Below are 56,679 nucleotides of genomic sequence, written 5' to 3'. Positions count from 1 at the left end.
TTAACGGTGGCAAAATTACGTGTAGGGGTAGTAGGGCTTGGCGGTATAGCCCAGAAGGCCTGGCTGCCGGTACTGAGCGTGGCGGCGGACTGGACGCTGCAGGGAGCGTGGTCGCCCACGCGTGAGAAAGCCGAGCGTATCTGCGAAACCTGGCGAATGCCCTGTGCGAGCTCTCTGCAGGATCTGGCTCGCGAGTGCGATGCGGTGTTTGTGCATACCTCGACAGCAAGCCACTATCAGGTGGTCAGCGAGCTGCTCAACGCCGGCGTTCACGTCTGTGTCGATAAACCGCTGGCCGAAAACCTTCAGGATGCCGAACGCCTGATTGAACTGGCGGCACGCAAAAACCTGACGCTGATGGTCGGTTTCAATCGCCGGTTCGCACCGCTCTATCAGCAACTGAAAGCGCAGCCCGGCACGCTCGCATCATTACGTATGGACAAGCACCGAACCGACAGCGTTGGGCCTCAGGATCTGCGTTTTACCCTGCTGGACGATTATCTTCATGTGGTGGACACCGCGCTGTGGCTGACGAACGGTAACGTGCAGCTGAAAAGCGGGACCCTGCTGACGAACGACCAGGGGCACATGCTTTATGCCGAGCATCATTTCGCCGCGGAGCATCTGCAGGTGACGACCAGCATGCATCGCCGCGCCGGCAGTCAGCGCGAATCCATTCAGGCCGTGGCCGATGGGGCGCTGTATGACATTACCGACATGCGCGAATGGCGTGAAGAGAAGGGCAGCGGCGTGGTGACGCTGCCTGTTCCCGGCTGGCAAAGTACGCTGGAGCAGCGCGGGTTTGCCGGTTGCGCGCGCCACTTCATTACCTGCGTGCAAAATCAGACGGTTCCGGAAACGTCGGGCGAGCAGGCCATCATGGCGCAGCGTATCGTGGAAAAGCTCTGGCGTGACGCCATGAGTGAATAATTGTCTGTAACATCTGCCGATAGTAATTCCCTTAAATCCGGGTAGACTACTCGCTTCATCAACGCCTGCACTGCAGGCGTTTTGCCGTATGGTTGTGGAAATTCACGTTAATGAACTTATTAAAATCGCTGGCGGCAGTCAGCTCGATGACCATGTTTTCTCGCGTGCTGGGCTTTGCACGCGATGCCATTGTGGCACGGGTTTTTGGCGCAGGGATGGCAACTGACGCCTTTTTCGTCGCATTCAAGTTACCGAACCTGCTGCGCCGTATTTTTGCAGAAGGGGCTTTCTCGCAGGCGTTCGTGCCAATCCTTGCGGAATACAAAAGCAAGCAGGGCGAAGATGCCACGCGCGTCTTCGTGGCCTACGTCTCGGGCCTGTTAACGCTGGCGCTCGCCGTGGTTACGGTTGTTGGGATGCTGGCGGCACCGTGGGTGATCATGGTAACTGCCCCCGGTTTTGCCGATACGGCCGATAAATTCGCCCTGACCAGCCAACTGCTGCGCATTACCTTTCCTTATATCCTGCTGATCTCGCTCGCCTCGCTGGTGGGGGCCATCCTTAACACCTGGAACCGGTTTTCCGTTCCGGCGTTTGCGCCGACGTTCCTCAACGTCAGCATGATCGGGTTTGCTCTGTTCGCGGCGCCGCACTTCAACCCGCCAGTGCTGGCGCTGGCATGGGCCGTGACCGTAGGCGGCGTGCTTCAGCTTGCCTACCAGCTTCCGCATCTTAAAAAGATTGGCATGCTGGTCCTGCCGCGCGTCAGTTTCAAGGATGCCGGAGCGATGCGGGTGATCAAGCAGATGGGGCCGGCGATTCTCGGCGTTTCCGTCAGCCAGATCTCCCTTATCATCAACACCATTTTCGCCTCTTTCCTGGTCTCCGGCTCGGTTTCGTGGATGTACTACGCAGACCGTCTGATGGAGTTCCCGTCTGGAGTCCTGGGCGTGGCGTTGGGGACCATCCTGTTGCCGTCGCTGTCGAAAAGTTTTGCCAGCGGCAACCATGATGAATATTGCCGTTTAATGGACTGGGGCCTGCGTCTTTGCTTCCTGCTGGCGCTGCCAAGCGCGGTGGCGCTCGGCATTCTGGCGAAACCGCTCACCGTGTCGCTGTTCCAGTACGGCAAGTTTACCGCGTTTGACGCCGCCATGACCCAGCGGGCGCTGGTGGCCTACTCGGTCGGCCTGATGGGGCTGATTGTGGTGAAAGTTCTGGCGCCGGGGTTCTATTCACGTCAGGACATCAAAACGCCGGTGAAAATTGCCATCGTGACGCTGATTATGACCCAGCTGATGAACCTGGCCTTCATTGGCCCGCTGAAGCATGCCGGGCTGTCGCTGTCGATTGGTCTGGCGGCCTGTCTGAACGCCGGCCTGCTCTACTGGCAGCTGCGTAAGCAGGATATCTTCACCCCGCAGCCCGGCTGGATGCGCTTCCTGATTCGTCTGGTCATTGCGGTGCTGGTGATGGCGGCGGCGTTGATCGGCATGCTGTATGTGATGCCTGAGTGGTCGCAGGGGACCATGCCATTGCGTCTCATGCGCTTGATGGCCGTCGTGGCAGTCGGCGTAGTGGCTTACTTCGCAACGCTTGCGGTGCTGGGATTCAAAGTCAAAGAGTTCGCCCGCCGCACGGTATAAACGCAAAAAGGGGAGTTCACCGAAAGGTGCTCCCCATTAGATGATGTGGCGCTAATGCGTCAAATCGAAATCTTTTTCCCGCCCGTTACGCGCGCGCTGGATGCCTGACCATCTGCACCATACAGACCCGTCTCTTTATGCGGTTTTAAAACCTCAAGCGCCTGCTGATTACGAATAATCTGCCCTTCCAGCAGCCAGCCGTTGTGCTGGTTGAGATCGCGAAGGTGCTGGGTCTTTTCAGTAATGGTCTGCCAGCGCTCAAGGATCTCATCGTTGGCGCTGCGCTGAGGATCTTGCTCTGCACGACGTTGCTGCTCGAGATAGTCCAGCGTCGCCAGCAGCGAACTTTTATCTTCGGTAATGCGTTGTAACGCACTGCCGTTGACCTGTCCGGAAGACAGGTGCTGCTGTTCTGCGTCCATAACCGTTTTCAGGTCATTCAGGACAACCGTCATTTGATCCAGTATTTCTGACAGTCGACTCATACGGTTAGTTACTCTGCAGGAAACTCTGTGCATCCTGAATCAGCGCATCAGCAATTTTGCTGGTGTCCATTTTCAGTTCGCCGTTACGGATCGCCGTTTTCAACGCTTCAACACGTTCCATGTTGATATCGTTGCTGCCGGGCTGCATCAGTTTGGCCTGAGCGTCGCTGAGGGTCACGCTGGTGCTGTGGGCCGTGGACGGTTTTTCCAGACGCGCTTTCTGTGGCGTAGCGTCATTCGTTTCGCGAGGCTGTACAGTGCTAACCGGCTTCAGGGCTGATGTACGATCAATGCTCATAGTGGTGTCCTCATCGAGGGTTCGCGGCGTTTGCGCCTGACATCATCATTTGTTGATTATTTATCGGCAGTCGCCGCGAAATCTTTAAAAGATTATAGGTTAATCAGAATATTCCCATCAGAACCGACGGTTCCACTGACCACCTGGCCCGAGGACATTCTTACCCGGGCATTTTGCGCCACGGCCGCATTGTTTAATGCCTTGCCTTCACTGTTGATGCTAAAGCCGTCGCCGTTAGCCACAACCATCACCTGCTGACCCGCCTTCACCCGCCACGCCTGACGGATCATCGAGAGCTGGATTGGCTGGCCTGGGGCAACGTCCCGCAGACTTACGGCATCCTGCGCCTGGTTAATATCCAGCATCGTTCGCGGAGGCAACTGGTCAAGACGGCCGCGTTTTAACGTCACGCTGCTGGCCTGCAGCTGGCTTCCCCGAACAATCGGCTGAGCGGCGACAACATAATTCCCCGTCGCCTGTACCGCAACCTGCAAATAGCGTTTTTCATTCGGACAGCGGGCCTGCACGTTCACATTGCCCCACAGCTTTGCGCTGCCGGTCACGCTGAAAGAGGGTGCTTCGCAGGACGGCAGAAGGTTGGGCGGCGTGCGTACGCTGACGGTCACTTCATCGCTAAAGCCGGCCAGCTGCTGGGCAAAATAAGCGTTGAGCTGTGCCTGCAAATCTTCTGCCTGCGCCAGTGGGCTTAAAAACAGTAAGGTTGCCGCCAGGCCTTTCGTTAACGTCCGCATCGCAAGTTCCACCGTGTCCAGAGTTTGAAGGATTTTACCCGCAGTGGATTTCCATCAACGCAATAAATAGCGACGCATTTTGCGCTTATTCCTTCGATAGGGGTGACGGGTTGAGATTTAAGCTGTGAACTGAAATTTTCCCATCAGCGGAGGAGACATGCTCGATAAACTCGATGCCGCGCTACGTTTTCAGCAGGAAGCGCTCAATTTACGCGCCCAGCGGCAGGAAATCTTAGCCGCCAATATTGCCAACGCCGATACCCCAGGGTACCAGGCGCGCGATATTGATTTTTCCAGTGAGCTTAAAAAAGTGATGGAGCGTGGACGTGCCGAAGGAACGGGTGTGGCACTTGCCATGACATCCTCACGCCACATTCCCGCTCAGGCAATGACCGCACCGACAGCCGATTTACTTTACCGCATTCCCGATCAGCCCTCGCTTGACGGTAACACCGTCGACATGGACCGGGAGCGCACACAGTTTGCCGACAACAGCCTGAAGTACCAGATGGGCCTCACCGTCCTCGGCGGGCAGATCAAAGGCATGATGAACGTCCTGCAGGGGGGCAACTGATAAATGGCCTTGCTGAACATTTTTGATATCGCCGGATCGGCGCTAACGGCGCAGTCCAAACGCCTTAACGTCGCGGCCAGTAACCTGGCGAACGCCGACAGCGTGGCCGGTCCTGACGGACAGCCTTATCGTGCGAAACAGGTGGTCTTTCAGGTGGATGCTGCACCGGGCGCGGCGACGGGCGGCGTGAAAGTTTCTGATGTGGTGGAGAGCCAGGCACCGGACAAGCTGGTGTATGAGCCGGGTAATCCGCTCGCGGACGCCAACGGGTACGTGAAAATGCCGAACGTGGACGTCGTGGGTGAAATGGTGAACTCCATGTCCGCCTCGCGCAGCTATCAGGCAAACGTCGAAGTGCTTAATACCGTGAAGAGCATGATGCTCAAAACACTCACTCTCGGCCAGTAAAGGAGACACGAATGTCCATTGCCGTAAATGTGAATGACCCGACAAACTCGGGTGTCGGCGGCACCAGCAGTGCCACGGGCTCCAGCTCCCTGACGGGAAGCAACGCCAGCGATCTGCAAAGCAGCTTTCTGACGCTGCTGGTGGCCCAGCTGAAAAACCAGGACCCGACCAACCCAATGCAGAACAACGAACTGACCACGCAGCTTGCGCAGATCAGCACCGTTAGCGGCATTGAAAAGCTCAATACCACGCTTGGCTCGGTCTCCGGGCAAATCGACAGCAGCCAGTCGCTGCAGGCGGCAAACCTGATTGGCCACGGGGTGATGATCCCGGGCACGACGATCCTCGCGGGCAGCTCCACAACCGATGGCAACACCACCACGTCCACCACGCCGTTTGGGGTTGAACTCCAGCAGCCGGCGGACAAAGTGACGGCGACCATCACCGATGCCAACGGCGCGGTGGTTCGCACCATTGATATTGGTGAACTGAAAGCGGGCGTCCATACCTTCACCTGGGATGGCAGCATGACGGACGGCACCACGGCACCAAACGGTTCGTATAAGGTCGCGATCAGCGCCAGCAACGGAACCACCCAGTTGGTCGCCCAGCCGCTGCAGTTCGCGCTGGTTCAGGGCGTGATCAGAGGTAGCGACGGCAACAAACTGGATTTGGGTACCTCGGGTACCACCACGCTCGACGAAGTTCGGCAGATTATCTAAGCCTTAACACTTATCAGGAGTAAGTCATGGCCTTTTCTCAAGCGGTCAGCGGCCTGAATGCTGCGGCCACCAACCTGGACGTCATTGGCAACAACATCGCCAACTCCGCGACCTATGGTTTTAAATCCGGCTCCGCCTCATTCGCCGACATGTTTGCCGGTTCCAAAGTCGGCCTGGGTGTGAAAGTTGCTGGCATCACTCAGGACTTCACCGACGGCACCACCACCAATACCGGTCGCGGTCTGGACGTGGCGATCAGCCAGAACGGTTTCTTCCGCATGGTGGATGCAAACGGTTCTGTCTTCTATAGCCGTAACGGCCAGTTCAAACTGGATGAAAACCGTAATCTGGTGAACATGCAGGGCCTGCAGCTGACCGGCTACCCGGTGGCGGGTACACCACCAACCGTGCAGACCGGTGCGAACCCGCAGGCGATCAGCATTCCGACCACGCTGATGGCGGCGAAGTCCACCACCACGGCGTCCCAGCAGATCAACCTCAACTCCACCGATACGGCGCCAACCAAAGCCTTCGATGCGACTAACCCGGATACCTATAACAAAAAAGGGACCGTCACTGTTTTTGACAGCCAGGGTAATGCGCACAACATGAACCTGTATTACGTCAAAGACGCGACGCCGGCTAACTCCTGGAAAGTGTATGCCCAGGACGGAAGCGTGGCGGGTAGCCCGGTCTCTCTGGCGACCACGCTGACCTTTAACGCCAGCGGCGTACTGACCGGCGGCGACAACGTGAATATCACCACGGCGACAGTGCCCGGCGCAACCCCGGCCACGTTCGCGATGAGCTTCGCTAACTCCATGCAGCAAAACACCGGTGCAAACAACATCGTGGCGACCAACCAGAACGGCTATAAGCCGGGCGATCTGGTGAGCTACCAGATTAACGATGACGGCTCCGTGGTGGGTAACTACTCCAACGAACAGACTCAGGTTCTGGGTCAGATCGTGCTGGCAAACTTCGCCAACAACGAAGGGCTGAAGTCAGAAGGGGACAACGTCTGGTCTGCAACGCAGTCTTCCGGCGTGGCGCTGCTGGGTACGGCAGGTTCCGGTAACTTCGGTACGCTGACGAACGGCGCGCTGGAAGCCTCGAACGTGGATCTGAGTAAAGAGCTGGTGAACATGATCGTCGCGCAACGTAACTACCAGTCGAACGCGCAGACCATCAAAACCCAGGATCAGATCCTCAACACGCTGGTTAACCTGCGTTAAGCGGCTAACAGGAACGCGCAATGGATCACGCAATATATACGGCGATGGGCGCGGCAAGCCAGACGCTCAATCAGCAGGCCGTTACCGCCAGCAACCTGGCCAACGCCTCCACGCCCGGCTTTCGTGCGCAGCTGAATGCGCTGCGCGCGGTGCCGGTAGAAGGGCTTTCTCTGCCGACGCGTACGCTGGTTACAGCCTCCACGCCCGGTGCGGATATGACGCCAGGCCAGATGGACTACACCTCGCGTCCGCTCGACGTGGCGCTGCAGCAGGATGGCTGGCTGGCCGTGCAGACGGCAGACGGCAGCGAAGGGTATACCCGCAACGGTAATATCCAGGTGAGCGCGACCGGGCAGTTGACCATTCAGGGGCATCCGGTCATGGGCGAAGCCGGTCCGCTGACCGTGCCTGAAGGCTCAGAGCTGACCATCGCGGCAGACGGGACGGTCTCGGCGTTAAACCCGGGCGACCCGGCGAACACCGTTGCGCCCGTCGGACGTCTGAAGCTGGTTAAAGCCGACGCACGGGAAGTACAGCGTGGCGATGACGGGATGTTCCGTCTGACCCAGGCGACCCAGGCGACGCGCGGTGCGACGCTACAGGCCGACCCGAGCATCCGCGTCATGTCGGGCGTGCTGGAAGGCAGTAACGTCAAGCCGGTCGAAGCCATGACCGATATGATCGCCAGCGCGCGTCGCTTTGAAATGCAGATGAAGATCATCAGCAGCGTCGATGAAAACGCGAACAAAGCTAACCAACTTCTGGCAATGAGTTAACAGGACTTCCTATGATCAGTTCTTTATGGATCGCGAAAACCGGCCTCGACGCACAGCAAACCAATATGGACGTGATTGCCAACAACCTGGCAAACGTCAGCACCAATGGGTTTAAGCGTCAGCGCGCGGTATTCGAAGATTTGCTTTACCAAACCATTCGCCAGCCGGGTGCGCAGTCTTCTGAGCAAACGACGCTGCCGTCCGGTTTGCAGATTGGTACCGGCGTACGCCCGGTTGCCACCGAGCGTCTGCACAGCCAGGGCAACCTGTCCCAGACCAACAACAGCAAAGATGTGGCGATCAAAGGCCAGGGTTTCTTCCAGATCCAACTGCCTGACGGAACCTCAGCGTATACCCGCGACGGCTCCTTCCAGGTGGATCAGAACGGCCAGCTGGTCACGGCGGGCGGTTTCCAGGTGCAGCCTGCGATTACCATCCCGGCCAACGCCCTGAGCATCACCATTGGCCGTGACGGCGTGGTGAGCGTGACCCAGCAGGGCCAGGCGGCACCGGTTCAGGTTGGGCAGCTCAACCTGACCACCTTCATGAACGATACCGGTCTGGAAAGCATTGGTGAGAACCTCTACACCGAGACGCAATCCTCCGGTACGCCAAATGAAAGTACGCCAGGCCTCAACGGCGCGGGTCTGCTGTACCAGGGCTATGTCGAAACCTCTAACGTCAACGTTGCGGAAGAGCTGGTGAATATGATCCAGGTCCAGCGCGCGTATGAAATTAACAGTAAAGCAGTGTCGACAACCGACCAGATGCTGCAAAAACTGACGCAACTCTAAGGGGTCGCCCGGTGCGGTGAACGCCGCGCCGGTGCCCTTTTTTCGAAGATGAAGGCAATGCAAAAAAACGCGGCGTTTCGTTATCCAATACTGACCGTTCTGGCCGTCACCCTCAGCGGGTGTGCCTGGATCCCGTCTAAACCGTTGGTGCAGGGTGCGACTACCGCCCAACCCGTTCCTGGCCCCGCGCCCGTTGTGAACGGCTCCATTTTCCAGACCGCGCAGCCGATTAACTACGGTTATCAGCCGCTGTTTGAAGACCGTCGCCCGCGTAATATCGGCGATACCTTGACCATTGTGCTGCAGGAAAACGTCAGCGCGAGCAAAAGCTCGTCTGCCAATGCCAGCCGCGATGGCAAAACCAATTTTGGCTTCGATACCGTTCCTCGCTATCTGCAGGGCCTGTTTGGCAATGCGCGTGCCGATGTCGAGGCGTCTGGCGGCAATACCTTTAATGGTAAAGGTGGCGCGAACGCCAGCAATACCTTCAGCGGTACGCTGACGGTCACGGTTGACCAGGTTCTGGTTAACGGCAATTTACACGTAGTGGGTGAAAAGCAGATCGCGATCAATCAGGGCACTGAGTTCATCCGCTTCTCCGGTGTGGTTAACCCTCGCACCATCAGTGGCACCAATACCGTGCCGTCCACTCAGGTGGCGGATGCGCGCATTGAGTACGTCGGCAACGGCTACATCAACGAAGCGCAAAACATGGGCTGGCTGCAGCGCTTCTTCCTTAACTTATCGCCGATGTAAGCGAGGTGACCTATGTATAAATTCCTCTTCGCCATGGTGTTGGCTCTGGGCGCGACCTGCGCCCACGCCGACCGCATTCGCGATCTCACAAGCGTACAGGGCGTGCGAGAAAACTCACTGATCGGCTATGGCCTGGTCGTGGGGCTGGACGGGACGGGCGACCAGACCACCCAGACGCCTTTTACCACCCAGAGCCTGAACAACATGCTCTCCCAGCTCGGTATTACCGTGCCGACTGGCACCAACATGCAGCTGAAAAACGTGGCGGCGGTAATGGTGACCGCCTCCTTCCCGGCGTTTGCGCGCCAGGGGCAGACCATCGATGTCGTGGTTTCGTCGATGGGTAACGCCAAAAGCCTGCGCGGCGGTACGCTGCTGATGACCCCGCTTAAAGGTGTCGACAGCCAGGTGTATGCGCTGGCACAGGGGAACATCCTGGTCGGCGGGGCGGGTGCATCGGCGGGGGGCAGCAGCGTGCAGGTTAACCAGCTTAACGGCGGGCGTATCACCAACGGGGCAATCATCGAACGTGAACTGCCGACCCAGTTTGGCTCCGGCAACACCATTAACCTGCAGCTGAACAACGAAGATTTCACGATGGCGCAGCAGATTGCGGACACCATCAACCGCAGCCGCGGCTACGGCAGCGCCACCGCGCTGGATGCCCGTACCGTGCAGATCCGCACCTCGACGGGCAACAGCAACCAGGTACGCATGCTGGCAGACATCCAGAATATGGAAGTCAACGTGCCGGTGCAAGATGCAAAAGTGATTATCAACTCGCGCACCGGGTCGGTGGTCATGAACCGCGAAGTGTCACTGGACAGCTGTGCCGTGGCGCAGGGCAACCTTTCGGTCACGGTTAACCGCAGCGCCAACGTCAGCCAGCCGGACACACCGTTTGGCGGTGGTCAGACGGTGGTGACGCCGCAAACGCAGATCGATCTCCGCCAGAGCGGCGGTTCGCTGCAAAGCGTGCGCTCCAGTGCCAACCTCAACAGCGTGGTACGCGCCCTCAATGCGCTCGGCGCGACGCCGATGGATCTGATGTCCATTCTGCAATCGATGCAAAGTGCAGGCTGTCTGCGTGCCAAACTGGAAATCATCTGATGCTGACCGATAGCAAACTGCTGAGCAGTGCCGCCTGGGATGCCCAGTCGCTTAACGAGCTGAAAACCAGCGCCGGGAAAGATCCGGCGGGCAATATCCGTCCGGTGGCTCGCCAGGTCGAAGGGATGTTTGTGCAGATGATGTTGAAAAGCATGCGTGAGACCCTGCCGAAAGACGGGCTTTTCAGCAGCGATTCAACGCGACTGTACACCAGCATGTATGACCAGCAGATTGCACAGCAGATGACGGCCGGAAAAGGACTCGGTCTGGCCGACATGATTGTCAAACAGACCGAAGCCGCGCAGGGCATTCAGCCGGAGAACCCGCCGCAGGTGCCGATGAAGTTCGACCTGGAAACGGTGACCAGTTATCAGAATCAGGCCATGACGCAGATGGTGCGCAAGGCAATTCCGAAGCCAACGCCGACCAGCGATGAGCCGCTCACCGGCGACAGCAAAGACTTCCTGGCGCAGCTTTCACTGCCCGCACGCCTTGCAAGCCAGCAGAGCGGCGTGCCTCATCACCTGATTCTGGCGCAGGCCGCGCTGGAGTCCGGCTGGGGGCAGCGGCAGATCCGTAAGGAAAATGGCGAGCCGAGCTTTAACATCTTTGGCGTGAAGGCAACCTCCAGCTGGAAGGGGCCAACAACTGAGATCACCACCACCGAGTACGAGAACGGTGCGGCGGTGAAGGTGAAAGCCAAATTCCGCGTCTACAGCTCCTACCTTGAAGCCCTGTCGGACTATGTGGGCCTGCTGAGCCGAAATCCGCGCTATACCGCCGTGACTCAGGCCGCCACGCCAGAGCAGGGGGCACAGGCGTTGCAGAATGCCGGCTACGCGACCGATCCGAACTACGCGCGCAAGCTCACCAGCATGATCCAGCAGCTGAAATCGATGGGTGAGAAGGTCAGCAAGGCCTATAGCACAGATATCGAAAATCTGTTCTGAAAGTTCTCAAGTCCCGGTGGAGGCTGCCGATAACCTTCATCAGGACGCGTGTCTGAAAGTCTAAAAGGAACCCCCATGTCCAGTTTGATTAACAGCGCCATGAGTGGCCTCAGTGCTGCACAGGCGGCACTTAATACCGTCAGTAACAATATTTCAAGCTACAACGTGGCAGGGTATACCCGCCAGACCACCATTCTGGGCGCCTCGAACAGCACCCTGACCGGCGGTGGCTGGGTGGGTAACGGGGTGTATGTCTCCGGCGTACAGCGTGAGTACGATTCGTTTATCACTAACCAGCTGCGTGCGGCGCAAAACCAGAGCAGCGGCCTGACGACGCGCTATCAGCAGATGTCGAAAATTGACGATGTGCTCTCGGATACCACCAACTCCATTTCCACCACGCTGCAGGATTTCTTTAAAAGCCTGCAGACGCTGGTCAGCAACGCGGAAGATCCGGCTGCTCGCCAGACGGTCCTCGGCAAGGCTGACGGGCTGGTAAACCAGTTCAAGGTTAACGATCAGTACCTGCGTGACCAGGATTCTCAGGTCAACACCGCGATTTCGACCAGCGTCGATCAGATCAATAACTACGCGAAGCAGATCGCGAACCTCAACGATCAGATTTCTCGTCTGACCGGCGTGGGCGCAGGGGCATCGCCAAACAATCTGCTCGATCAGCGTGACCAGCTGGTCAGCGAGCTGAACAAAATTGTTGGGGTGGAAGTCTCCGTTCAGGACGGCGGCACCTACAACATTTCGTTCGGCAATGGTTACAGCCTGGTTCAGGGCAGTAAAACGAACCAGCTGGCAGCAGTCGCATCCAGTGCTGATCCTACGCGTACCACGGTGGCATATGTCGATGACGTGGCGGGCAACGTTGAAATTCCTGAAAAATTGCTTAACACCGGTTCGCTGGGCGGGCTGTTAACGTTCCGTTCGGAAGACCTGGACAACGCGCGTAACACCCTCAACCAGCTGGCGCTGGCCTTTGCGGACGCGATGAACACCCAGCACGAAGCGGGTTTTGATGCTAACGGTGCTGCCGGCGGCGCGCTGTTCAACATGGGGTCTCCTGCGGTGGTTGGCAACAGCCATAATTCCGTACCAGGCGCAACGATGACCGCCAGCGTAACGGACAGTTCAAAGGTGCAGGCGACGGACTACAAGTTCGAATTCAACGGCACGGACTGGACGGTAACGCGGCTTTCTGACAAGACCTCTTTCACCGCGACACCGGATGCCAGCGGCAAGATGACCTTTGATGGCCTGACCGTGAACGTCAGCGGCACTGCTGCAACCAAAGACAGCTTTACCGTGAAGCCGGTCGTGAACACCATCGTCAACATGAGTCTGGCGATCAGCGATGAATCTAAGCTTGCCATGGCTTCTGTGGCCGACGGCGGCGAAAGCGATAACCGTAACGGTAAGGCGCTGGTTGACCTGCAAAACAGCAAAGTGGTGGGCGGCAATAAGACCTTCAACGATGCCTATGCGGCGCTGGTCAGTACCGTGGGCAGCACGACGGCCTCGCTGAAAACCAGCAGCCAGACCAAAGCCAATGTTGCAACACAGTTGAGCAACCAGCAGCAGTCTATCTCTGGCGTCAACCTTGACGAAGAGTACGGCAACCTGCAGCGCTACCAGCAGTACTACCTGGCAAATGCCCAGGTGCTGCAAACGGCCAATACGCTTTTTGATGCGTTAATCAATATTCGCTAACGACGAGGTAATCCATGCGTATTAGCACCCAGATGATGTACGAGCAGAACATGCGCGGCATCACCGATTCTCAAAGCCGCTGGCTGGGCTATGGCGAACAGATGTCTTCGGGCAAGCGCGTGAACCGCCCGTCCGACGATCCGATCGCGGCCTCTCAGGCGGTTGTGCTGTCTCAGGCACAGTCACAGAACAGCCAGTTCGCGCTGGCACGTACGTTTGCCACGCAAAAAGTCTCTCTGGAAGAGAACGTGCTGGGCCAGGTCACCACGGCGATCCAGTCCGCGCAGGAGAAAATTGTCTATGCGGGCAACGGTTCGTTGAGTGACAATGACCGGGCGTCGCTGGCAACCGATTTAAAAGGTATTCGCGATCAGCTGATGAACCTGGCGAACAGCACCGACGGTAACGGGCGGTATATTTTTGCCGGTTATAAGACCGACAACGTGCCGTTTGATCAGACCAATGGCGACTATAGCGGCGGATCTGAGGCCATCTCTCAGCAGGTCGACTCTGCGCGCAATATGCAGATCAGCCATACCGGTTCCGAGGTCTTTGACAAATTTACCAGTAATGCGAAACCGGAGCCTGATGGCAGTACGCCTGAAACGAACCTGTTTAAGATTCTGGATAAGGCTATCGACGCGCTGAACACCCCGACCGAAAGCGACCAGACCAAAATGGATGCGCTCACGGACAGCATTAACCAGGCGAACCGTGGTCTGAGCAACGCGCTGGATAACGTGCTGACCGTGCGTGCCGATCTGGGGACCAAGCTGACGGAACTGGATAAACTGGATGCGCTTGGCGATGACCGCGCGCTGGGGCAAACGCAGCAGATGAGCGACCTGGTGGATGTGGACTGGAATGCCGCGATCTCCTCGTACACCATGCAGCAGGCGGCCCTGCAGGCCTCTTATAAAGCGTTCAGCGATATGCAGGGCATGTCCCTGTTCCAGCTGAACAGATAATAGTCTGACCGATTAGAGCACGTTCTGAAACTGGGCGTGTTTTGACTGCCCAATCCTGATTCGGATTGGGCATTTTTTTATGCCGCTTCCGCCGGCGAAGCGGCTGTACGCGCGCTTTCAACCAGACGGATAGCCAGCGCAATGGCTCCGCTCACCGTTGCCAGGGCGACCACGCCAGACCAGCCCGCCAGAGTATAGACCTGACTCCCCAGCGCTGAGCCAAGCGCCATGCCGATGAAGATCACCGTAAACAGCAGGGCGTTAAGACGTCCGCGCGCCTGCGGTTCAAGGCTGTAAACCAGGTTCTGATGGGCTACCAGGCTCGACTGCAAGCCCAGGTCGAAGCCGATGGCAGAAACGGCAATCAGGATGAGCTGGCCGTAAACCCCAAGGGCAGGCATCAAAAACATCAGCGCAAATGACACGGTCACCAGGGCAGCGCCCAGCTGTGTGACTTTTCCGGCCCCGAGTTTATCCGCCAGTCCGCCTGCCAGCGGTGCGGCTAATGCGCCTGCGGCACCGGCAATCCCAAATCCTCCGGCGACGGCGCTGCCAAGGTGGAAGCGTTCGAGCAGCATGACCGCAAGCGTTGACCAGAAGGCGCTGAAGGCAATCGACAGGAATCCCTGGGCCATCGCTGCCCGGCGCAGCGCCGGATAGCGGCCCCACAGGTGCGCCATCGAGCGCATCAGTGCGGGGTAGCCGAGCGTGGAGTGAACCGCAAAGCGGGGCAGTACCGCCCACATCATAATGCCTACAAAGGCAATGCTTGCGGCAGCCAACTGGTACATGACCCGCCAGCCGAAGGCTTCACCGACGGCACCGCTCACTGTCCGGGAGAGTAGGATCCCCAGCAGCAGGCCGGTCATCACCGTGCCGACCGTTTTACCCTGTTTCCCCTCCGGGGCGAGGATCGCCGCGGCAGGGACAATATCCTGTGCCATAGTGGCGGCCATGCCAATCAGCAGGCTGGCGAGCAGCAGGGAATGCAGTTGCCCGGTCAGGCTACAGCCCAGCAGGAAAAGGGCCAGGGCTGCGCTTTTGATTAAAATTAACGTCCGGCGATCGTGACGGTCGCCCAGGGGCAACAGGAATAAAATCCCCAGCGCATAGCCCGCCTGGGTCAGGGTGGGGACCAGGCCCATTCCCTCAATGCTCAGATGAAGGTCCGCGCCGATCAGCGGCAGTAAGGGTTGTGCGTAGTAAATGGCGGCGACACTAAAGCCCGCGCCCAGAGCCAGCATGAAAATTACCCAGCGATTCACCGCATGGGGGGCAGTCGTTGTGTTCATAAGCTATTCCTCATTCATCGTGTGCGGCTATTTTTTATCAGCACGGCTTGCGACGGTAGACGGCCCGGTGGTAAAACGCTTATACGTTGAACGTATGGCAGATAAAAATATGAAGCGGGTAGAACGTATAGACCGGGTTGAATTAATGCGCACCTTTGTGCGAATCGTCGAAGCGGGGTCTCTCTCGGCGGCCGCGCGCCAGCTCTCGACAACCCAGGCTACCGTCAGCCGACGGCTACAGTCTCTTGAGACGCTGCTGGGCGTGCGCCTGCTGGTGAGAACCACACATACGACCCGGCTCACCGACGACGGCGAACGCTGCTATCAGCATGCACGACGGGTGATTGATAGCTGGCTGGCGCTGGAGGATGAGGTCGGGCAAAACGAGGACGAACCGGTCGGGGTTTTGCGCGTGCGGGCCCCGCATGCCTTTGGTCAGGATCAGCTTCTGAAGCCCCTGACGACGTTTTTGCAGCGCTACCCGCAGCTCTCCGTCGAATGGTTGCTGAATGATAAATCGGTCGACTTTTTAGGGGACAACCTCGACTGTGCTATCCGTGTCGGGGCCGAGGTGGATCCTGCCACGGTCTCGGTTTTGCTGGCGGAAGTGCCGCGCTGCGTGGTGGCCGCGCCCTCGCTGCTGGCTCAGTTTCCGCCGGTCTCATCTCCGGACGACCTGCAGCATCTTCCGTGGGTGGCTATCAGTACCTTCTATCAGCGCCACGTAGAGCTGTATGACGGTAAATCCGATCGCCCGGTGCGCATTGCCATTACGCCGCGCCTGAGCACGGACAGCCTGTACGTGGCGCGTAATTCCGCATTAACAGGGCTGGGCGTTGCGGTTGTCTCAAGCTGGACGGTTCAGGAAGATATCAGGGAGGGGCGGTTGGTGCATCTGCTGCCGGAGTGGCAACCGGCGGCGCTGCCGGTTCATCTGGTTTACCCCTGGTCTCGTTATTACCCGGCGCGCTTGCGGCGTTTTCTGGAGATGATCCGACAGGTTATGCCAGACATTGCCGGCATGACAAAGCCTGCAGAATAGCAATAAAAAAGCCGACCCGAGGGTCGGCTTTTCGCTTCAACGCGCGTTAGTCAACTGACTGTGGGCGGGTTGCTGGGGCAGTCGCCTGGTGCGTAGCACTGTGACCACCGGCAGAACCTTTCCCATCAAAGTGGAACTCAGGACGAACCCAGTCGCTGCGGCGCGGCGCTTCCGGCACATATTCCGGTGCAGGAGCACGCGTCATCGGCGCGGTGGCAACGTGGGCTGGCGTCACGGCAGCGGTAACCGGCTCGGGTTTCACCTCTGGCGCTTTCTCTTCCACGGTTTCGGCTTCACGCACAGGCTCGACGTCAAGTTCGACGTCCTGAACCACATCTTCAGTAACGGTTTCGACAACCACGTCAGCGGTTTCTTCGACAGTGGCTGCTGGCTCAGCGTCTTGCGCGACGTCTTGTGCGACAACCGCGTCTTCTTCAGCAATGAACTGCGGTGCGGCTTCAACCGGCGCAGCAATCACTTCAGGGTGCGTGGTTTCAACGTCAACGGCCTGAGGCGCTGTTTCAACGGCCTGTGGTTCAACGACCTGAGGCTCAACTTCCTGTGGCTCAACGACCTGAGGTTCGACAACGGCAGCCGCTTGCACCGCAACGTCTTCTACGGTGGCGACGGGTGCGATAACCTCTTCGGTGACAGCCTGTTCTTCAACAGCCTGCTCCGGACGAGCAACCGGATAGCGGATCCACACTTTACCTGAAGCCATTTCCGGCGATGCGCAGGCTACGGTCAGCGGCATCGGTGATTGCGTTGGGTAACGCTCATCACGATAGCGACGACGACGCTGGCCGCTCACACGCAGATGGCGTGGAGAACGACGGGAGCGACGCGGCATACCAGCGTTATCGCGGCCTTCAGTGTTATCGTCCTGTTCAACGTTGGTGTCGACCACGGCAGGCAAGTCAACTTTCGCCAGCTGCGTACCGGTTTCGATTTCAGTGGTTTCCACTGCGCTAACCACAGCCTCTTCCGCCTGTACGTCACCAACACGTACTTTTTGTGAGAGCTGGCGTGGCTTGCGACGCGGCATAACCTGAGTGCGTTCTTCCTGCTCGGATTCCTGCTGCTCAACCGGTGCTTCGCGGTTCAGGCTTTTAACTTCCTGCTGCGCCTGGCGTTTCTCGTCGTTACGACGACGGCTGCGCTCACGGCGAGGTTGCTGCTCGTCACGCTGTTTAGTCTTGTCAGACTCGTCACCTGTCGGCTGGCGAATTTCACGATCTTCCACGTTCTGCTGTGGCTTCTCGCGACGGTTGCGACGGTTGTCCTCGCGTTGTTCACGACCTTCGTTGTTATCGGCACGATTGTCACGACGCTCGTTGCGGTCATTGCGTTCGTTACGATCGTTACGCTCGTTACGGTCACTGCGGTCATTACGATCGCGGCGGTTGTTCTGACGCTTACGACGATCCTGCTGACGTTCTGGCTTAGCTTGCTTCGGCGCTTCTTTTGGTTGCTCCGGCTGAGCTTCTTCGCCTGCAAACATTTTCTTCAACGCACCGATGATACGGCTCAGAAGACCCGGCTGTTCCGGCTGGGCTTTCGCCACTTCTGGCGCGCTTTTTTGCGCAGCAGGTTTAGCGGCCGGTTTTTCCATTGCGGCTTCCGGCGGCGCTTCCGGCATGATGAAGGTGGCTAACGCAGGCTGCTCAGGCAGTTTACGCTCGGCGGGTTCTTCATCGGATGGCAGGGCCATCTCTTCTTCATGCAGCTTAGGCAGCAGGTAGCTGAGCGTTGACGTCTCTTCACCTTTGCGAACGCGCAGGACGTGGTAGTGCGGGGTTTGCATCTGATCGTTTGGCACGATGATGCAACGTACGCCGCCCTGACGCGCTTCAATGGCGCTAACCGCGGCACGTTTTTCGTTCAGAAGGTAGGAGGCAATTGGCACGGGAACAATCGCGTGAACCTCCTGGGTGTTCTCTTTCAGCGCTTCTTCTTCAATCAGACGCAGAATGGAGAGAGACAGGGATTCGTTATCACGTACGGTGCCGGTACCGGAACAGCGCGGGCAGACGTGGTGGCTTGATTCACCCAGCGACGGGCTGAGGCGCTGGCGTGACATCTCCAGCAGGCCAAAGCGAGAAATATGGCTAATCTGGATACGCGCACGGTCCTGACGCACCGCTTCACGCAGACGGTTTTCAACCGCGCGCTGGTGACGAACCGGGGTCATGTCGATGAAGTCGATAACGATCAGGCCACCCAGGTCGCGCAGGCGGAGCTGGCGGGCGATTTCATCAGCGGCTTCAAGGTTAGTGTTGAACGCGGTCTCTTCGATATCACCGCCGCGCGTAGCACGTGCGGAGTTGATGTCGATAGCGGTCAGCGCTTCGGTGGTATCGATAACGATAGAGCCGCCGGATGGCAGTCGCACTTCACGCTGGAAGGCAGACTCAATCTGCGACTCAATCTGATAATGGCTGAACAGCGGGATTTCACCGGTGTACAGTTTGATTTTGCTGGTGAAATCCGGACGACCCAGCGCGGCAATGTGCTGGCGAGCCAGCTCAAGCACTTTCGGGTTATCAATCAGAATTTCGCCGATGTCCTGACGCAGGTAGTCACGGAAGGCACGCACGATAACGTTGCTTTCCTGGTGGATCAGGAACGGAGCAGGGCGGCTTTCAGCTGCTTTCTGGATGGCTTCCCAGTGCTTAAGACGGAAGCTCAGGTCCCATTGCAGCGCTTCGGCAGATTTGCCCACGCCTGCGGTACGAACGATAAGTCCCATGCCGTCTGGCAGCTCAAGGCTTGCCAGCGCTTCCTTCAGCTCGGTACGGTCATCACCTTCGATGCGGCGAGAGATACCACCCGCACGCGGGTTGTTTGGCATCAGAACCAGATAGCTCCCCGCCAGGCTGATAAAGGTGGTCAGCGCGGCGCCTTTATTGCCACGTTCTTCTTTATCAATCTGAACGATAACTTCCTGGCCTTCGCGCAGAACATCTTTGATGTTCGGACGACCATGGGAGTTGTAGTTGGCAGGGAAGTATTCGCGGGCAATTTCTTTGAGAGGGAGGAAACCGTGACGCTCAGCACCGTAATCGACAAATGCAGCTTCAAGGCTGGGTTCAATGCGGGTGATCTTGCCTTTGTAAATGTTCGCTTTTTTCTGTTCGTGTCCAGGACTTTCGATATCCAGATCGTACAGGCGCTGCCCATCCACGAGGGCGACACGCAACTCTTCTTGCTGAGTTGCGTTGATTAACATTCTTTTCATCGAAACTTACTCATTATTCTTACATTGACGACTAAGCTGCGGGCAAGGTGACGCTTTCCTGGGTATGAACCGATGGCCTCGTGTCTATTCACGTCGCCAACCTCACGGTTGTCGCTCGCTTAAGAGGCGCAGAGTGTCGGTTGCCTGTATTTCATACGGAAACACAGCGCAATTATCAGGGGAATTGCCTGGGTAAAACTCTCCAGAGAACAATCCTTATACCGGGAAGTACTGCAACCCGCAGCCCGCTAACTGCCTGAAAGATCAATACGTCTTACGCCATTGCTGCGTGGATGATCGGTCAGACAAAATGGGTTATTCCGTTGAGATCCTTTTATAACCTGGATTTAACACGGAAAACGGCTTCATTATTCCATTGCTCGCCGGGTTATAGCAAGATGACTTTTACCAATTATCACCCGGTTACTCACAGTTTCTCCACTTCAATGTTGTGATTGGTTTAATAACCACCAAATCGATTGCGCGAAACGAAGGGCAGGCCGGGTAAAAGTAAATATAAGCATAGAAAAATGAGTGGCGCTAATGCCAGACGATATTTAGAATCGCCAACCATGAAAACAGAGACTCCAGCCGTAAAAATGGTTGCTATCGCCGAAGATGACGCGGGGCAACGTATCGATAACTTTTTGCGAACCCAGCTTAAGGGTGTACCAAAGAGCATGATTTATCGCATCCTGCGTAAGGGCGAGGTGCGGGTTAACAAAAAGCGCGTGAAGCCAGAGTATAAGCTCGAAGCAGGGGATGAAATTCGTATCCCGCCGGTCCGCGTGGCGGAACGTGAAGAAGAGGTTGTTTCCCCTAAGCTGCAGAAAGTGGCCGCGCTAAGCGATGTGATCCTCTATGAAGATGACCATATTCTGGTGCTGAATAAACCGTCGGGTACGGCGGTGCATGGCGGCAGCGGCCTGAGCTTTGGCGTGATTGAAGGACTGCGTGCGCTGCGCCCTGAGGCCCGTTTCCTTGAACTGGTGCACCGCCTTGACCGCGACACGTCCGGCGTACTGTTAGTGGCGAAAAAACGTTCTGCGCTGCGTTCTCTGCACGAACAACTGCGTGAGAAAGGGATGCAGAAAGACTATCTGGCGCTGGTGCGCGGCCAGTGGCAGTCGCATGTAAAAGTGGTGCAGGCACCGCTGCTGAAAAATATTCTGCAAAGCGGCGAGCGCATCGTGCGCGTGAACCAGGAAGGCAAGCCGTCTGAGACGCGCTTTAAAGTTGAAGAGCGCTATGAGTTTGCGACTCTGGTTCGCTGCAGCCCGGTCACAGGCCGTACCCATCAGATCCGCGTGCATACCCAGTATGCCGGGCATCCTATCGCGTTTGACGACCGCTATGGCGATCGTGAATTCGATAAGCAGCTGGCCGGTACAGGGCTGTCTCGTCTGTTCCTGCATGCGGCGGCGCTTAAGTTTACCCATCCGAACACGGGTGAGGTTATTCGCATTGAAGCGCCGCTGGACGAGCAGTTAAAACGTTGCCTGAAAGTGCTGCGCGGTTGATTACGTGCCGGGTGGCGCTGCGCTTACCCGGCCTACATGTTTTTCTCCCTCTCCCTGTGGGAGAGGGCCGGGGTGAGGGCATCAGGCCGCAACGGTTACACCGTCAGCGGATTATACTCTTCGCGCCTTAACATCTGGCACAGCGCAATCAGCGGTAATCCCACCAGCGTGTTGGGGTCACGGCCGTCCAGCTTGTCGAACAGTGCAATGCCCAGTCCTTCACTTTTAAAGCTTCCCGCGCAGTTCAGCGGCCTTTCACGACGCACGTAATCCACAATCTCCTGCTCGCTGAGGTGGCGGAAATGCACGTCGAAAGGCTCGCATTCGGTTTGCAGGTGGCCCGAGGCCGAGTTGTAGAGAGCAAGCCCCGTATAAAAGGTCACAATGGTGCCGCGGGCGCGCATCAGCTGCTGGCAGGCTTTTTCTTCGGTATGGGGCTTTCCGGTGATTTCACCGTCCAGTACACAAACCTGATCGGAGCCTATAATCAAATGAGCAGGATAATTTGCGGCTAGCGACTGGGCCTTCTCCTGAGCCAGACGGGTAACCAGATGACGTGGCGTTTCGCCGGGTTGAGGTGTTTCATCAACGTCCGGTGCGGCACATTCAAAAGGGATCCCCAGTTTTTCCAGCAACATTCGGCGGTAGGGTGAAGTGGATGCGAGAACGAGATTTGGCATATTTTTTTCACCAGATATAGCGTATCGATGCCAGCCATTTTAAACTACAGGCCGCAATGTGTGCGAATAATTGGCAAAAGGCAGCTCTGGTTGCCTTTTTCTTTGACTCTATGACGTTACAAAGTTAATATGCGCGCCCTATGCAAAAGGTAAAATTACCCCTGACTCTTGATCCGGTTCGTACGGCTCAAAAACGCCTCGATTATGAAGGAATCTATTCTTCCGATCAGGCAGAGCGTATTGCCGAATCCGTAGTCAGTGTGGACAGTGATGTAGAATGCTCCATGTCGTTCGCTATCGACAACCAGCGCCTTGCCGTTTTAACCGGTGATGCAAAGATGACGGTAACGCTCGAATGCCAGCGTTGCGGGAAACCGTTTGTACAGCATGTTCACACAACGTATTGTTTTAGCCCGGTGCGTTCCGACGAACAGGCTGAAGCACTCCCGGAAGCGTACGAGCCGATTGAGGTTAACGAATTCGGTGAAATCGATCTTCTGGCGCTGGTTGAAGATGAAATCATCCTCACCTTGCCAGTCGTTCCGGTGCATGATTCTGAACACTGTGAAGTGTCCGAGGCGGACATGGTCTTTGGGGAACTGCCTGATGAAGCGCAAAAACCAAACCCATTTGCCGTATTAGCCAGCTTAAAGCGTAAGTAATTGAGGAGTAAGGTCCATGGCCGTACAACAGAATAAACCAACCCGTTCCAAACGTGGCATGCGTCGTTCCCATGACGCGCTGACTGCAGTTACCAGCCTGTCTGTAGACAAGACTTCTGGTGAGAAACACCTGCGTCACCACATCACCGCTGACGGTTTCTACCGCGGCCGCAAGGTTATCACTAAGTAATCACGCGTTTGCGTGATTAGGCTTAGTGAGGATTTCCCCGTGCAAACGGGGAATGTACCTAACCAGGCTGCGACGATACCTTGACACGTCTAACCCTGGCGTTAGATGTCATGGGGGGAGATTTTGGCCCTTCCGTGACAGTGCCTGCAGCTTTGCAGGCACTGAACTCTAATTCGCAACTCACACTTCTTTTAGTCGGCAATCCCGACACAATCACGCCATTACTTGCAAAAGCTGACTTTGAACAACGTTCACGTCTGCAGATTATTCCTGCGCAGTCAGTTATTGCCAGTGATGCACGGCCATCGCAGGCCATCCGCAATAGCCGCGGTAGCTCTATGCGCATCGCGCTGGAGCTGGTGAAAGAAGGTCGAGCGCAGGCCTGCGTCAGTGCGGGGAATACCGGCGCGCTGATGGGGCTGGCGAAATTATTGCTCAAACCTATCGAGGGTATTGAGCGCCCGGCGCTGGTCACGGTGTTACCGCATCAGCAGAAGGGCAAGACGGTGGTACTGGATTTGGGTGCCAACGTTGATTGTGATAGTAGAATGCTGGCGCAGTTTGCCGTGATGGGCTCGGTGCTGGCAGAAGACGTGGTCGGGATCCGTAATCCCCGCGTGGCGTTACTCAATATTGGTGAAGAAGAGACCAAAGGCCTGGACAGCATTCGCGATGCCGCAGAATTGCTTAAACAGGTACCGTCCATCAACTATATTGGTTATCTCGAAGCCAATGAGTTATTGACGGGAAAAACGGATGTATTGGTGTGTGATGGCTTCACCGGGAACGTAACGCTGAAGACCATGGAAGGGGTTGTAAGAATGTTTCTTTCCCTGCTGAAATCGCAGGGAGAGGGTAAAAAAAGGTCCTGGTGGCTCATTTTATTAAAGCGTTGGTTACAAAAAAGCCTGACGCGGCGATTCAGTCACCTCAACCCCGACCAGTATAATGGCGCCTGTCTGTTAGGATTGCGCGGCATCGTGATCAAGAGTCACGGTGCGGCTAATCAGCGAGCATTTTCCGTCGCGATTGAACAGGCAGTGCAGGCGGTGCAGCGACAAGTCCCTCAGCGGATTGCCGCTCGCCTGGGATCTGTATTAGCTAAAAGTGACTGAGCGTACATGTATACGAAGATTTTAGGTACCGGCAGCTATCTGCCACAAAACGTGCGAACCAACGCCGATCTCGAAAAAATGGTAGATACGTCTGACGAGTGGATTGTCACGCGCACAGGTATCCGTGAACGTCGTATCGCCGCGCCAGACGAAACCGTTTCGACCATGGGCTTTGAAGCAGCACAGCGTGCCATTGAGATGGCGGGTATTGATAAAGAGCAGATTGGTTTGATCGTGGTTGCCACGACCTCCGCCACGCACGCGTTCCCAAGCGCAGCGTGTCAGGTGCAGAACATGCTCGGTATTAAAGGTTGCCCGGCATTTGACGTGGCGGCCGCCTGCGCAGGTTTCACCTATGCGCTGAGTATTGCCGATCAGTATGTAAAATCCGGCTCCGTCAAATATGCGCTGGTGATCGGTGCAGACGTGCTCGCGCGGACCTGCGATCCTGCCGATCGCGGCACGATCATTATTTTTGGCGACGGCGCAGGCGCAGTCCTGCTTGGGCAGTCTGAAGAACCGGGTATCATCTCCACGCATCTGCATGCAGATGGTCGCTACGGTGAATTGCTGACCCTGCCTAACGCCGATCGCGTCAATCCGGATAGCTCCATTTACCTGACGATGGCGGGTAATGAAGTATTCAAGGTGGCAGTGACCGAGCTGGCGCACATTGTTGATGAGACGCTGGAAGCGAACAATCTTGAACGCTCCGCGCTCGACTGGCTGGTTCCGCATCAGGCGAATCTGCGCATCATCAGTGCGACCGCGAAAAAGCTGGGTATGTCGATGGATAACGTTGTGGTGACGCTCGATCGTCACGGCAATACCTCTGCGGCATCGGTACCGTGCGCATTTGATGAAGCGGTACGCGATGGACGAATCAAACGGGGCCAGCTGGTCCTGCTTGAAGCCTTCGGTGGTGGGTTCACCTGGGGTTCCGCGCTGGTTCGTTTCTAGGATAAGGATAAAAAATGACGCAATTTGCTTTTGTGTTCCCGGGTCAGGGCTCACAAGCCGTTGGGATGTTGTCTGAAATGGCAGCGACCTATCCGGTCATTGAAGAGACTTTTCGTGAAGCTTCCGATGCGCTGGGTTATGATCTTTGGGCATTGACCCAACAGGGCCCGGCCGAAGAGCTGAACAAAACCTGGCAAACTCAGCCAGCGCTGCTGACGGCTTCCGTTGCGCTGTGGCGCGTATGGCAGCAGCAGGGCGGCAAAGCGCCAGCTCTGCTTGCGGGTCATAGCCTGGGTGAATACTCTGCGCTGGTCTGCGCCGGTGTGATCGCGTTCGCTGACGCGGTGCGTCTGGTAGAGCTGCGTGGCAAGTTCATGCAGGAAGCGGTGCCGGAAGGCACGGGCGGCATGTCTGCCATTATCGGTCTGGACGATGCGGCTATTGCGAAAGCCTGTGAAGAATCTGCAGACGGTCAGGTCGTTTCACCGGTGAACTTCAATTCGCCAGGCCAGGTGGTTATCGCCGGTCATAAAGAAGCGGTTGAACGTGCGGGTGCCGCCTGCAAAGCGGCGGGCGCAAAACGTGCGCTGCCTCTGCCTGTTAGCGTGCCGTCCCACTGTGCGCTGATGAAGCCTGCTGCCGATAAACTGGCGGTTGAGCTGGAAAAAATCACCTTTAACGCACCGACGATTTCCGTTGTGAACAACGTCGATGTGAAATGCGAAACGGCGCCGGACGCTATCCGTAACGCGCTGGTTCGTCAGCTTTATAGCCCCGTACAGTGGACCAAAACCGTTGAGTTTATGGCTTCCCAGGGCGTTGAGCATCTGTATGAAGTCGGTCCTGGTAAGGTCCTCACCGGTCTGACAAAACGTATTGTTGACACCCTGACTGCCTCGGCGATTAACGAGCCGGACGCACTGTCAGCGGCACTCTCGCAATAAAAGAGGAATACCATGAGTTTTGAAGGAAAAATCGCTCTCGTGACCGGCGCAAGCCGCGGTATCGGGCGCGCTATTGCTGAAACACTGGTTGCGCGCGGCGCGAAGGTGATTGGTACAGCAACCAGCGAGAATGGCGCTCAGGCCATCAGTGACTATCTGGGTGCGAACGGTAAAGGTCTGGTGCTGAATGTGACCGAACCTGCATCTATCGAATCTGTTCTGGAAAATATTCGCGCAGAATTTGGTGAAGTGGATATTCTGGTAAATAATGCCGGGATCACTCGCGACAACCTGCTGATGCGAATGAAAGATGATGAGTGGAACGATATTATCGAAACCAATCTTTCATCTGTATTCCGTCTGTCAAAAGCGGTAATGCGCGCTATGATGAAGAAGCGTCATGGTCGTATTATCACTGTTGGTTCCGTGGTTGGTACCATGGGAAATGCTGGTCAGGCTAACTACGCTGCGGCGAAAGCGGGTCTGATTGGTTTCAGTAAATCGCTGGCGCGTGAAGTCGCGTCCCGCGGTATTACTGTAAACGTTGTTGCTCCGGGTTTTATTGAAACGGACATGACGCGTGCGCTGACTGATGAGCAGCGTGCGGGTACGCTGGCAGCAGTTCCGGCGGGTCGTCTTGGCGACCCTAAAGAAATCGCCAGCGCGGTTGCATTTTTAGCCTCTGACGAAGCGAGTTACATCACTGGTGAGACTCTCCACGTCAATGGCGGGATGTACATGGTTTAACCACGATAAAAAAATTTGCGTTATTAGGTCGAATGGCCTCAAAATAACGTAAAATCGTGGTAAGACCTGCCGGGATTTAGTTGCAAATTTTTCAACATTTTATACACTACGAAAACCATCGCGAAAGCGAGTTTTGATAGGAAATTTAAGAGTATGAGCACTATCGAAGAACGCGTTAAGAAAATTATCGGCGAACAGCTGGGCGTTAAGCAGGAAGAAGTTGTGAACTCCGCTTCCTTCGTTGAAGACCTGGGCGCAGATTCTCTTGACACCGTTGAGCTGGTAATGGCTCTGGAAGAAGAGTTTGATACTGAGATTCCGGACGAAGAAGCTGAGAAGATCACCACCGTTCAGGCTGCCATTGATTACATCAACGGTCACCAGGCGTAAGTGAACATCTCCAGGCGGTCATTCGACCGCCTGAGTTTTATCTTTTTTAGTCCCACGAATCTCTTTTTTTATCCCTCCCTGGAGGACAAACGTGTCTAAGCGTCGTGTAGTTGTGACCGGACTTGGCATGTTGTCTCCTGTCGGCAATACCGTAGAGTCCACCTGGAAAGCTCTCCTTGCCGGTCAGAGCGGCATCAGCCTAATCGACCATTTCGATACTAGCGCCTACGCAACGAAATTTGCTGGCTTAGTAAAGGATTTTAACTGTGAAGAGATCATCTCGCGCAAAGAACAGCGTAAGATGGATGCCTTCATTCAATATGGAATTGTCGCTGGCGTTCAGGCCATGCAGGATTCTGGCCTTGAAATTACGGAAGAGAACGCAACCCGTATTGGCGCCGCTATCGGCTCCGGTATTGGCGGTCTTGGCCTGATTGAGGAAAACCATACATCGCTGATGAATGGTGGCCCACGTAAGATCAGCCCATTCTTCGTTCCGTCAACGATTGTTAACATGGTGGCAGGTCACCTGACCATCATGTTCGGCCTTCGTGGTCCAAGCATTTCTATCGCCACCGCCTGTACCTCCGGCGTGCATAACATCGGCCAGGCCGCACGTATCATCGCTTACGGTGATGCAGATGCGATGGTTGCTGGCGGTGCAGAAAAAGCCAGTACCCCACTGGGTGTAGGCGGCTTTGGTGCGGCGCGTGCGCTTTCAACCCGCAACGATAATCCTCAGGCGGCGAGCCGTCCGTGGGATAAAGACCGTGATGGTTTTGTGCTGGGCGACGGTGCTGGCATGATCGTGCTGGAAGAGTACGAACATGCTAAAAAACGTGGCGCGAAAATCTATGCTGAAATCGTTGGTTTCGGTATGAGTAGCGATGCTTACCACATGACGTCTCCTCCAGAGAACGGCGCAGGTGCTGCGCTGGCGATGGAAAACGCGCTTCGCGATGCAGGCATTACCCCTGCACAGATCGGTTACGTGAACGCCCACGGGACGTCTACGCCCGCTGGCGATAAAGCAGAAGCCCAGGCGGTTAAGTCCATCTTCGGCGACGCGGCCAGCCGCGTGATGGTGAGCTCCACCAAATCCATGACCGGCCACCTCTTGGGTGCGGCAGGCGCGGTAGAGTCTATCTACTCTATCCTTGCGCTGCGCGACCAGGCCGTACCGCCAACCATCAACCTGGATAACCCGGATGAAGGTTGCGATCTGGACTTCGTTCCACACGAAGCGCGCCAGGTCAGCGGTATGGAGTATACCCTGTGTAATTCCTTCGGCTTCGGGGGCACCAACGGTTCTCTGATCTTCAAAAAGATCTGAGTCTGTTTGCCGCAAGGCACTAAAAAAGGTCCGCTTGTCGGGCCTTTTTTATTAAGGGAAATCCCCTTGTCTGGCGACAGGCATCCTGCCAGACTGAGCCTCCATGCATAAGGAGCCACCATGTTTTTAATCAATGGCCTTGAGCAGAATCAGCTGCCCGCAAGCGACAGGGCGACGCAGTTTGGTGACGGTTGTTTCACCACGGCGCGAATTGTTAACGGCGCTGTGAGCCTGCTTGATGCGCATATTCGTCGCCTGCAAAGTGCCTGTGAAACACTGCTGATCCCCTTTTCGCAGTGGGATATTCTCGAAAGCGAGATGCGCCAGTTGGCCTTTGGAAAACCGAGTGGTGTACTGAAAGTGATCCTCAGCCGCGGCAGCGGTGGCCGGGGTTACAGCGGTTCTGCCTGCCATCATCCCACGCGCATCCTCTCCCTGTCAGATTACCCCGCGCATTATGAGCGCTGGCGGCATGAGGGCGTTACGCTGACGCTCAGCCCCGTTCGCCTGGGCCGTAACCCGATGCTGGCAGGGATAAAACATCTCAACCGTCTTGAACAGGTGCTCATCCGTACTCATCTTGAGCAGACGGACGCCGATGACGCGCTGGTCCTTGACAGCGAAGGGTTCATTACGGAATGCTGTGCGGCTAATTTATTCTGGCGGCAGGGCAGTGATGTCTTCACGCCTTCACTGGAACAGGCGGGCGTCAAGGGTATTATGCGGCAGTTTTGTTTACAGCTTTTGGCACGCTCCGGCTATAACGTTGTCGAAGCCAGCGTAAAGGAAGCGGCGTTGCTGTCCGCCGATGAGGTCGTTATATGTAACGCCCTGATGCCGGTTGTGCCCGTTCGGGCCTACGATCGGCAGCGCTGGTCGTCCCGTGAGCTGTTTCAGTTTTTAGCCCCGTTATGTGAGCAAACCAGAAAGTCATGAAGAAAATGTTGCGCTTTGTCCTCCTCCTCATCGTTGTGCTGGGTATCGCTGGCGGCGCGGGAGTGTGGAAAGTTCGCCAGCTGGCGGACAGTAAAATCCTGATTAAAGACGAGACGATTTTTACCCTGAAAGCCGGTACCGGTCGTCTGGCCCTGGGTGAACAGCTTTACGCTGACAAAATTATCAACCGTCCGCGCGTTTTCCAGTGGCTGCTGCGCGTTGAGCCGGAGCTTGCCCACTTTAAGGCCGGAACCTATCGTTTCACCCCCGGGATGACCGTGCGGGAGATGCTTCAGCTGCTGGAGAGCGGTAAAGAGGCCCAGTTCCCGCTGCGTTTTGTTGAAGGAATGCGCCTGAGTGATTATCTCAAACAGCTGCGTGACGCGCCGTACATCAAGCACACGCTGAAAGATGACCGTTATGAGACGGTGGCCGAGGTGTTGAAATTCGTCCATCCTGAATGGGTGGAAGGCTGGTTCTGGCCGGATACCTGGATGTACACGGCAGGGACGACCGACGAGGCGATCCTGAAACGTGCGCACAAAAAAATGGTTGCGGCGGTTGAGTCGGCCTGGAGCGGCCGAGCTGATGGCCTGCCTTATAAAGATCAAAACCAGTTCGTGACGATGGCCTCGATCATTGAGAAAGAGACTGCCGTAGCGGCTGAGCGCGACAAAGTGGCCTCGGTGTTTATCAACCGCCTGCGCATCGGGATGCGTCTGCAAACTGACCCGACAGTCATCTATGGAATGGGCGAGCGCTACACCGGCAAGATTTCCAGAAAAGATCTTGAGACCCCGACGGCGTATAATACCTACCAGATTAGCGGTTTGCCGCCAGGCCCGATTGCCACGCCGGGCGAAGCATCGCTTCGCGCCGCGGCACATCCGGCCAAAACGCCGTATCTCTATTTTGTGGCTGATGGAAAAGGCGGTCATACCTTTAACACGAACCTTGCCAGCCATAATCGTTCCGTTCAGGACTATCTGAAGGCACTTAAGGAAAAAAATGCGCAGTAAATACATTGTCATTGAGGGACTCGAAGGGGCGGGGAAAACCACGGCCCGTAACGTGGTGGTTGATACCCTGAATACGCTTGGTGTGGCGGATATCGTCTTCACCCGTGAGCCTGGGGGAACGCAGCTGGCAGAAAAACTGCGCAGCCTGGTGCTGGACATCAAATCCGTGGGCGACGAGGTAATCAATGATAAAGCTGAAGTGCTGATGTTCTACGCGGCACGCGTACAGCTGGTGGAGACGGTGATTAAGCCTGCCCTGGCGGACGGAAAATGGGTCATTGGCGATCGTCACGATCTCTCGACGCAGGCCTATCAGGGCGGCGGTCGCGGCATTGACCAGACGATGTTAACCACCCTGCGCGACGCGGTACTGGGCGATTTCCGTCCCGACCTGACGCTGTATCTCGACGTTACGCCGGAGGTGGGCCTCAAACGCGCCCGCGCCCGCGGCGAGCTGGACCGCATTGAGCAAGAGTCCTTCGACTTCTTTAACCGTACGCGCGCGCGCTATCTTGAACTGGCCGGGCAGGATAAGACGATCCGTACCATTGATGCAACGCAATCTCTGGACGACGTAACGCGTGCTATCCAACAAACGGTGACCACCTGGCTACAGGAGCAGCAGGCATGAAATGGTACCCATGGCTGCGCCCGCATTTTGAACAGCTGATTAGCAGCTATCAGGCAGGGCGGGGGCATCATGCGTTACTGATTCAGGCATTACCTGGTATGGGTGATGATGCGCTAATTTACGCCATTACCCGCTTTCTGATGTGTCAAAAGCCGCAAGGGCATAAAAGCTGCGGCCAGTGTCGTGGCTGCCAGCTGATGCAGGCTGGCACGCATCCTGATTACTACACCCTTGAACCTGAGAAGGGCAAAAACACGCTCGGTATTGATGCGGTGCGCGACGTCAGCGAAAAACTGTATGAGCACGCGCGGCTGGGCGGGGCAAAAGTGGTCTGGCTGAAGGATGCGGCGATCCTCACCGAGGCGGCGGCCAACGCTCTGCTCAAAACCCTGGAAGAGCCGCCGGAAAAAACCTGGTTCTTACTGTCTTGCCGCGAGCCGGGCAGGCTGCTGGCAACGTTACGTAGCCGGTGCCGTCTTCATCACCTCGCGGCCCCTCAGGAAGCCTGGTCGCTGGCCTGGCTGGAGCGCGAGGTGACAACGTCACAGGACGCCATGCTCTCCGCGTTGCGTTTGTGCAGTGGCGCGCCCGCAGCGGCACTGGCCCTGTTGCAACCGGATGTCTGGTCGCAGCGCGAGGCGCTATGCCGTGCCGTTGCGTCTGCCATAGACAGCGGTGACTGGCTGAGTTTACTGCCTGCGCTGAATGGCGATCAGGCCGCCGAACGCCTGCAGTGGTTGGCGACGCTTTTGCTGGACGCGCTGAAAATTCAGCAGGGGGCCACGCTTCTGACCAACCCCGATGTCTGGCCACTGGTGAACACGCTGGCCAATGGTCTTTCAGGCACTACGCTGCAGGCTATCCTTCATGATATCTGCCAGAGCCGCGAACATCTTTTAACCGTCACTGGCGTCAATCGCGAACTGCTGTTGACCGACCAGTTACTGCGTATTGAACACTACCTGCAACCCGGCATTACGCCGCCGGTTTCCCATCTCTGAGAGAGACATTATGTTTTTAGTCGACTCACACTGCCATCTTGATGGCCTGGATTATCAATCTCTGAATAAAGACGTGGATGACGTGCTGGCTAAAGCCGCCGCCCGCGATGTGAAATTTTGTCTGGCCGTCGCGACCACCTTACCGGGCTATCGTGCCATGCGCGACCTGGTCGGTGTTCGCGATAACGTGGTCTTCTCCTGCGGCGTTCATCCGCTTAATCAGGATGAAGAGTACGACGTAGAAGATTTACGTCGACTGGCGGCAGAAGAGGGCGTGGTCGCGATGGGGGAGACCGGGCTTGATTATTTTTACACGCCTGAAACTAAACCCCGTCAGCAGGCCTCGTTTCGCAACCATATCCGCGTGGGCCGCGAGCTGAACAAGCCGGTTATCGTTCACACCCGTGATGCGCGCGCAGACACCCTGGCGATCCTCAGGGAAGAAAAGGTGACGGATTGCGGTGGCGTACTACACTGTTTCACTGAAGACAGAGAAACGGCGGGTAAGCTGCTTGATTTAGGATTTTATATTTCGTTTTCCGGGATTGTGACGTTCCGTAATGCTGAGCAACTGCGTGACGCTGCACGTTATGTCCCGCTCGATCGCATCCTGGTGGAAACAGATTCTCCTTATCTGGCCCCGGTACCGCATCGAGGGAAAGAGAACCAGCCGGCGATGACGCGAGATGTGGCTGAGTACATGGCCGTTCTGAAGGGAGTCAGTATCGATGAACTGGCTCGCACCACGACGGAAAACTTTGCCAGCCTGTTCCACATCGACCCCGCCCGCCTGCAATCTCTCTGATACACCTGTTTTTTTTAGGCTCGTAATTAATAAGCAAAGCGAGTAAAGTTCACCGCCTCATTTGGGGCGGTGATGGTGTTTTTAGACACATCCAGAAACGCTTTTTGTAAATTACTGAAAGTTTTTTGACCGTCTTAAGCCGAAACGTGATAGCCGTCAAACAAACTCAGAGGGAATTATTTTACTCTGTGTAATAAATAAAGGGCGCTTAGATGTCCTGTCCACGGCGCGGTACTCCCCCCGGGCCAATGCGTGAAAGCGTAAAAAAAGCACAAATACTCAGGAGCACTCTCAATTATGTTTAAGAATGCATTTGCTAACCTGCAAAAGGTCGGTAAATCGCTGATGCTGCCAGTATCCGTACTGCCTATCGCAGGTATCCTGCTGGGCGTCGGTTCTGCAAACTTCAGCTGGCTGCCAGCCGTAGTGTCCCACGTGATGGCAGAAGCAGGCGGTTCTGTTTTTGCTAACATGCCGCTGATCTTCGCTATCGGTGTTGCGCTGGGCTTCACCAATAACGATGGTGTATCCGCTCTGGCCGCCGTTGTTGCTTACGGCATCATGGTGAAAACCATGGCGGTGGTTGCACCGCTGGTACTGCATTTACCTGCAGAAGAGATCGCTGCCAAACACCTGGCCGATACCGGCGTGCTCGGCGGTATTATTTCCGGTGCGATTGCAGCGTATATGTTTAACCGCTTCTATCGCATCAAGCTCCCTGAGTATCTGGGCTTCTTCGCGGGCAAGCGTTTCGTTCCGATTATCTCTGGTCTGGCCGCGATCTTCACTGGCGTGATCCTCTCCTTCATCTGGCCACCAATCGGTTCTGCTATTCAGACTTTCTCTCAGTGGGCGGCTTACCAGAACCCGGTTGTGGCGTTCGGTATCTACGGCTTCATTGAGCGTTGCCTGGTGCCATTTGGTCTGCACCACATCTGGAACGTTCCATTCCAGATGCAGATTGGTGAATACACCAACGCTGCGGGCCAGGTGTTCCACGGTGATATCCCACGTTACATGGCGGGCGACCCAACTGCAGGTAAACTGTCTGGTGGCTTCCTGTTCAAAATGTACGGCCTGCCGGCGGCTGCGATTGCTATCTGGCACTCTGCGAAACCAGAGAACCGTGCAAAAGTGGGCGGTATCATGATCTCCGCGGCGCTGACCTCGTTCCTGACCGGTATCACCGAGCCGATCGAGTTCTCCTTCATGTTCGTTGCGCCGATTCTGTACATCATTCACGCGATTCTGGCGGGTCTGGCGTTCCCAATCTGTATCCTGCTGGGTATGCGTGACGGTACGTCCTTCTCTCACGGCCTGATCGACTTTATCGTTCTGTCCGGTAACAGCAGCAAGCTGTGGCTGTTCCCAATCGTGGGTATCTGCTACGCGCTCGTTTACTACACCATCTTCCGCGTGCTGATCAAAGCGCTGGATCTGAAAACCCCAGGTCGCGAAGATGCAACGGAAGACAGCAAAGCAGGCGCGACCAGCGAGATGGCTCCGGCTCTGATTGCAGCGTTCGGCGGTAAAGACAACATCACTAACCTGGACGCGTGTATCACTCGTCTGCGTGTGAGCGTTGCTGACGTAGCGAAAGTTGACCAGCCGGGTCTGAAAAAACTGGGCGCAGCAGGCGTGGTTGTTGCAGGTTCGGGTGTTCAGGCGATCTTCGGAACGAAATCCGATAACCTGAAAACCGAAATGGATGAGTACATCCGCAACCACTAAGTTGTGACCGGGGAGACTAAGGCAGCCGAATGGCTGCCTTTTTTATTGGCTTAGCCTGGGCGGGGAAGAGTAGATATAAAAAAGGGAGCCAGCAGGCCTAATGCCAGTCTGCGAAGCTCGGTGGAAGGAGCCGTTCACCTCAATACACGCAGAATATACTGCGTTCGGGACCTGTGAACGGGATAAGGGGGCCACCGCGGCCCCCTTATCAATCCCCGCGGCCCCGCGAGAAATCGGTGCTTCGCACTGCGCTCACCTCCCGACCGGTTGCCTGCGGTCGGCTCGACTCGACGTCCTGTCTCGTTTCGCCTCTGGCCGCCATCCATGGCGTCCAGCCCTTGTCCTCCGGCCTCCGGCTCGCCGATTTCAGCGGGGACTCAACACCAGTGCCATATTCAGGCGGCTGAGAAGGTTGAAGGGTTAAGGAAGTGGCGAAAAGTTGCGTTGAGCAGGTGGCAGGAATGCTTTGGTGAAAGGAAAAAGCCACTGCTATAACACAGTGGCTTTTAAGACTATCTACTTAGAAACTGTAACTTCCGCTCACGGAGAAGTTACGAGGCGCGCCATACACGCCATATGTTCCCAGGTAGTCGTAGTACTCTTTGTCGAAGACGTTGTTCAGGTTGCCCTGGATGGCAAAGTTCTTTGTGACCTGATAGCGGGTGAACAGATCCACCACCGTGTAACCATCCTGCGTGATCTGGCTGATGCCGTTTGGCCCTGGGGTTTCAAAGTCATACCAGGTTTTGTTCTGCCACCGCGCGCCGCCGCCGACCGTCAATTCTGGCAGCATAGGCAGCTGGTAGCGGGTAAACAGCTTCAGCGTGGTGCGTGCCTGCTGTGGATTCACCGCGTTGCCGTCTTCATCTTCCGCGATATAGCGGCTGCCGCCGAAGGTCAGCTGCCAGTTATCGGTTAATGCACCGTTCAGTTCGAACTCCACGCCTTTACTCACGGTTCCGTCTACCGATTTATAGGCTGACTGGCCGCCGGAGCCAGGAATGGTCACGCCGGTATTGACTGCCACATTATCCTGCTCAATGCGGAACACTGACAGACTGGCAGTCAGACGGGTGTTAAACCAGTCTCCCTTCACGCCGGCTTCGTAACTTTTGCCCGTGGTAGGATCGATGAAGTTGCTGTTGATGTCACGCTGGCCTGAAGGCTGGAAGATAGACGTATAGCTGGTATAAATCGACCAGGTATCATCGATATCGTAGATCAGCCCGGCGTACGGCGTGACGTCATGGAACTTCGCATCGCGGATTTCGTCCGGCTTGCGCTCCAGGTTGTATTTGGCGCTCCATTCGGTGTAACGCGCGCCGAGGATCAGGTGAAGCGGGTCGGCCAGCGACAAACGCGTTGCGGCATAGACCGACTTCTGGCGGATCACATCGCGCTGGTAAAGCGCGAAGCCAGACCAGGTCGGATCGGCCAGATTACCGTTGTAATCGTAGATGCTGCCGACATCCATCAGGCCGTAGTTATCGTTCACCGGATAAGAGTTGTCGTAATTGTTGCGCTGGCGGCTGTAGCTGCCTCCCAGCATCAGCTCATGCTGACGTCCCAGCAGGTCGTACCCACCGCGCACGAAAGCATCCACGGAATCCTGCTTACGCTCGCCCCGGTTCCAGCCGCCCCAGGCGCCCTGGAAGCTGGACGCATCGTACAGGCCGGTGGTTTTATCCGGATAACCATCGATATACATCAGCTTGCTGTCGAAGTTGGTCTCCGCATGCATGGCGTTAACCTTTGCTTCCCAGCCGTTATCGAAGCGTTGGGTCAGGTTAGCAAAGATTTTGGTGGAATCCTGATTCGAGTAGGTCCAGTCTGCAGCGGTGTTGAAGCCACGACGGAAATCCGTTTTGCTGCCGTCGCTGAACAGCGAAGGGAAACCGCCCCATGTTGGGCTGTCTTCTTCACTTTCCTGATAGTCATAACCCAGAGAGAGGGTGGTGGAGTCGGTCAAATCGGCATCAACCACGCCGTAGATGAATTTTTTGCGATAGTGGTTGCGCTCTACCCAGGAGTCGTTGTCCTGGTAGCCGGTGATGACGCGGCCACGCACGTTGCCGGATTCAGTCAAAGGTGCCTGCAGGTCAAGCACGTAGCGCTGCTTGTCCCAACTGCCGTAAGTGGCCGAGGCCGAACCTTTAAATTCTTTGCTGTCGGCGTGCTTGCGCACCATATTGACGTAGGCTGACGGGTTGCCCGTTCCGCTCATCAGGCCTGCCGCGCCGCGCACCACTTCAATTTTATCGAAGATGGCCGTATCGCCCGCCGTATCGCCAAAGTTCCAGCGGTTATCAAGAAACGTCGGCATATCTTCATAGGCGAAGTTGCTGATAAAGAAACCGCGCGCGTAATAGTTTGTCCGGCTGGTATCGATACGTGAAGCGCTCACGCCGGTGGTGTTATCCAGCACCTGACCGATAGTGTTCAGCTCCTGATCCTGCATACGCTGCTGGCTGATCACACTGACCGACTGCGGAATATCGCGAGGAACTAACAGCAGCTTGGTGCCGGTGGTGGTGGTTTTTACGCTGTAGTCCTGATCCTGTTCAGCGGACGGATCCTGTGCGTTATCGAATCCACCGTCTACTACCACGGTGTCTTCAGAAGAGGAGGCGGCGAAACTTACGGCTGGCGTCAATGCCATAGCAATGCAGGCTGCCAGCAACGACGGTGCTGCGGCAGGCTGGCGTTGCCCATCCCTGGTGTGATTAATGAAAGACATTATCAAACCCTTAATGAATGATGAAAGTGGGTCGCGTCAGTCTCGCTAGCACGGGCTGACGTCGTTTTCTATGTTAAAAATGCGCATGAAAATGCAAATGCGAAATATACGCATTGTGATTAACGCTGTAAACAGATGTTTCGGAGGCAAATGAAATAATGTTTCAGACGTTTCTCGCCGGGGAGCGGTCATACTTCATGCAGCTGCGGTACATTAAGGAAAGAAATCGCGGGAGAAGGTTGAAAGGACAGGAGAAAGTCGCTCATACTCATCAACTGTAACGCACAGTATGAGACACAAAATGTGTGATTAGCGGATGCACCACGCCAGAGTAAACAAATAAGGACAAGGTCATGGCCGAAGAAACGATTTTCAGTAAAATTATCCGCCGCGAGATCCCGTCGGATATCGTCTATCAGGACGATCTGGTGACGGCGTTCCGGGACATTTCACCGCAGGCCCCAACGCATATCCTCATTATTCCCAATATTCTGATTCCTACCGTAAATGACGTGAAAACCGAGCACGAAGTGGCATTAGGCCGTATGCTTACGGTGGCCGCGAAAATCGCAGAGCAAGAGGGGATTGCCCAGGACGGATACCGTCTGATCATGAACTGCAATCGTCATGGCGGCCAGGAAGTTTATCATATCCATATGCATCTGCTGGGTGGACGTCCACTCGGCCCGATGCTGGCACATAAAGGTCTTTGATATGTTAAGAGGGCGTATTGCAGCGCTGATTATCGCAGTGCTGATAGCGGGGTGCAGCGCGCGTCCGGCGATCCCGGTCAGCGATGAACAGTCGCTGGTCATGGAGGCCTCGGTGCTTGCCGCAGGCATCACGGCGGAGCAGCCTGCGCTGACCATCAGCGAAATCCAGTCTTCTGCCTCCTCTACGCTCTTTAACGAAAGACACGAGCCGGTGACGGTGCATTACCGTTTTTACTGGTATGACGTTAGAGGTCTTGAAATGCACCCGCTCGAAGCGCCGCGCAGTGTAACCATTCCGGCGGGATCGTCGGTGACGCTCTATGGCAGCGCCAACTCGTTGGGTGCGCATAAGGTGAGACTTTATCTTTACTTGTAAGGGGTAAACCTTGATTAAAAATATAAGCCGCTATGCGCTTGTGACCGCATTTGCACTTTTTCTTGCCGGTTGTGTAACGCGAACCGAAGAACCCGCGCCCGTGGACGAGGCAAAACCGGGGACAGAACAGCCGACGCCGCCAACGCAACCGGTGCCAACGGTGCCATCTGTGCCAACTATTCCGGCGCAGCCAGGCCCGATTGAACACCCGGATCAAACCTCTCAGCCAACGCCGCGCGTGCGCCACTATGACTGGAACGGCGCGATGCAGCCGATGGTCGGCAAAATGCTGCAGGCTCAGGGCGTCACGGCGGGCAGCGTGCTGCTGGTGGACAGCGTGAACAACCGTACTAACGGCTCGCTGAATGCGGGTGAAGCGACGGAAACCCTGCGCAACGCTTTAGCCAACAACGGTAAATTTACGCTGGTCTCCTCGCAGCAGCTGGCGGTGGCGAAGCAGCAGCTTGGCCTGTCACCGCAGGACAGCCTTGGCTCGCGCAGCAAAGCGATCGGGATTGCCCGTAACGTTGGCGCACAGTATGTCCTGTATTCCAGCGCCACCGGCAACGTCAATACCCCGGCCCTGCAAATGCAGCTGATGCTGGTTCAGACAGGCGAGATTATCTGGTCAGGTAAAGGTGCCGTTTCGCAACAATAAGCCGACGCGTGAGGAAATTCTGACGCGTTATTTTCCTCAATACCGTCTTGTCGCGCCGCAGGCCTCTTCCGGGCTTGGCGGCGCGAGTTGCATTATTGAGCAGGGCGAACATCGTCTGGTTCTGCGCCAGCATCACGATGCCTCTGCGCCCGCCGCCCATTTTCGTCGTCAGTATCTTGCCCTGAAACGCCTTCCGGTCGGACTCGTACCCGAACCCTGTTTTTTCAGCCAGGGCTGGATGGCCGTGGAGTATCTTGCGGGCGAGATCAAAACCACGCTACCGGATACCCCAACGCTTGCTGCTCTGCTGTATCATCTGCATCGTCAGCGACGGCTGGGCTGGCGCATCGCGCTTATGCCGCTGCTTGAACAATACTGGCAGCAGGCCGCGCCCGCGCGCAGAACGCCATTCTGGCTGGCTCAGCTTAAAAAACGCCGTGCAAGAGGTGAGCCGCAGCCGTTGCGGCTCGCGCCGCTGCACATGGATATTCACGCGGGCAACATTGTTCACACGGCGGCAGGGGAAAGGCTCATCGACTGGGAATATGCCGGAGATGGGGATGTCGCGCTGGAGCTGGCTGCCGTCTGGACACCGGACAATACCGCGCGGGATGCGCTAATTGCGGCCTATGCCGAACAGTCGCAGATAGACCACCGGACGCTGGCGCGCCAGGTCAGCCGCTGGCGGCCATGGGTATTGATGCTGATGGCGGGCTGGTTTGAGGTGCGCTTTGCGCAGACGGGCGACAAACAATTTATTACGCTGGCAGATGATGCCTGGCGTCAGTTAAACACTAAAGGATAAGAGAGGTTCGTGTGGGTCCAGTGATGTTGGATGTCGAAGGGTTTGAGCTGGATGCGGAGGAGCGCGAGATCCTGGCGCATCCGCTGGTGGGCGGCCTGATTCTGTTTACCCGCAACTATCACGATCCGGCGCAGTTGCGCGAACTGGTGCGCCAGATCCGAGCGGCATCGCGTAACCGGCTGGTGGTGGCGGTCGATCAGGAAGGAGGGCGCGTACAGCGCTTCCGCGAGGGATTCACCCGCTTACCGGCTGCACAGTCTTTTGCTGCGCTGCTTGGCACAGAAGCGGGCGGGAAACTGGCGCAGGACGCCGGTTGGCTGATGGCAAGCGAAATGATTGCCATGGATATCGACATTAGCTTTGCGCCGGTGCTGGATGTGGGGCATATCAGCGCCGCTATCGGCGAACGCTCGTACCATGAGGACCCGCGCATTGCCCTGGCAATGGCCACACAGTTTATTGACGGTATGCACGACGCGGGCATGAAAACCACCGGCAAACACTTCCCGGGACACGGTGCGGTAACGGCTGACTCGCACAAAGAGACGCCACGCGATCCGCGCCCTGAAGCGGAGATCCGCGCCAAAGATATGTCCATCTTTCGCTCGCTCATCACTGACAATAAGCTGGATGCGATTATGCCTGCGCATGTGATCTACAGCGATGTCGATCCGCGCCCGGCGAGCGGTTCCCCGCACTGGCTGAAAACCGTCTTGCGTCAGGAGTTGGGCTTCAACGGCGTGATTTTCTCGGATGATTTGTCCATGGAAGGGGCGGCAATCATGGGCAGCTATGCGGAACGCGGGCAGGCTTCACTGGATGCAGGTTGCGATATGATCCTGGTCTGTAATAATCGTAAAGGAGCGGTCAGCGTGCTGGATAACCTGTCGCCGATCAATGCCGAACGTGTTACACAATTGTATCATAAAGGTTCATTTAGCCGTCAGGAGTTGATGGACTCGGCGCGCTGGAAGACGGTCAACGCGCAACTTGAAGCGCTCAACGAGCGCTGGCAGGCCCATAAAGCAGGCCTGTAATCACTCCCGTAAGGCGTAGCAAGGTGGGAAGACAATGATCATCTATTTACACGGTTTTGACTCAAACAGCCCAGGTAACCATGAGAAGGTACTGCAGCTGCAGTTTATCGATCCGGACGTCCGGCTGATTAGCTACAGTACCCGCCACCCTAAACATGATATGCAGCATTTGCTCAAGGAAGTGGACAAAATGCTGCAGCTCAACGTTGACGAGCGTCCGCTGATTTGCGGCGTCGGGCTGGGAGGCTACTGGGCAGAGCGCATCGGATTTTTGTGCGATATTCGTCAGGTCATTTTCAATCCAAACCTGTTCCCGAACGAGAATATGGAAGGCAAGATTGACCGCCCGGAGGAATACGCCGATATCGCGACGAAATGCGTTAGTAATTTCCGTGAAAAGAATCGCGATCGTTGTCTGGCGATCCTCTCGCGTCATGACGAAGCGCTGGACAGCCAGCGTTCAGCGGAGATGCTGCATCACTTCTATGAGATCGTCTGGGACGATGAACAAACCCACAAGTTCAAAAACATTTCCCCGCATCTGCAGCGCATAAAAGCCTTCAAAACGCTGGGCTAACCAGTCCTCTAAAAGCCTCAGGCCCGGTCGCGAAAGCGTGCCGGGCTTTCTTTTTTATCAGACTTGTCTACTTTTAAGCCATCAAAACTTGATGCATATCAATTTTGGTATGACCAATGCGCCTGACGTGTTATCCTCAATGCACTTGAATGGTTTCAGTGCTGTAACCTGTTGTTAATTAAGGGTTATTTTCATAACTTTTAATTAACAATTGGTTAATAATTTAGGGGGTCGCGTTGACTACACCATTGAAAAAAATAGTGATTGTAGGCGGTGGTGCTGGCGGGCTGGAGCTGGCGACGCAGCTGGGCAAAAAGCTGGGTCGCGGTAAGAAAGCCAAAATTACGCTGGTAGATCGTAACCATAGCCATCTGTGGAAACCACTGCTGCACGAAGTGGCGACCGGATCGCTGGATGAGGGCGTGGATGCCCTGAGCTATCTGGCACACGCGCGTAATCATCATTTCCAGTTCCAGCTGGGATCCGTGGTGGATATCAACCGTGAGAGCAAAACCATTACGCTGGCTGAGCTGCGCGACGACAAAGGCGAACTGCTGGTTCCTGAGCGCAAGCTGCCGTATGACACGCTGGTCATGGCGCTGGGCAGTACATCGAACGACTTCAATACGCCGGGCGTGAAAGATCACTGTATCTTCCTGGACAACCCGCATCAGGCGCGTCGTTTCCATCAGGAAATGCTCAATCTGTTCCTGAAATACACCAATAACCTGGGTGCCAACGGCAAGGTTAACATCGCGATTGTGGGCGGGGGCGCGACGGGCGTTGAGCTGTCTGCTGAACTGCACAACGCGGTGAAACAACTGCACAGCTACGGCTACAAAGGCCTGACGAACGATGCGCTGAACGTGACGCTGGTTGAGGCGGGCGAACGCATTTTGCCGGCGCTGCCGCCGCGCATTTCCGGCGCAGCGCACAGCGAGCTGACCAAACTCGGCGTACGCGTGCTGACGCAAACCATGGTCACCAGCGCCGATGCGGGTGGTCTGCACACCAAAGACGGCGAGTACATCGAAGCGGATCTGATGGTCTGGGCGGCAGGGATTAAAGCGCCTGATTTCATGAAAGATATCGGCGGGCTGGAAACGAACCGTATTAATCAGCTGGTGACGGAGCCTACGCTGCAAACCACGCGCGATCCGGACATTTACGCCATCGGCGACTGTGCCTCCTGCGCGCGCCCGGAAGGCGGGTTCGTTCCTCCGCGTGCTCAGGCCGCGCACCAGATGGCAAGCCTGGTGCTGCACAACATCCTGGCGCAGCGTAAAGGCAAACCGATGAAGGCGTATGTCTACAAAGACCACGGCTCTCTGGTGTCGCTCTCTAACTTCTCGACCGTCGGCAGTCTGATGGGTAACCTGATGCGTGGCTCGATGATGGTAGAAGGGCGCATTGCGCGCTTTGTGTATATCTCACTCTACCGTATGCACCAGATTGCGCTGCACGGCTACTTCAAAACCGGCCTGATGATGCTGGTTGGACGCATCAACCGGGTTATTCGCCCGCGTCTGAAGCTGCACTAATCGTATTATCCCTCCGGGTCCTCCGGAGGGATTTTTTAGCATATCATGCTGTCCAGTGCCCTTCAAGCGCTTAAGAGTTCTCCTAAATCCGATATATCCCTCCTGCACACCGCGTTTTTACGCCTTTGTCTTATTGGCGAGCCCAGCCATTGATTGCAAAATTGTTACCAATAGCAACAAAGGAGGATGTCCCGTGAATAAATCAATGTTGGCGGGTATAGGGATTGGCGTAGCGGCTGCGTTAGGTGTGGCTGCGGTTGCCAGTCTCAACGTGTTTGAACGTGGCCCGCAGTATGCGCAAGTGGTTTCCGCAATGCCCATTAAAGAGACGGTCAAAACGCCCCGTCAGGAGTGCCGCAACGTTGCGGTTACCCACCGTCGTCCCGTACAGGATGAAAACCGTATTGCCGGTTCTGTTCTCGGCGCGGTTGCAGGCGGCGTAATTGGCCATCAGTTTGGTGGCGGTCGCGGTAAAGACGTGGCTACCGTTGTCGGCGCGTTGGGCGGTGGCTATGCAGGGAATCAGGTGCAGGGTGCGATGCAGGATAACGACACCTACACCACAACCCAGCAGCGCTGTAAAACCGTCTATGACAAATCCGAGAAAATGCTGGGTTACGATGTCACCTACAAAATCGGCGACCAGCAGGGCAAAATCCGCATGGATAAAGACCCCGGCACCCAGATCCCGCTGGACGGAAATGGTCAGCTGATCCTGAACAACAAAGCGTAAAAAAGATCTTCTCTGAACTTAGCTCCTCACGCTCTCAGGCTGAGGAGCTTTTTTTTGGCACGATATTCATTAAGCCATCTGCCACAACACCCGCACGGCAGGCATGTTCATACCCGGGGTCGGTTGCCCGGTAGCATCCCTGAACTCGTTGACGACGTGGGAAAGAAGAAAACAGAAAGGGCGGAGAACCGCCCTTAAGATTACAGCTTGAGAAGTTCAGGCCACAGGCGCAGCGTGGTCTGGGTGATGCTTTGCAGTTTTTCCAGGCCAGCGCCTTCGCGGGCGCTGATCGACATGCCCTGCAGAATGCAGCTTAAGTATTGCGCCAGCGCCTGTGGGCGGCAATGCGCGGGGATCTCGCCGCGCTGCTGGCGCTGGGCAAGGAACGTGCTCAGCGTCTCCTCCTGCATCGCATGGCGCGATTTCACCGTGTTGGCGATCTCTGTAGACGAGGCCGCGAGGGTGGCAGAGGTGTTGATCATAAAACACCCGGCAGGGGTCTCTTTGCTGGTGAAGCAGGTGGCGATGGCGGTGAAGTAGTCCCGCAGCGCCTGCTCAACGGATTTTTCTTCACAGAACAGCTGCGCTTCGTACTTCGCCGCAAAACGGGAGATGTATCGATCCAGAACCGCCCGGAACAGCCCCTCTTTATTCGTAAACTCCGCGTACAGCGTCGGCGCTTTGGCTCCGGTAGCTTCCACCAGGTCCGAAAGCGACGTTGCCTCGTACCCGTGCTGCCAGAAGAGCGTCATGGCCTTATCCAGCGCCGCATCCCTGTCGAACACTTTTGGTCGGCCACGGCTTTTCTTCGCACAACTCGTGACATCGGTTGTCATTGCCGTTGGTCCTCTGTTGGTTTGTTGAATGACCATTATAAAAATAAACCACAGCCGGGACCAGCGCTGTTTGCTTAAAAATAAATTAATCCTATCGATATGAATAATAACGGAATTTAAATTTATTTAATGGTCGTTATAAAAATGGGTTGACGTGTGACCTGGATCACATCTATCATTTACCTATCGATCGTTAAGTAAATAACTTACGACATCAATTCATCTGCCTAAAGGTATAAAAACATGAAAAACGTTAAAACCCTCATCGCTGCCGCTGTTCTGAGTTCACTCTCTTTCGCAAGCTTCGCCGCTGTTGAAGTGCAATCCACCCCTGCTGACCAGCAGAAAGTGGGCACCATCTCCGCGAATGCCGGGACTAACCTGGGTTCACTGGAAGATCAGCTGGCGCAGAAAGCGGATGAAATGGGTGCAAAATCTTTCCGCATCACCTCAGTGACCGGTCCTAACACCCTCCACGGTACTGCGGTCATCTACAAATAAGCCTGGCTAAACCCTCATTTATGCCACTGCTATAAAAAACGCCCTGCATATGCAGGGCGTTTTTCGTTGGGTCTTACATCGACTGTTGCGCAATATTGTGGTGCCGCGTGACGTCAGTCGGCATGCCTGAACGTACCTCCATGGCTCTCCCCATCACGGCCTCATCGGTGCTGGCATTCGTTTTAAAACTTACCATCGCAGCATTCAGATTGATGGGCAGGGTTTGCGGATCGTCACCTATATTTTTCGATAACGGCTGATGGATTTCGACCAGCCGCACGCCGCCAGGCTCCTCAGAAACCTTAATCGGCGTATTAATGATATTCACTTTGGTGCCCGGCGTGATCTCGCTATAAAGCGTCTTGATGTCGTCATCGCGAAGGCGAATACAGCCGGAGCTGACGCGCATCCCAATACCGAAATCCGCATTGGTTCCATGCAACAGATAGACACCGCCGTAGGCGGCGAGGCGGATCGCGTGATGTCCCATGGGGTTATCGGGCCCTGCTGGCACAACCGCCGGAAGCTCGATACCCTGCGCTTTGTAGCGGGCGCGAATATTGGCCGTTGGCGTCCACGTCGGATTTGCCCGTTTATCGGAGACGGTGGTCACCATCGTTGGGGTGAGCGTGTCGCCGCCCAACTGCCCAATGCCGATAGGATAGACGGTCACTTCGTTTTTACCCGGTGGATAATAGTAAAGCCGAAGCTCAGCAAGGTTGATCACGATCCCCTCGCGCGGCGCATCCGGCAGCAGTGTCTGGAGCGGGATCGTCAGCACGCTGCCGGCACGAGGCACATAAGGATCTACGCCGGGGTTGGCCTGAAGCAGCGCCAGGAACCCAACGTTATATTTTTTAGCAATCGCCTCAAGCGAACCGCCGTTATTTTCCACGACGTGAAAACGATTTTCCCCGATAAGTTTGCTGCCAGGGGGCGGGAGAGGCCAGGTGTTTGCCCGGGCGGGTAACGCAATGGCTACAGTTGCGATCAGCGCAGACAACGTAATCCAGCGGATAAGACGCGAAGAGATCATCATCACCATAATCCATATAAATGATAAGGTTATTATTTTATAAGCTGTGAATCATAATTATGGTCAATGGGTGTGTCGGGAAGATCGGGCGAAGTGCAAAGAGTTTGTAAATTGTCGCTCCCGGCAGCGTTGCGCTACCGGGAGCCTGTGGTGCCGGTCAGGCGATGGCGTTCTCTTCAAGCTGACGCATGAAGTTACGGACCCACTCCATGCGGTTCTTACGCTCGGCCAGCTCCTGCGTAAAGCGCAGACGCGTCGGGCCATCCAGACGGAAGTGCTGAGGCTGTTTTTGCAGCAGGCCGATCAGCCACATCGGATCGACATGGTTTTTCTCGGCAAACTCAATCATCCCGCCTTTCTCATTGCCCTCCAGCTTGCGAATGCCCAGCTTTTGCGCCTGCTGACGCAGACGGGCGATGTCCAGCAGGTTGCGCGCGGCGTCCGGCAGCAGGCCAAAGCGGTCGATCAGCTCGACTTTGATCTCTTCCAGCTCGCCTTCATTTTTCGCGCTGGCAATACGCTTGTAGAACGACAGGCGGGTATTCACGTCCGGAATAAAATCATCCGGCAGCAGGGACGGCATCCGCAGCTCGACTTCGGTTTGCTGGCTGGTTAAATCTTCCAACGACGGTTCCCGACCAGCCTTCAGCGCATCGACGGCGTTTTCCAGCAGCTCCATATACAGCGAGAAGCCGATGGTTTCCATCGATCCGCTCTGATCTTCGCCCAGCAGTTCACCCGCCCCGCGGATCTCTAGGTCGTGCGTTGCCAGCGCGAACCCGGCGCCGAGATCTTCCAGCGAGGCGATGGCTTCCAGACGCTTTTGCGCATCGGTGGTCATCGCCTTCGGATGCGGCGTCAGCAGCCATGCGTAGGCCTGATGGTGCGAACGGCCTACGCGGCCACGTAACTGGTGAAGCTGCGCCAGGCCAAAGTGATCCGCCCGTTCAATGATGATGGTATTGGCGGTAGGAATGTCGATGCCGGTTTCAATAATGGTGGTACAGACCAGCACGTTAAAGCGCTGGTGGTGGAAATCGTTCATCACGCGTTCCAGCTCGCGCTCGCGCATCTGCCCGTGGCCGATGGCAATACGCGCCTCCGGCACCAGCTCCGCCAGCCTGTCGGCGGCTTTCTGAATATTTTCCACGTCGTTGTAGAGGTAATACACCTGGCCGCCGCGCAACACTTCGCGCAGGATCGCCTCGCGGACCACCAGATTATCGTACTCCCGCACGAAGGTTTTCACCGCCAGACGGCGCGCCGGAGGGGTGGCGATAATCGACAGATCGCGCATGCCGCTCATCGCCATATTCAGCGTACGCGGGATCGGCGTTGCGGTCAGGGTCAGAATATCGACGTCCGCGCGCATCGCTTTGATCCGCTCTTTGTGACGCACCCCGAAGCGGTGTTCTTCGTCGACGATCAGCAGGCCCAAATCTTTCCACTTCACGTCGCTTTGCAGCAGCTTGTGCGTGCCGATCAGAATGTCGATCTTGCCTTCGCTTGCCTGCTCCAGAATGCTCGTCTGCTCTTTGGCACTGCGAAAACGCGACAGCATTTCGATACGCACCGGCCAGTTGGCAAAGCGGTCGCGGAAGTTGTCGAAGTGCTGCTGGGCCAGAAGGGTGGTAGGGACCAGCACCGCCACCTGCTTGTTGTTCTCCACGGCGAGGAAGGCTGCGCGCATCGCCACTTCGGTTTTGCCGAAGCCCACGTCGCCGCAGACCAGCCGGTCCATCGCCAGCGGCTGGCACATATCGCTCAGCACGGCGTTAATGGCCTGCGCCTGATCCGGCGTGGTTTCGAACGGGAAACTGTCACAGAACAGCTGATACTGCTCTTTGTCATGCTTAAAGGCATAGCCCTTTTTGGCCGCACGCTGGGCGTAGATATCCAGCAGTTCAGCCGCCACGTCGCGAACTTTTTCCGCCGCTTTCTGGCGCGCTCGCGCCCAGGCATCGCCGCCCAGCTTATGCAGCGGGGCGTTATCTTCCGCACCGCCCGCATAGCGGCTGATCAGATGCAGGGACGATACCGGCACGTACAGTTTGGCGTCGTTGGCATAGGTCAGCATCAGGTATTCACCTTTGATGCCGCCCGCCTCCAGCGTCGTCATCCCCTGATAGCGCCCGACACCGTGTTCAAGGTGAACAATCGGCTGACCCGGGTGCAGCTCCGCCAGGTTACGGATCAATGTGTCCGGGTTGATGGTGCGGCGGCTGTCCTGGCGGCGGCGCGCAACGCGTTCTCCGAGCAGGTCGCTTTCGCAGATCAGGGCGCGGTTGTTAAGCGTATCAATAAACCCGTGCTCGGCCGCGCCGATCATCAGATAACGGCCATTGCCGGTGGCTTCATCGAGTCGCAAAATGCGCTTTGGTGCCACCTTAATGCGGCTCAGTAGTTCGCCCAGCGCCTCGCGACGGCCTTCGCTCTCAACCGAGAACACCACCGGGCCGGTAAAGGACTCGAGGAACTTACGCAGATTATCAAGCGGCGATTTCTGCTGCGCCTGCACGGCGAGATCCGGCAGCGTCTTAAACGCGAGGTTCGTGTTGGCCGCTTTTTTCGCAAGCGAGTCGGTTTTGAGCTGCATCCGTGGCCAGCGTTTTAGCTCGGCATTCAGTTCATCGGTGCGTAGCCACAGCTTCTCGGGCGGTAGCAACGGGCGCATAGGATCCACGCCGCGGTTTTCGAAACGGGCGCGGGTCTCGCTTTCAAACCGGCTGGCGCTGGCCTCAATATCGCCCGTATTCACGATCAGCGTGTTTTTCGGGAAGTAGCTGAACAGCGGCGGCAGCGGCTCGCTGAAGAACAGCGGCTGCCAGTATTCGATCCCGGCGGGCAGCGTGCCTTTACTGACCTGCTGATAAATATGTTCGGCGTCGCGCTTAACCTCGAACGTGTCTCGCCACTGGCTGCGGAACAACTCAATGGCGGTTTTATCCGTCGGGAATTCATGCGCCGGGAGCAGGTTAATCGCCTCAACTTCTTCCAGCGTGCGCTGGGTGTCGGCGTCGAACACGCGCAGGCTGTCGATTTCATCATCGAAAAAGTCCAGACGGTATGGCTGTTCGCTGCCCATGGGGTAGAGGTCAAGCAGCGCGCCGCGGGTGGCGTATTCCCCATGCTCCATGACCTGATCAACATGGCGATACCCGGCGTTGTCCAGCTGCGCGCGAAGGGCGTCGCGGGAGAGGCGCTGACCTTTTTTCATCATCAGGGCGTGCCCGTGAAGATAGCTGTGCGGGCAGACGCGCTGCATCAGCGTATTCACTGGTACAATCAGCACGCCGCGTTGCATGGTCGGAAGCTGATACAGCGTCGACAGGCGCGAAGAGATAATTTCCTGATGCGGCGAGAAGCTGTCATACGGCAGCGTTTCCCAGTCGGCCAGGCTAAACACCAGGCTGTCGGTGAACTGCCGGATTTCGTCATGCAGGCGCAGGGCATTTTGCATATCCGGCGCAACCAGGACTACCGGCCCCGGATGGCGCTCAGTGATTTCTGCCACCAGCGTGGCGCACGCCGCGCCCGTGAGTTCGCCCAGTTGGCGTTGGTCGCCCGCGTTGACAGGCAAGGAATAACGATCGAGTTCAGGCATGGCTTTGTCAGAGTCTCTTATGGATATACCAACAGTATTGGGGCATATCACTGATACGCAATGTCTTTATTATCCTCGATCGTTTTGCATAAGCAAATTGTAACCGCACGGGGTGCAAATTCGCCCCCGGAGAGGGGGCGAGAAGGGTATTAACGGGTGGCTGGCGCAGGGGAAAGCCGCGCGGGCGGGGAGAAGAACAGATCGCCAAAGAGCGCGGTGGAAAGCTTACGTACGCCCAGCCCCACCAGCGTGCAGGCGAGCAGGCTGGCAAAAGGATAGACCACAATCAGCGTCAGTTCGGCCCACACCGGCCAGTGACCCGCGTTCATCTCACCGATCAGAACCAGACTCAGTGCCTCGATCAAAATGCGGTGGGTGGTGTAAATCGCAATGGTGTTCGAGCCGACCACGTTGAGCAGGTTGTCGGGATGAACGGCATAGCGCTGTTCGACGCTATAAAAGAGCTTCAGGATGACCAGGATCGACAGCAGCGAGAGGAACAGAGGGACGTTTGCAAACCACAGCACCACGGAGACCATGGCAAACGCCGCGATCGCCAGCCCGTAACGGCGCAGCTCCAGGCCCTTCATCCACGCCATCAGCTGCGCGCCGTACCACGCGCCCAGGCTGTAGTAAATCATGTTGCGCACCACGCTGTTCATGCCCCACCACGGCAGCGGCAGGAAGTTAATCGCCACGCTTGCCAGGGCGAGCAGGGCGAGCACCGGAAGCTTCCAGCGGCTCAGCAATTTACACAGCGTGAAATAGACCACCAGAGCGTACAGATACCACAGGCTGGTGCTGGCGGTCAGCATGCCGTGCAGGAAGCCCGATATCGAATCGGCATAGGCGGCGTTTGACGAGGTAGTGAGTTCACGCTCCGGCGCCAGCCAGGCATTCAGGTGGCTCAGCGCCTGCCACTGCAGCACGCCCCACAGCGCCAGCACCCAGACAATGCTCCAGATGCGCTTGTCGAGGCTTGTGCGCCAGTCCACTTCATCGATATAGCGGCGAATGAGATACCCGGAAATAAAGAAAAACACCGGCATACGGAAGGGCGCGAGATAAAGATTAAAATAGACCCAGCATTTGGCGATAAGGCCAGACAACGGATGCTGAAGCCCGCTCAGGTGAGGATAAAAGGTGATGACCGAGTGATAGATCACCACCAGGCAGATGCACAGCCCCTTTATCTGGTTTATCCATAATGCTTTTTGTTTCATTGTTCGCGACTACCTTAATTGCCATAAACGAAGGCTCGATTGTGGTTAAGCGCTACCGGGATGTAATGGGTAAGAGTCTGTATCAGTACGTTTTTCGGAAAAGGTGGAGGAGGGCAGAAGGGCGTTCTACAACTAGCACTATGATTTATCTGAATTTTTCAGAAAAATGATTACCAAAGCTTACGGTTTCAGTCATTTACGCTTAGCGGATTCGCTTATATACTCGTGGGTCTGCTATCAGCAACCAGACGGATTTCATGTATCAACCTGTCGCACTTTTCATAGGCTTACGTTACATGCGTGGGCGCGCCGCGGACCGCTTCGGTCGCTTTGTCTCCTGGCTTTCGACTATTGGCATTACGCTTGGCGTGATGGCACTGGTGACGGTGCTTTCCGTCATGAACGGCTTTGAGCGCGAGCTGCAAAACAACATCCTGGGGCTGATGCCGCAGGCCGTTCTCTCGTCGACCAACGGCTCCGTTAACCCCCAGCAGCTGCCGGAAAGCGCGGCGATGCTGCAGGGTGTGACGCGCGTTGCGCCTTTAACCACCGGTGACGTGGTGCTGCAAAGCGCCCGCAGCGTGGCGGTAGGCGTAATGCTGGGGATTGACCCGGCACAAAAAGACCCGCTCACCCCTTACCTGGTTAACGTCAAACAGACCGATCTCGAAGCCGGTAAGTACAACATTATCCTCGGCGAGCAGCTTGCCGGGCAGCTTGGCGTCAACCGCGGCGACCAGCTGCGCGTCATGGTGCCTTCTGCCAGCCAGTTTACGCCGATGGGGCGCCTGCCGAGCCAGCGTCTGTTTAACGTTATCGGGACCTTTGCCGCCAACAGCGAAGTGGATGGTTACCAGATGCTGGTGAACATCCAGGATGCCTCGCGCCTGATGCGCTACCCGGCGGGCAATATCACCGGCTGGCGCTTGTGGCTCGATGCGCCGCTGAAGGTGGACACCCTCAGCCAGCAAACGCTGCCCGAAGGGACGAAGTGGCAGGACTGGCGCGACCGTAAAGGCGAGCTATTCCAGGCCGTGCGCATGGAAAAGAACATGATGGGGCTGCTGCTGAGCCTGATCGTCGCCGTGGCGGCGTTTAACATTATCACCTCGCTGGGTCTGATGGTGATGGAGAAACAGGGCGAAGTCGCGATTCTGCAAACCCAGGGGCTTACCCCACGCCAGATTATGGCGGTGTTTATGGTGCAAGGGGCCAGCGCCGGCATCATCGGGGCGCTGCTGGGCGCCATGCTGGGGGCACTACTTGCCAGCCAGCTGAATAATTTAATGCCGATCCTTGGCGCACTGCTTGATGGCGCGGCGTTGCCGGTGGCTATCGAGCCGCTGCAGGTGGTTGGCATTGCGCTGGCCGCGATGGCCATTGCGCTGCTCTCTACGCTTTATCCTTCCTGGCGCGCTGCCGCCACTCAACCCGCTGAGGCTTTACGTTATGAATAAGATCCTGTTGCAATGCGACAACCTGTCCAAACGCTATCAGGAAGGCACTGTGCAGACCGACGTGCTGCACAATGTGAGCTTCAGCGTGGGCGAGGGCGAAATGATGGCGATTGTCGGCAGCTCCGGCTCCGGTAAAAGTACCTTGCTGCATCTGCTGGGCGGGCTGGATACCCCAACCGAGGGGGATGTGATTTTTTCAGGCCAGCCGCTGAGCAAAATGTCCTCTACCGCGAAAGCGGAGCTGCGCAACCGTGAGCTGGGCTTTATCTACCAGTTCCACCACCTGCTGCCGGATTTCACGGCGCTGGAAAATGTGGCAATGCCGCTGCTGATTGGCAAAAAGAAAGCGGCAGAAATCAACGCGCGTGCCAGCGATATGCTGAACGCGGTAGGGCTGGGGCACCGTGGTAATCACCGGCCGTCCGAGCTTTCCGGCGGTGAGCGCCAGCGTGTGGCGATTGCCCGCGCGCTGGTCAATAACCCGCGTCTGGTGCTGGCGGATGAACCGACGGGCAACCTCGATGCGCGTAATGCAGACAGCATCTTCCAGCTCCTGGGCGAACTCAACGCCTCGCAGGGGACCGCGTTTCTGGTGGTCACGCACGATTTGCAGCTGGCGAAGCGGATGGGCCGTCAGCTTGAAATGCGCGACGGTCATCTGAACGCTGAACTGACCCTGATGGGAGCGGAGTAATGGCTTCACCGTTATCCTTACTGATCGGTTTACGCTTTAGCCGCGGTCGTCGTCGCGGCGGCATGGTATCGCTGATTTCCGTGATTTCTACCGTGGGCATCGCGCTGGGCGTGGCGGTGCTAATCGTCGGCCTCAGCGCGATGAACGGCTTTGAGCGTGAGCTGAATAACCGCATTTTGGCCGTGGTCCCGCACGGCGAGATCGAGCCGGTTAACCAGCCCTGGAACAACTGGAGCGATGCGCTCGCCAGAATGGAAAAAGTGCCGGGCGTTGCAGCGGCGGCCCCTTACATCAACTTCACCGGGCTGGTGGAGAGCGGAGTTAACCTGCGCGCCATTCAGGTGAAGGGCGTTAACCCGGCGCAGGAAGCGCGGTTGAGCGCGCTGCCCAACTATGTCCAGAACGGCGCGTGGTCCAGTTTCAGGGCGGGTGAACAGCAGATTATCATCGGTAAAGGCGTCGCCGATGCGCTTAAGGTGAAGCAGGGCGACTGGATCTCCATCATGATCCCCAACGCCAGCGCGGACCATAAGCTGCAACAGCCTAAACGTATCCGTCTGCATGTGACAGGTATTCTCCAGCTCAGCGGTCAGCTGGACCACAGCTTTGCCATGGTGCCGATGGACGATGCCCGCCAGTATCTTGACATGGGCGACAGCGTGACGGGGATCGCCATTAAGGTGAACGACGTCTTTAACGCCAATAAACTGGTACGGGATGCCGGCGAAGTCACCAATAACTATGTCTATATCAAAAGCTGGATAGGCACTTACGGGTATATGTACCGTGATATCCAGATGATCCGCGCCATTATGTATCTGGCGATGGTGCTGGTGATCGGTGTGGCGTGCTTTAACATCGTCTCGACGCTGGTCATGGCGGTTAAAGACAAGAGTGGCGACATTGCCGTGCTGCGAACGCTCGGGGCAAAAGACGGTCTTATTCGCGCCATCTTTGTCTGGTACGGTTTAATGGCAGGGCTGTTTGGTAGCCTGTGCGGTGTGGCGATCGGGGTGGTGGTTTCTCTGCAACTGACGCCAATCATCAACGGCATTGAAAAGCTTATTGGTCACCAGTTCCTGTCGGGTGATATCTATTTTATTGACTTCCTGCCGTCTGAATTGCACTGGCTGGACGTTATTTATGTGCTGGTTACAGCACTTTTACTGAGTCTGCTGGCAAGCTGGTATCCGGCGCGTCGCGCTAGCCGAATTGATCCGGCGAGGGTATTAAGTGGCCAGTAATTACGTCATGGTCTGGTGAGCTTTGCCGCCAGATCAAAAGAGGAATGCGTTATGTATTATGGATTTGATATTGGCGGCACTAAAATTGCGCTGGGCGTGTTTGATAAAGACCTCAAGCTACAGTGGGAAACCCGTGTTCCCACCCCGCGCGAAAGCTACGACGACTTTTTAACGGCCATTGCCGCGCTGGTGGCGCAGGCGGATACCCGCTTTGGCGTCAAAGGCAGCGTCGGCATTGGTATCCCGGGGATGCCCGAAACGGACGACGGTACGCTGTATGCCGCTAACGTCCCCGCCGCCAGCGGCAGAACGCTGCGCGCCGATCTCTCTGCTCTCCTTGAACGCGACGTGCGTTTAGACAATGATGCCAACTGTTTTGCCCTCTCCGAAGCCTGGGATGACGAGTTTCGCCGTTACCCACTGGTGATGGGGCTGATCCTCGGCACGGGCGTTGGCGGGGGGATCATCATCAATGGCAAACCCATAACCGGGCGCAGCTACATCACCGGCGAATTTGGGCATATCCGTCTGCCGGTGGATGCGCTAGACGTTGTGGGGCGTGATTTTCCGCTCACGCGCTGCGGCTGCGGCCAGCATGGCTGCATTGAGAACTATCTCTCGGGCCGCGGGTTTGCATGGCTGTATGAACACTTCTATCATCAGAAACTTGAAGCCCCCCAGATCATAACCTTGTGGGAGCAGGGTGATGCGCAGGCGCGGGAGCACGTCGAGCGCTACCTCGACCTGCTGGCGGTGTGTCTTGGCAATATCCTGACCATTGTCGATCCGGATCTGCTGGTGATTGGGGGAGGGCTGTCAAACTTTACCGCGATTACGGAACAGTTGTCCGGGCGACTGCCCCGACATTTATTGCCGGTCGCCCGCGTGCCGCGCATCGAACGCGCACGGCACGGGGACGCAGGAGGCATGCGCGGAGCCGCATTCCTTCATCTCACCGATTAGTTTATGAGGTTACTATGCTGTCGCGTCGCTTAGGTCGACTCAGCCGTTTTCGCAAAAATAAACGCCGCTTACGTGAACGCTTGCGCCAGCGGATCTTTTTCAGAGACAGGATGATGCCAGAAGCGATGGATAAACCCAGAGTGGTGGTGCTGACCGGGGCGGGGATCTCCGCCGAATCCGGGATCCGAACCTTCCGCGCGGCGGACGGGCTGTGGGAAGAGCACCGTGTAGAAGATGTGGCGACGCCGGAAGGCTTCGCCCGCGATCCGGAATTAGTGCAGGCATTTTACAATGCCCGCCGCCGCCAGCTTCAGCAGCCGGAAATTGTACCGAACGCGGCGCATGTTGCGCTGGCGAAGCTGGAAGAGGCGCTGGGCGATCGTTTTCTGCTGGTGACGCAGAATATCGATAACCTGCACGAACGCGCCGGTAACAAGAACATCATTCACATGCACGGTGAATTACTCAAGGTGCGCTGCGCCTGGAGCGGTCAGGTGCTGGACTGGAAAGAGGACGTGCTGGACGATGACAAATGTCACTGCTGCCAGTTCCCGGCGCGACTGCGCCCGCATGTGGTCTGGTTCGGTGAAATGCCGCTGGGGATGGATGAGATCTACAGCGCGCTGGCGATGGCGGACGTGTTTATCGCCATCGGCACCTCCGGGCATGTTTATCCGGCAGCCGGATTTGTTCACGAAGCCCGGTTGCAGGGCGCGCATACGGTAGAACTGAATCTTGAACCCAGCCAGGTTGGCAGTGAGTTTGAGGAGAAGCACTACGGCCTTGCGAGTGAAGTGGTACCGGCGTTTGTAGACAAGCTACTCAAAGGGTTATAACAAAACGGGCAACCTTGCGTTGCCCGTTTTCTTTGATTATCGACCCGCTTTCAGCTTCTGATAATACTCTTCGTAAAGGCGGCTCGCGTCGCCCACATCGTTCTGCCACTCTCCTTTGCTGATGGTGTCGGCATCCGGATAAAGTGATTTGTCATTTGCGACTTCCGGCTTCAGCAGCTTGCGTGCGGCCAGGTTTGGCGTTGGATAGCCAATGGTCTCAGCAACCTGTTTCGCCACGTCCGGGCGCAGCAGGAAGTTAATGAGCTTCAGGGCACCCTCAACGTTTTTCGAATTAGATGGTATCGCCAGACTGTCCATCCAGAAGATCCCGCCCTCTTTAGGCCAGACTACCTCCAGCGGCGTACCGGCCTGACGGGCGACGTACGCTGAGCCGTTCCAGACCATCCCCAGATTCACTTCGCCTTCCATATACGGGTTAGCCGGGTTATCTGAGTTAAACGCCGCGACGTTAGGCATCAGCTTTTTCAGCTCGTTGTAGGCGGCTTCAATCTCTTTCGGGTCGGTAGTGTTGCCGGAGTAGCCGAGTTTGCGCAGGGCAACCTGGAACACTTCGCGCGCGTCATCGGTCAGCAGCAGGCTGCTCTTGTATTCCGGTTTCCACAGATCCGCCCAGCGGGTCACGCTTTTTGGATCAAGCTCATCGCTGTTCACCCCTATGGCCGTTGCACCCCAGATGTAAGGGATCGAATAATCGTTGTTCGGGTCAAACGGCTTGTTAAGCATCTGCG

At 56.5% G+C, this 56,679-nt stretch carries 56 protein-coding genes (2 of these 56 cut by a window edge); 44 read left to right on the top strand and 12 right to left on the bottom strand.

Going from position 1 to position 56,679, the window contains the following annotated elements:
* The 3 genes from I6L58_RS04025 to murJ form a co-directional block, all read left to right on the top strand.
* On the top strand, positions 1–4 hold the 3' end of the coding sequence (locus tag I6L58_RS04025) for a YceH family protein (RefSeq protein WP_088207512.1). 641 nt of this gene lie to the left of the window's left edge; the window shows 4 of its 645 coding nt (coding positions 642–645); its start codon lies off the left edge, out of view; the stop codon is at positions 2–4.
* A 2-nt stretch (positions 5–6) separates the two neighbouring features.
* Complete coding sequence (locus I6L58_RS04020; protein WP_042319529.1) at positions 7–930, top strand: Gfo/Idh/MocA family protein; 924 nt, start codon at positions 7–9, stop codon at positions 928–930.
* A gap of 110 nt (positions 931–1,040) precedes the next feature.
* Positions 1,041–2,576 (top strand): murein biosynthesis integral membrane protein MurJ, encoded by a 1,536-nt coding sequence (gene murJ / locus I6L58_RS04015; RefSeq protein WP_088207511.1) that lies wholly within the window; start codon positions 1,041–1,043, stop codon positions 2,574–2,576.
* A 59-nt stretch (positions 2,577–2,635) separates the two neighbouring features.
* On the opposite strand, the gene flgN is transcribed toward murJ, so the two are convergent.
* The 3 genes from flgN to flgA form a co-directional block, all read right to left on the bottom strand.
* Positions 2,636–3,061: a flagella biosynthesis chaperone FlgN gene (flgN, locus tag I6L58_RS04010; protein ID WP_006174659.1), complete on the bottom strand. Its 426-nt coding sequence runs from the start codon at positions 3,059–3,061 to the stop codon at positions 2,636–2,638.
* Positions 3,062–3,065: 4 nt separating this feature from the next.
* The gene (gene flgM, locus I6L58_RS04005; protein ID WP_006174660.1) at positions 3,066–3,359 is read right to left on the bottom strand and encodes a flagellar biosynthesis anti-sigma factor FlgM; all 294 of its coding nucleotides are present in this window, start codon (positions 3,357–3,359) and stop codon (positions 3,066–3,068) included.
* A 92-nt stretch (positions 3,360–3,451) separates the two neighbouring features.
* Positions 3,452–4,111: a flagellar basal body P-ring formation chaperone FlgA gene (gene flgA, locus I6L58_RS04000; protein ID WP_058609155.1), complete on the bottom strand. Its 660-nt coding sequence runs from the start codon at positions 4,109–4,111 to the stop codon at positions 3,452–3,454.
* A gap of 157 nt (positions 4,112–4,268) precedes the next feature.
* Here flgA and flgB point away from each other — a divergent pair, with 157 nt between their 5' ends.
* The 11 genes from flgB to flgL all read left to right on the top strand — a co-directional run bounded on the left by flgB (position 4,269) and on the right by flgL (position 14,123).
* Entirely contained in the window at positions 4,269–4,685 is a 417-nt protein-coding gene (gene flgB, locus I6L58_RS03995; RefSeq protein WP_006174662.1) for a flagellar basal body rod protein FlgB, read from the top strand.
* 3 nt (positions 4,686–4,688) lie between these two features.
* Complete coding sequence (flgC, locus tag I6L58_RS03990; RefSeq protein WP_006174663.1) at positions 4,689–5,093, top strand: flagellar basal body rod protein FlgC; 405 nt, start codon at positions 4,689–4,691, stop codon at positions 5,091–5,093.
* Positions 5,094–5,104: 11 nt separating this feature from the next.
* Positions 5,105–5,815: a flagellar hook assembly protein FlgD gene (gene flgD, locus I6L58_RS03985; RefSeq protein ID WP_006174664.1), complete on the top strand. Its 711-nt coding sequence runs from the start codon at positions 5,105–5,107 to the stop codon at positions 5,813–5,815.
* A 26-nt stretch (positions 5,816–5,841) separates the two neighbouring features.
* Positions 5,842–7,050 (top strand): flagellar hook protein FlgE, encoded by a 1,209-nt coding sequence (flgE, locus tag I6L58_RS03980; RefSeq protein WP_006174665.1) that lies wholly within the window; start codon positions 5,842–5,844, stop codon positions 7,048–7,050.
* A gap of 20 nt (positions 7,051–7,070) precedes the next feature.
* On the top strand, positions 7,071–7,826 hold the full coding sequence (locus I6L58_RS03975) for a flagellar basal body rod protein FlgF (protein ID WP_006174666.1): 756 nt from the start codon (positions 7,071–7,073) through the stop codon (positions 7,824–7,826).
* Between the two features lie 11 nt (positions 7,827–7,837).
* Positions 7,838–8,620, top strand: a complete 783-nt coding sequence (gene flgG, locus I6L58_RS03970; protein WP_006174667.1) for a flagellar basal-body rod protein FlgG — start codon at positions 7,838–7,840, stop codon at positions 8,618–8,620.
* A gap of 57 nt (positions 8,621–8,677) precedes the next feature.
* Positions 8,678–9,376: a flagellar basal body L-ring protein FlgH gene (gene flgH, locus I6L58_RS03965; RefSeq protein WP_058609153.1), complete on the top strand. Its 699-nt coding sequence runs from the start codon at positions 8,678–8,680 to the stop codon at positions 9,374–9,376.
* 12 nt (positions 9,377–9,388) lie between these two features.
* The gene (locus I6L58_RS03960) at positions 9,389–10,486 is read left to right on the top strand and encodes a flagellar basal body P-ring protein FlgI (RefSeq protein WP_058609152.1); all 1,098 of its coding nucleotides are present in this window, start codon (positions 9,389–9,391) and stop codon (positions 10,484–10,486) included.
* Positions 10,486–11,436 carry a flagellar assembly peptidoglycan hydrolase FlgJ gene (gene flgJ / locus I6L58_RS03955; protein WP_058609151.1) on the top strand — a complete coding sequence of 317 codons (951 nt, stop codon included), beginning with the start codon at positions 10,486–10,488 and terminating at the stop codon, positions 11,434–11,436. Before I6L58_RS03960 ends, flgJ begins: the two co-directional genes overlap by 1 nt.
* Positions 11,437–11,511: 75 nt before the next feature.
* Entirely contained in the window at positions 11,512–13,155 is a 1,644-nt protein-coding gene (gene flgK / locus I6L58_RS03950; protein ID WP_088207510.1) for a flagellar hook-associated protein FlgK, read from the top strand.
* 14 nt (positions 13,156–13,169) lie between these two features.
* Complete coding sequence (gene flgL / locus I6L58_RS03945; RefSeq protein WP_006174672.1) at positions 13,170–14,123, top strand: flagellar hook-associated protein FlgL; 954 nt, start codon at positions 13,170–13,172, stop codon at positions 14,121–14,123.
* A 77-nt stretch (positions 14,124–14,200) separates the two neighbouring features.
* Here the strand turns inward: flgL and I6L58_RS03940 are convergent, their stop codons facing one another.
* The gene (locus tag I6L58_RS03940) at positions 14,201–15,415 is read right to left on the bottom strand and encodes an MFS transporter (RefSeq protein ID WP_088207509.1); all 1,215 of its coding nucleotides are present in this window, start codon (positions 15,413–15,415) and stop codon (positions 14,201–14,203) included.
* A gap of 94 nt (positions 15,416–15,509) precedes the next feature.
* Here I6L58_RS03940 and I6L58_RS03935 point away from each other — a divergent pair, with 94 nt between their 5' ends.
* Positions 15,510–16,457, top strand: coding sequence for a LysR family transcriptional regulator (locus I6L58_RS03935; RefSeq protein ID WP_390881714.1), 948 nt, complete (start codon positions 15,510–15,512; stop codon positions 16,455–16,457).
* A 46-nt stretch (positions 16,458–16,503) separates the two neighbouring features.
* Here I6L58_RS03935 and rne read toward each other — a convergent pair whose 3' ends face one another.
* A complete protein-coding gene (rne, locus tag I6L58_RS03930; protein ID WP_088207508.1) occupies positions 16,504–19,695 on the bottom strand; it encodes a ribonuclease E in 3,192 nt (1,063 codons plus the stop codon).
* A gap of 572 nt (positions 19,696–20,267) precedes the next feature.
* Between rne and rluC the strand changes: the two genes are divergently transcribed.
* Positions 20,268–21,215 (top strand): 23S rRNA pseudouridine(955/2504/2580) synthase RluC, encoded by a 948-nt coding sequence (rluC, locus tag I6L58_RS03925; RefSeq protein ID WP_006174676.1) that lies wholly within the window; start codon positions 20,268–20,270, stop codon positions 21,213–21,215.
* A 95-nt stretch (positions 21,216–21,310) separates the two neighbouring features.
* Here rluC and I6L58_RS03920 read toward each other — a convergent pair whose 3' ends face one another.
* Entirely contained in the window at positions 21,311–21,895 is a 585-nt protein-coding gene (locus I6L58_RS03920; protein WP_088207507.1) for a Maf family protein, read from the bottom strand.
* Between the two features lie 140 nt (positions 21,896–22,035).
* On the opposite strand from I6L58_RS03920, the gene yceD reads away from it, so the two are divergent.
* From yceD to ptsG, 14 genes are all read left to right on the top strand, one after another.
* Positions 22,036–22,557, top strand: coding sequence for a 23S rRNA accumulation protein YceD (gene yceD / locus I6L58_RS03915; RefSeq protein WP_088207506.1), 522 nt, complete (start codon positions 22,036–22,038; stop codon positions 22,555–22,557).
* 16 nt (positions 22,558–22,573) lie between these two features.
* Positions 22,574–22,747 (top strand): 50S ribosomal protein L32, encoded by a 174-nt coding sequence (gene rpmF / locus I6L58_RS03910; protein ID WP_003857964.1) that lies wholly within the window; start codon positions 22,574–22,576, stop codon positions 22,745–22,747.
* Positions 22,748–22,827: 80 nt separating this feature from the next.
* On the top strand, positions 22,828–23,862 hold the full coding sequence (gene plsX, locus I6L58_RS03905; RefSeq protein WP_071599697.1) for a phosphate acyltransferase PlsX: 1,035 nt from the start codon (positions 22,828–22,830) through the stop codon (positions 23,860–23,862).
* A 6-nt stretch (positions 23,863–23,868) separates the two neighbouring features.
* The gene (locus tag I6L58_RS03900; RefSeq protein WP_058609147.1) at positions 23,869–24,822 is read left to right on the top strand and encodes a beta-ketoacyl-ACP synthase III; all 954 of its coding nucleotides are present in this window, start codon (positions 23,869–23,871) and stop codon (positions 24,820–24,822) included.
* A gap of 14 nt (positions 24,823–24,836) precedes the next feature.
* Positions 24,837–25,766, top strand: coding sequence for an ACP S-malonyltransferase (gene fabD, locus I6L58_RS03895; protein WP_088207505.1), 930 nt, complete (start codon positions 24,837–24,839; stop codon positions 25,764–25,766).
* A gap of 12 nt (positions 25,767–25,778) precedes the next feature.
* A complete protein-coding gene (gene fabG / locus I6L58_RS03890) occupies positions 25,779–26,513 on the top strand; it encodes a 3-oxoacyl-ACP reductase FabG (protein WP_058609145.1) in 735 nt (244 codons plus the stop codon).
* A gap of 153 nt (positions 26,514–26,666) precedes the next feature.
* Positions 26,667–26,903 (top strand): acyl carrier protein, encoded by a 237-nt coding sequence (gene acpP / locus I6L58_RS03885; RefSeq protein WP_003857954.1) that lies wholly within the window; start codon positions 26,667–26,669, stop codon positions 26,901–26,903.
* Between the two features lie 91 nt (positions 26,904–26,994).
* On the top strand, positions 26,995–28,236 hold the full coding sequence (gene fabF, locus I6L58_RS03880; RefSeq protein ID WP_058609144.1) for a beta-ketoacyl-ACP synthase II: 1,242 nt from the start codon (positions 26,995–26,997) through the stop codon (positions 28,234–28,236).
* 120 nt (positions 28,237–28,356) lie between these two features.
* Entirely contained in the window at positions 28,357–29,172 is an 816-nt protein-coding gene (pabC, locus tag I6L58_RS03875) for an aminodeoxychorismate lyase (RefSeq protein ID WP_088207504.1), read from the top strand.
* Positions 29,169–30,191 carry a cell division protein YceG gene (gene yceG, locus I6L58_RS03870; RefSeq protein ID WP_088207503.1) on the top strand — a complete coding sequence of 341 codons (1,023 nt, stop codon included), beginning with the start codon at positions 29,169–29,171 and terminating at the stop codon, positions 30,189–30,191. Before pabC ends, yceG begins: the two co-directional genes overlap by 4 nt.
* The gene (gene tmk / locus I6L58_RS03865) at positions 30,181–30,822 is read left to right on the top strand and encodes a dTMP kinase (protein WP_088207502.1); all 642 of its coding nucleotides are present in this window, start codon (positions 30,181–30,183) and stop codon (positions 30,820–30,822) included. The genes yceG and tmk overlap by 11 nt, the downstream gene beginning before the upstream one ends.
* Positions 30,819–31,823: a DNA polymerase III subunit delta' gene (holB, locus tag I6L58_RS03860; RefSeq protein ID WP_006174688.1), complete on the top strand. Its 1,005-nt coding sequence runs from the start codon at positions 30,819–30,821 to the stop codon at positions 31,821–31,823. Before tmk ends, holB begins: the two co-directional genes overlap by 4 nt.
* A gap of 10 nt (positions 31,824–31,833) precedes the next feature.
* A complete protein-coding gene (locus tag I6L58_RS03855; protein ID WP_088207501.1) occupies positions 31,834–32,628 on the top strand; it encodes a metal-dependent hydrolase in 795 nt (264 codons plus the stop codon).
* Positions 32,629–32,925: 297 nt separating this feature from the next.
* Positions 32,926–34,359: a PTS glucose transporter subunit IIBC gene (gene ptsG, locus I6L58_RS03850; protein WP_006174691.1), complete on the top strand. Its 1,434-nt coding sequence runs from the start codon at positions 32,926–32,928 to the stop codon at positions 34,357–34,359.
* Between the two features lie 520 nt (positions 34,360–34,879).
* Here ptsG and fhuE read toward each other — a convergent pair.
* Positions 34,880–37,096 carry a ferric-rhodotorulic acid/ferric-coprogen receptor FhuE gene (gene fhuE / locus I6L58_RS03845; protein WP_088207500.1) on the bottom strand — a complete coding sequence of 739 codons (2,217 nt, stop codon included), beginning with the start codon at positions 37,094–37,096 and terminating at the stop codon, positions 34,880–34,882.
* A gap of 353 nt (positions 37,097–37,449) precedes the next feature.
* On the opposite strand from fhuE, the gene hinT reads away from it, so the two are divergent.
* From hinT to I6L58_RS03805, 8 genes are all read left to right on the top strand, one after another.
* Complete coding sequence (hinT, locus tag I6L58_RS03840) at positions 37,450–37,809, top strand: purine nucleoside phosphoramidase (protein WP_006174700.1); 360 nt, start codon at positions 37,450–37,452, stop codon at positions 37,807–37,809.
* A gap of 1 nt (position 37,810) precedes the next feature.
* Positions 37,811–38,185, top strand: coding sequence for a YcfL family protein (locus I6L58_RS03835; RefSeq protein ID WP_006174701.1), 375 nt, complete (start codon positions 37,811–37,813; stop codon positions 38,183–38,185).
* Between the two features lie 13 nt (positions 38,186–38,198).
* Positions 38,199–38,843, top strand: coding sequence for a penicillin-binding protein activator LpoB (gene lpoB / locus I6L58_RS03830; RefSeq protein WP_088207906.1), 645 nt, complete (start codon positions 38,199–38,201; stop codon positions 38,841–38,843).
* Positions 38,824–39,648 (top strand): thiamine kinase, encoded by an 825-nt coding sequence (gene thiK / locus I6L58_RS03825; protein ID WP_088207499.1) that lies wholly within the window; start codon positions 38,824–38,826, stop codon positions 39,646–39,648. The genes lpoB and thiK overlap by 20 nt, the downstream gene beginning before the upstream one ends.
* An 11-nt stretch (positions 39,649–39,659) precedes the next feature.
* Complete coding sequence (gene nagZ / locus I6L58_RS03820) at positions 39,660–40,685, top strand: beta-N-acetylhexosaminidase (RefSeq protein WP_088207498.1); 1,026 nt, start codon at positions 39,660–39,662, stop codon at positions 40,683–40,685.
* A 34-nt stretch (positions 40,686–40,719) separates the two neighbouring features.
* Complete coding sequence (gene ycfP, locus I6L58_RS03815; protein ID WP_088207497.1) at positions 40,720–41,262, top strand: alpha/beta hydrolase YcfP; 543 nt, start codon at positions 40,720–40,722, stop codon at positions 41,260–41,262.
* A gap of 236 nt (positions 41,263–41,498) precedes the next feature.
* Positions 41,499–42,803 (top strand): NAD(P)/FAD-dependent oxidoreductase, encoded by a 1,305-nt coding sequence (locus I6L58_RS03810; protein WP_042319553.1) that lies wholly within the window; start codon positions 41,499–41,501, stop codon positions 42,801–42,803.
* A gap of 193 nt (positions 42,804–42,996) precedes the next feature.
* The gene (locus I6L58_RS03805; RefSeq protein WP_088207496.1) at positions 42,997–43,536 is read left to right on the top strand and encodes a glycine zipper 2TM domain-containing protein; all 540 of its coding nucleotides are present in this window, start codon (positions 42,997–42,999) and stop codon (positions 43,534–43,536) included.
* A 200-nt stretch (positions 43,537–43,736) separates the two neighbouring features.
* Here I6L58_RS03805 and comR read toward each other — a convergent pair whose 3' ends face one another.
* Positions 43,737–44,372: a TetR family copper-responsive transcriptional repressor ComR gene (gene comR / locus I6L58_RS03800; protein ID WP_042319562.1), complete on the bottom strand. Its 636-nt coding sequence runs from the start codon at positions 44,370–44,372 to the stop codon at positions 43,737–43,739.
* A 243-nt stretch (positions 44,373–44,615) separates the two neighbouring features.
* Between comR and bhsA the strand changes: the two genes are divergently transcribed.
* Positions 44,616–44,873: a multiple stress resistance protein BhsA gene (bhsA, locus tag I6L58_RS03795; RefSeq protein WP_006174713.1), complete on the top strand. Its 258-nt coding sequence runs from the start codon at positions 44,616–44,618 to the stop codon at positions 44,871–44,873.
* A 73-nt stretch (positions 44,874–44,946) separates the two neighbouring features.
* Here the strand turns inward: bhsA and ldtC are convergent, their stop codons facing one another.
* From ldtC to I6L58_RS03780, 3 genes are all read right to left on the bottom strand, one after another.
* Complete coding sequence (gene ldtC / locus I6L58_RS03790; protein WP_088207495.1) at positions 44,947–45,912, bottom strand: L,D-transpeptidase LdtC; 966 nt, start codon at positions 45,910–45,912, stop codon at positions 44,947–44,949.
* Between the two features lie 154 nt (positions 45,913–46,066).
* Positions 46,067–49,513: a transcription-repair coupling factor gene (gene mfd / locus I6L58_RS03785; protein ID WP_088207494.1), complete on the bottom strand. Its 3,447-nt coding sequence runs from the start codon at positions 49,511–49,513 to the stop codon at positions 46,067–46,069.
* A gap of 149 nt (positions 49,514–49,662) precedes the next feature.
* The gene (locus I6L58_RS03780) at positions 49,663–50,736 is read right to left on the bottom strand and encodes an acyltransferase family protein (protein WP_088207493.1); all 1,074 of its coding nucleotides are present in this window, start codon (positions 50,734–50,736) and stop codon (positions 49,663–49,665) included.
* Between the two features lie 257 nt (positions 50,737–50,993).
* On the opposite strand from I6L58_RS03780, the gene lolC reads away from it, so the two are divergent.
* The 5 genes from lolC to cobB are packed head-to-tail and all read left to right on the top strand — an operon-like array spanning position 50,994 to position 55,930.
* A complete protein-coding gene (gene lolC / locus I6L58_RS03775; protein ID WP_058609130.1) occupies positions 50,994–52,193 on the top strand; it encodes a lipoprotein-releasing ABC transporter permease subunit LolC in 1,200 nt (399 codons plus the stop codon).
* Positions 52,186–52,887 (top strand): lipoprotein-releasing ABC transporter ATP-binding protein LolD, encoded by a 702-nt coding sequence (gene lolD / locus I6L58_RS03770; protein WP_058609129.1) that lies wholly within the window; start codon positions 52,186–52,188, stop codon positions 52,885–52,887. Before lolC ends, lolD begins: the two co-directional genes overlap by 8 nt.
* Positions 52,887–54,131, top strand: coding sequence for a lipoprotein-releasing ABC transporter permease subunit LolE (gene lolE, locus I6L58_RS03765; RefSeq protein ID WP_088207492.1), 1,245 nt, complete (start codon positions 52,887–52,889; stop codon positions 54,129–54,131). Before lolD ends, lolE begins: the two co-directional genes overlap by 1 nt.
* Positions 54,132–54,182: 51 nt before the next feature.
* Positions 54,183–55,094: an N-acetylglucosamine kinase gene (nagK, locus tag I6L58_RS03760; RefSeq protein ID WP_006174730.1), complete on the top strand. Its 912-nt coding sequence runs from the start codon at positions 54,183–54,185 to the stop codon at positions 55,092–55,094.
* Between the two features lie 14 nt (positions 55,095–55,108).
* Positions 55,109–55,930: a Sir2 family NAD+-dependent deacetylase gene (cobB, locus tag I6L58_RS03755; protein ID WP_042319571.1), complete on the top strand. Its 822-nt coding sequence runs from the start codon at positions 55,109–55,111 to the stop codon at positions 55,928–55,930.
* 36 nt (positions 55,931–55,966) lie between these two features.
* Here the strand turns inward: cobB and potD are convergent, their stop codons facing one another.
* On the bottom strand, positions 55,967–56,679 hold the 3' portion of the coding sequence (gene potD, locus I6L58_RS03750; protein ID WP_088207491.1) for a spermidine/putrescine ABC transporter substrate-binding protein PotD. It continues 322 nt past the right edge of the window; the window shows 713 of its 1,035 coding nt (coding positions 323–1,035); the start codon falls outside the window, past its right edge; it ends in the stop codon at positions 55,967–55,969.

The organism is Enterobacter cancerogenus (assembly GCF_019047785.1).
In the GTDB taxonomy this organism is placed as follows: Bacteria; Pseudomonadota; Gammaproteobacteria; order Enterobacterales; family Enterobacteriaceae; genus Enterobacter; species Enterobacter cancerogenus.
The sequence above is the reverse complement of the archived record's forward strand: the minus strand, read 5'-3'. Positions and strand labels throughout refer to the sequence as shown.

Excerpts from the sequence above, each read along its gene's own strand:
- comR (WP_042319562.1), bottom strand. The coding sequence starts at position 44,372 with ATGACAACCGATGTCACGAGTTGTGCGAAGAAAAGCCGTGGCCGACCA.
- rne (WP_088207508.1), bottom strand. The coding sequence starts at position 19,695 with ATGAAAAGAATGTTAATCAACGCAACTCAGCAAGAAGAGTTGCGTGTC.
- flgN (WP_006174659.1), bottom strand. The coding sequence starts at position 3,061 with ATGAGTCGACTGTCAGAAATACTGGATCAAATGACGGTTGTCCTGAAT.
- lolE (WP_088207492.1), top strand. The coding sequence starts at position 52,887 with ATGGCTTCACCGTTATCCTTACTGATCGGTTTACGCTTTAGCCGCGGT.
- I6L58_RS03960 (WP_058609152.1), top strand. The coding sequence starts at position 9,389 with ATGTATAAATTCCTCTTCGCCATGGTGTTGGCTCTGGGCGCGACCTGC.
- lolC (WP_058609130.1), top strand. The coding sequence starts at position 50,994 with ATGTATCAACCTGTCGCACTTTTCATAGGCTTACGTTACATGCGTGGG.
- ldtC (WP_088207495.1), bottom strand. The coding sequence starts at position 45,912 with ATGATGATCTCTTCGCGTCTTATCCGCTGGATTACGTTGTCTGCGCTG.
- rluC (WP_006174676.1), top strand. The coding sequence starts at position 20,268 with ATGAAAACAGAGACTCCAGCCGTAAAAATGGTTGCTATCGCCGAAGAT.
- I6L58_RS03935 (WP_390881714.1), top strand. The coding sequence starts at position 15,510 with ATGGCAGATAAAAATATGAAGCGGGTAGAACGTATAGACCGGGTTGAA.
- tmk (WP_088207502.1), top strand. The coding sequence starts at position 30,181 with ATGCGCAGTAAATACATTGTCATTGAGGGACTCGAAGGGGCGGGGAAA.
- yceG (WP_088207503.1), top strand. The coding sequence starts at position 29,169 with ATGAAGAAAATGTTGCGCTTTGTCCTCCTCCTCATCGTTGTGCTGGGT.
- flgM (WP_006174660.1), bottom strand. The coding sequence starts at position 3,359 with ATGAGCATTGATCGTACATCAGCCCTGAAGCCGGTTAGCACTGTACAG.
- rpmF (WP_003857964.1), top strand. The coding sequence starts at position 22,574 with ATGGCCGTACAACAGAATAAACCAACCCGTTCCAAACGTGGCATGCGT.
- murJ (WP_088207511.1), top strand. The coding sequence starts at position 1,041 with ATGAACTTATTAAAATCGCTGGCGGCAGTCAGCTCGATGACCATGTTT.
- mfd (WP_088207494.1), bottom strand. The coding sequence starts at position 49,513 with ATGCCTGAACTCGATCGTTATTCCTTGCCTGTCAACGCGGGCGACCAA.
- flgE (WP_006174665.1), top strand. The coding sequence starts at position 5,842 with ATGGCCTTTTCTCAAGCGGTCAGCGGCCTGAATGCTGCGGCCACCAAC.
- flgC (WP_006174663.1), top strand. The coding sequence starts at position 4,689 with ATGGCCTTGCTGAACATTTTTGATATCGCCGGATCGGCGCTAACGGCG.
- flgJ (WP_058609151.1), top strand. The coding sequence starts at position 10,486 with ATGCTGACCGATAGCAAACTGCTGAGCAGTGCCGCCTGGGATGCCCAG.
- I6L58_RS03920 (WP_088207507.1), bottom strand. The coding sequence starts at position 21,895 with ATGCCAAATCTCGTTCTCGCATCCACTTCACCCTACCGCCGAATGTTG.
- I6L58_RS03835 (WP_006174701.1), top strand. The coding sequence starts at position 37,811 with ATGTTAAGAGGGCGTATTGCAGCGCTGATTATCGCAGTGCTGATAGCG.
- flgG (WP_006174667.1), top strand. The coding sequence starts at position 7,838 with ATGATCAGTTCTTTATGGATCGCGAAAACCGGCCTCGACGCACAGCAA.
- acpP (WP_003857954.1), top strand. The coding sequence starts at position 26,667 with ATGAGCACTATCGAAGAACGCGTTAAGAAAATTATCGGCGAACAGCTG.
- fabG (WP_058609145.1), top strand. The coding sequence starts at position 25,779 with ATGAGTTTTGAAGGAAAAATCGCTCTCGTGACCGGCGCAAGCCGCGGT.
- I6L58_RS03975 (WP_006174666.1), top strand. The coding sequence starts at position 7,071 with ATGGATCACGCAATATATACGGCGATGGGCGCGGCAAGCCAGACGCTC.
- hinT (WP_006174700.1), top strand. The coding sequence starts at position 37,450 with ATGGCCGAAGAAACGATTTTCAGTAAAATTATCCGCCGCGAGATCCCG.
- I6L58_RS03900 (WP_058609147.1), top strand. The coding sequence starts at position 23,869 with ATGTATACGAAGATTTTAGGTACCGGCAGCTATCTGCCACAAAACGTG.
- flgB (WP_006174662.1), top strand. The coding sequence starts at position 4,269 with ATGCTCGATAAACTCGATGCCGCGCTACGTTTTCAGCAGGAAGCGCTC.
- bhsA (WP_006174713.1), top strand. The coding sequence starts at position 44,616 with ATGAAAAACGTTAAAACCCTCATCGCTGCCGCTGTTCTGAGTTCACTC.
- flgD (WP_006174664.1), top strand. The coding sequence starts at position 5,105 with ATGTCCATTGCCGTAAATGTGAATGACCCGACAAACTCGGGTGTCGGC.
- flgH (WP_058609153.1), top strand. The coding sequence starts at position 8,678 with ATGCAAAAAAACGCGGCGTTTCGTTATCCAATACTGACCGTTCTGGCC.
- flgL (WP_006174672.1), top strand. The coding sequence starts at position 13,170 with ATGCGTATTAGCACCCAGATGATGTACGAGCAGAACATGCGCGGCATC.
- yceD (WP_088207506.1), top strand. The coding sequence starts at position 22,036 with ATGCAAAAGGTAAAATTACCCCTGACTCTTGATCCGGTTCGTACGGCT.
- I6L58_RS03855 (WP_088207501.1), top strand. The coding sequence starts at position 31,834 with ATGTTTTTAGTCGACTCACACTGCCATCTTGATGGCCTGGATTATCAA.
- lolD (WP_058609129.1), top strand. The coding sequence starts at position 52,186 with ATGAATAAGATCCTGTTGCAATGCGACAACCTGTCCAAACGCTATCAG.
- pabC (WP_088207504.1), top strand. The coding sequence starts at position 28,357 with ATGTTTTTAATCAATGGCCTTGAGCAGAATCAGCTGCCCGCAAGCGAC.
- I6L58_RS03940 (WP_088207509.1), bottom strand. The coding sequence starts at position 15,415 with ATGAACACAACGACTGCCCCCCATGCGGTGAATCGCTGGGTAATTTTC.
- ptsG (WP_006174691.1), top strand. The coding sequence starts at position 32,926 with ATGTTTAAGAATGCATTTGCTAACCTGCAAAAGGTCGGTAAATCGCTG.
- cobB (WP_042319571.1), top strand. The coding sequence starts at position 55,109 with ATGCTGTCGCGTCGCTTAGGTCGACTCAGCCGTTTTCGCAAAAATAAA.
- nagK (WP_006174730.1), top strand. The coding sequence starts at position 54,183 with ATGTATTATGGATTTGATATTGGCGGCACTAAAATTGCGCTGGGCGTG.
- fhuE (WP_088207500.1), bottom strand. The coding sequence starts at position 37,096 with ATGTCTTTCATTAATCACACCAGGGATGGGCAACGCCAGCCTGCCGCA.
- I6L58_RS03780 (WP_088207493.1), bottom strand. The coding sequence starts at position 50,736 with ATGAAACAAAAAGCATTATGGATAAACCAGATAAAGGGGCTGTGCATC.
- flgA (WP_058609155.1), bottom strand. The coding sequence starts at position 4,111 with ATGCGGACGTTAACGAAAGGCCTGGCGGCAACCTTACTGTTTTTAAGC.
- fabD (WP_088207505.1), top strand. The coding sequence starts at position 24,837 with ATGACGCAATTTGCTTTTGTGTTCCCGGGTCAGGGCTCACAAGCCGTT.
- holB (WP_006174688.1), top strand. The coding sequence starts at position 30,819 with ATGAAATGGTACCCATGGCTGCGCCCGCATTTTGAACAGCTGATTAGC.
- flgK (WP_088207510.1), top strand. The coding sequence starts at position 11,512 with ATGTCCAGTTTGATTAACAGCGCCATGAGTGGCCTCAGTGCTGCACAG.
- ycfP (WP_088207497.1), top strand. The coding sequence starts at position 40,720 with ATGATCATCTATTTACACGGTTTTGACTCAAACAGCCCAGGTAACCAT.